Annotated in this window: 58 protein-coding genes and 1 pseudogene (1 of these 59 running past the window's edge); 27 read left to right on the forward strand and 32 right to left on the reverse strand. The window is 54.0% G+C overall.

Going from position 1 to position 57671, the window contains the following annotated elements; translation table 11 throughout:
* On the reverse strand, positions 1-166 hold a 166-nt coding region (locus tag L5220_RS10320), incomplete at its 3' end, for a helix-turn-helix domain-containing protein (protein ID WP_499573493.1).
* Positions 167-339: 173 nt separating this feature from the next.
* On the opposite strand from L5220_RS10320, the gene L5220_RS10325 reads away from it, so the two are divergent.
* Both L5220_RS10325 and L5220_RS10330 read left to right on the forward strand, forming a co-directional pair.
* Positions 340-1485, forward strand: a complete 1146-nt coding sequence (locus tag L5220_RS10325; RefSeq protein WP_499573418.1) for an HhoA/HhoB/HtrA family serine endopeptidase — start codon at positions 340-342, stop codon at positions 1483-1485.
* Between the two features lie 2 nt (positions 1486-1487).
* The gene (locus L5220_RS10330; protein ID WP_499573420.1) at positions 1488-2741 is read left to right on the forward strand and encodes a phospholipid carrier-dependent glycosyltransferase; all 1254 of its coding nucleotides are present in this window, start codon (positions 1488-1490) and stop codon (positions 2739-2741) included.
* On the opposite strand, the gene btpA is transcribed toward L5220_RS10330, so the two are convergent.
* Positions 2742-3632, reverse strand: a complete 891-nt coding sequence (gene btpA / locus L5220_RS10335) for a photosystem I biogenesis protein BtpA (protein ID WP_499573422.1) — start codon at positions 3630-3632, stop codon at positions 2742-2744.
* Between the two features lie 79 nt (positions 3633-3711).
* On the opposite strand from btpA, the gene folK reads away from it, so the two are divergent.
* Positions 3712-4329, forward strand: coding sequence for a 2-amino-4-hydroxy-6-hydroxymethyldihydropteridine diphosphokinase (gene folK / locus L5220_RS10340; protein WP_499573424.1), 618 nt, complete (start codon positions 3712-3714; stop codon positions 4327-4329).
* Here folK and tadA read toward each other — a convergent pair.
* Positions 4214-4705, reverse strand: coding sequence for a tRNA adenosine(34) deaminase TadA (tadA, locus tag L5220_RS10345; RefSeq protein ID WP_499573426.1), 492 nt, complete (start codon positions 4703-4705; stop codon positions 4214-4216). The genes folK and tadA overlap by 116 nt on opposite strands.
* A 79-nt stretch (positions 4706-4784) precedes the next feature.
* On the opposite strand from tadA, the gene L5220_RS10350 reads away from it, so the two are divergent.
* Both L5220_RS10350 and L5220_RS10355 read left to right on the forward strand, forming a co-directional pair.
* The gene (locus tag L5220_RS10350; protein WP_499573428.1) at positions 4785-4925 is read left to right on the forward strand and encodes a photosystem II reaction center protein K; all 141 of its coding nucleotides are present in this window, start codon (positions 4785-4787) and stop codon (positions 4923-4925) included.
* Between the two features lie 99 nt (positions 4926-5024).
* Positions 5025-5777 carry a YebC/PmpR family DNA-binding transcriptional regulator gene (locus L5220_RS10355; protein WP_499573430.1) on the forward strand — a complete coding sequence of 251 codons (753 nt, stop codon included), beginning with the start codon at positions 5025-5027 and terminating at the stop codon, positions 5775-5777.
* Positions 5778-6080: 303 nt separating this feature from the next.
* Here L5220_RS10355 and L5220_RS10360 read toward each other — a convergent pair whose 3' ends face one another.
* The 7 genes from L5220_RS10360 to L5220_RS10390 all read right to left on the reverse strand — a co-directional run bounded on the left by L5220_RS10360 (position 6081) and on the right by L5220_RS10390 (position 11736).
* Entirely contained in the window at positions 6081-6854 is a 774-nt protein-coding gene (locus L5220_RS10360; RefSeq protein ID WP_499573432.1) for an HAD family hydrolase, read from the reverse strand.
* 40 nt (positions 6855-6894) lie between these two features.
* Positions 6895-7185, reverse strand: coding sequence for a hypothetical protein (locus tag L5220_RS10365; protein ID WP_499573434.1), 291 nt, complete (start codon positions 7183-7185; stop codon positions 6895-6897).
* Between the two features lie 64 nt (positions 7186-7249).
* The gene (locus L5220_RS10370) at positions 7250-8119 is read right to left on the reverse strand and encodes an Rpn family recombination-promoting nuclease/putative transposase (protein ID WP_499573435.1); all 870 of its coding nucleotides are present in this window, start codon (positions 8117-8119) and stop codon (positions 7250-7252) included.
* A gap of 97 nt (positions 8120-8216) precedes the next feature.
* Entirely contained in the window at positions 8217-9578 is a 1362-nt protein-coding gene (locus L5220_RS10375; protein WP_499573437.1) for a DUF3370 domain-containing protein, read from the reverse strand.
* 14 nt (positions 9579-9592) lie between these two features.
* Positions 9593-10288 (reverse strand): SIMPL domain-containing protein, encoded by a 696-nt coding sequence (locus tag L5220_RS10380; RefSeq protein WP_499573439.1) that lies wholly within the window; start codon positions 10286-10288, stop codon positions 9593-9595.
* Positions 10289-10405: 117 nt separating this feature from the next.
* Positions 10406-10990 (reverse strand): glycoside hydrolase family 24 protein, encoded by a 585-nt coding sequence (locus tag L5220_RS10385; RefSeq protein ID WP_499573494.1) that lies wholly within the window; start codon positions 10988-10990, stop codon positions 10406-10408.
* 77 nt (positions 10991-11067) lie between these two features.
* A complete protein-coding gene (locus L5220_RS10390; RefSeq protein ID WP_499573441.1) occupies positions 11068-11736 on the reverse strand; it encodes an SDR family oxidoreductase in 669 nt (222 codons plus the stop codon).
* A gap of 448 nt (positions 11737-12184) precedes the next feature.
* On the opposite strand from L5220_RS10390, the gene L5220_RS10395 reads away from it, so the two are divergent.
* Together L5220_RS10395 and L5220_RS10400 are read left to right on the forward strand one after the other, a co-directional pair.
* Complete coding sequence (locus tag L5220_RS10395) at positions 12185-12979, forward strand: hypothetical protein (RefSeq protein ID WP_499573443.1); 795 nt, start codon at positions 12185-12187, stop codon at positions 12977-12979.
* Positions 12980-13036: 57 nt separating this feature from the next.
* Positions 13037-14371: a TIGR03279 family radical SAM protein gene (locus L5220_RS10400; protein WP_448526516.1), complete on the forward strand. Its 1335-nt coding sequence runs from the start codon at positions 13037-13039 to the stop codon at positions 14369-14371.
* A gap of 27 nt (positions 14372-14398) precedes the next feature.
* Here the strand turns inward: L5220_RS10400 and L5220_RS10405 are convergent, their stop codons facing one another.
* The 3 genes from L5220_RS10405 to L5220_RS10415 all read right to left on the reverse strand — a co-directional run bounded on the left by L5220_RS10405 (position 14399) and on the right by L5220_RS10415 (position 17337).
* Complete coding sequence (locus L5220_RS10405) at positions 14399-14887, reverse strand: DUF29 domain-containing protein (protein ID WP_448525546.1); 489 nt, start codon at positions 14885-14887, stop codon at positions 14399-14401.
* A 162-nt stretch (positions 14888-15049) separates the two neighbouring features.
* A complete protein-coding gene (locus L5220_RS10410) occupies positions 15050-16258 on the reverse strand; it encodes a pentapeptide repeat-containing protein (RefSeq protein ID WP_448525545.1) in 1209 nt (402 codons plus the stop codon).
* A 41-nt stretch (positions 16259-16299) separates the two neighbouring features.
* Positions 16300-17337, reverse strand: a complete 1038-nt coding sequence (locus L5220_RS10415) for a Gfo/Idh/MocA family oxidoreductase (protein ID WP_448515238.1) — start codon at positions 17335-17337, stop codon at positions 16300-16302.
* A gap of 146 nt (positions 17338-17483) precedes the next feature.
* On the opposite strand from L5220_RS10415, the gene queC reads away from it, so the two are divergent.
* From queC to L5220_RS10455, 8 genes are all read left to right on the forward strand, one after another.
* Positions 17484-18197 carry a 7-cyano-7-deazaguanine synthase QueC gene (gene queC / locus L5220_RS10420; protein ID WP_099797715.1) on the forward strand — a complete coding sequence of 238 codons (714 nt, stop codon included), beginning with the start codon at positions 17484-17486 and terminating at the stop codon, positions 18195-18197.
* A gap of 124 nt (positions 18198-18321) precedes the next feature.
* Positions 18322-20247 (forward strand): molecular chaperone DnaK, encoded by a 1926-nt coding sequence (dnaK, locus tag L5220_RS10425; RefSeq protein ID WP_499573446.1) that lies wholly within the window; start codon positions 18322-18324, stop codon positions 20245-20247.
* Positions 20248-20395: 148 nt separating this feature from the next.
* Positions 20396-22762 (forward strand): GH116 family glycosyl hydrolase, encoded by a 2367-nt coding sequence (locus L5220_RS10430; protein ID WP_499573448.1) that lies wholly within the window; start codon positions 20396-20398, stop codon positions 22760-22762.
* A 118-nt stretch (positions 22763-22880) separates the two neighbouring features.
* A complete protein-coding gene (locus tag L5220_RS10435; protein WP_499573450.1) occupies positions 22881-23330 on the forward strand; it encodes a hypothetical protein in 450 nt (149 codons plus the stop codon).
* A complete protein-coding gene (locus L5220_RS10440) occupies positions 23331-24497 on the forward strand; it encodes a GAF domain-containing sensor histidine kinase (RefSeq protein WP_499573452.1) in 1167 nt (388 codons plus the stop codon).
* Positions 24494-25069, forward strand: a complete 576-nt coding sequence (locus tag L5220_RS10445; protein WP_448515233.1) for a PepSY domain-containing protein — start codon at positions 24494-24496, stop codon at positions 25067-25069. The genes L5220_RS10440 and L5220_RS10445 overlap by 4 nt, the downstream gene beginning before the upstream one ends.
* A 100-nt stretch (positions 25070-25169) precedes the next feature.
* A complete protein-coding gene (psaM, locus tag L5220_RS10450) occupies positions 25170-25265 on the forward strand; it encodes a photosystem I reaction center subunit XII (RefSeq protein ID WP_099797727.1) in 96 nt (31 codons plus the stop codon).
* A 146-nt stretch (positions 25266-25411) separates the two neighbouring features.
* Positions 25412-25744, forward strand: coding sequence for a slr1601 family putative cell division protein (locus L5220_RS10455; RefSeq protein WP_499573454.1), 333 nt, complete (start codon positions 25412-25414; stop codon positions 25742-25744).
* 50 nt (positions 25745-25794) lie between these two features.
* Here the strand turns inward: L5220_RS10455 and L5220_RS10460 are convergent, their stop codons facing one another.
* From L5220_RS10460 to L5220_RS10470, 3 genes are all read right to left on the reverse strand, one after another.
* Positions 25795-26394, reverse strand: a complete 600-nt coding sequence (locus L5220_RS10460) for a hypothetical protein (RefSeq protein ID WP_499573456.1) — start codon at positions 26392-26394, stop codon at positions 25795-25797.
* A gap of 54 nt (positions 26395-26448) precedes the next feature.
* The gene (locus L5220_RS10465) at positions 26449-27159 is read right to left on the reverse strand and encodes a Crp/Fnr family transcriptional regulator (RefSeq protein WP_099799781.1); all 711 of its coding nucleotides are present in this window, start codon (positions 27157-27159) and stop codon (positions 26449-26451) included.
* Between the two features lie 121 nt (positions 27160-27280).
* Positions 27281-28465 (reverse strand): aspartate aminotransferase family protein, encoded by a 1185-nt coding sequence (locus L5220_RS10470; protein ID WP_499573496.1) that lies wholly within the window; start codon positions 28463-28465, stop codon positions 27281-27283.
* Positions 28466-28727: 262 nt separating this feature from the next.
* Between L5220_RS10470 and nrdJ the strand changes: the two genes are divergently transcribed.
* Positions 28728-32105, forward strand: a complete 3378-nt coding sequence (nrdJ, locus tag L5220_RS10475) for a ribonucleoside-triphosphate reductase, adenosylcobalamin-dependent (RefSeq protein ID WP_499573498.1) — start codon at positions 28728-28730, stop codon at positions 32103-32105.
* A gap of 69 nt (positions 32106-32174) precedes the next feature.
* Here the strand turns inward: nrdJ and L5220_RS10480 are convergent, their stop codons facing one another.
* On the reverse strand, positions 32175-33731 hold the full coding sequence (locus L5220_RS10480) for a serine/threonine-protein kinase (RefSeq protein WP_499573458.1): 1557 nt from the start codon (positions 33729-33731) through the stop codon (positions 32175-32177).
* A gap of 355 nt (positions 33732-34086) precedes the next feature.
* On the opposite strand from L5220_RS10480, the gene yqeK reads away from it, so the two are divergent.
* Positions 34087-34740 carry a bis(5'-nucleosyl)-tetraphosphatase (symmetrical) YqeK gene (gene yqeK / locus L5220_RS10485; protein ID WP_499573460.1) on the forward strand — a complete coding sequence of 218 codons (654 nt, stop codon included), beginning with the start codon at positions 34087-34089 and terminating at the stop codon, positions 34738-34740.
* 53 nt (positions 34741-34793) lie between these two features.
* A complete protein-coding gene (locus L5220_RS10490; RefSeq protein WP_099797741.1) occupies positions 34794-35639 on the forward strand; it encodes an ABC transporter permease in 846 nt (281 codons plus the stop codon).
* On the opposite strand, the gene L5220_RS10495 is transcribed toward L5220_RS10490, so the two are convergent.
* The 6 genes from L5220_RS10495 to L5220_RS10520 all read right to left on the reverse strand — a co-directional run bounded on the left by L5220_RS10495 (position 35636) and on the right by L5220_RS10520 (position 41585).
* Positions 35636-37504 (reverse strand): caspase family protein, encoded by a 1869-nt coding sequence (locus L5220_RS10495; protein ID WP_499573462.1) that lies wholly within the window; start codon positions 37502-37504, stop codon positions 35636-35638. The two genes, L5220_RS10490 and L5220_RS10495, sit on opposite strands and share 4 nt — an antisense overlap.
* Positions 37505-37591: 87 nt before the next feature.
* The gene (gene phoU / locus L5220_RS10500; protein ID WP_499573463.1) at positions 37592-38233 is read right to left on the reverse strand and encodes a phosphate signaling complex protein PhoU; all 642 of its coding nucleotides are present in this window, start codon (positions 38231-38233) and stop codon (positions 37592-37594) included.
* 47 nt (positions 38234-38280) lie between these two features.
* Complete coding sequence (cdf31, locus tag L5220_RS10505; RefSeq protein ID WP_499573465.1) at positions 38281-39171, reverse strand: CDF family zinc efflux transporter Cdf31; 891 nt, start codon at positions 39169-39171, stop codon at positions 38281-38283.
* Between the two features lie 8 nt (positions 39172-39179).
* Entirely contained in the window at positions 39180-40478 is a 1299-nt protein-coding gene (gene ctpC / locus L5220_RS10510; RefSeq protein ID WP_448515223.1) for a carboxyl-terminal processing protease CtpC, read from the reverse strand.
* Between the two features lie 124 nt (positions 40479-40602).
* Positions 40603-40983: a hypothetical protein gene (locus tag L5220_RS10515; RefSeq protein ID WP_499573466.1), complete on the reverse strand. Its 381-nt coding sequence runs from the start codon at positions 40981-40983 to the stop codon at positions 40603-40605.
* 134 nt (positions 40984-41117) lie between these two features.
* The gene (locus L5220_RS10520) at positions 41118-41585 is read right to left on the reverse strand and encodes a hypothetical protein (protein WP_448526502.1); all 468 of its coding nucleotides are present in this window, start codon (positions 41583-41585) and stop codon (positions 41118-41120) included.
* Between the two features lie 303 nt (positions 41586-41888).
* Between L5220_RS10520 and glmU the strand changes: the two genes are divergently transcribed.
* Positions 41889-43238 carry a bifunctional UDP-N-acetylglucosamine diphosphorylase/glucosamine-1-phosphate N-acetyltransferase GlmU gene (gene glmU, locus L5220_RS10525; RefSeq protein WP_448515220.1) on the forward strand — a complete coding sequence of 450 codons (1350 nt, stop codon included), beginning with the start codon at positions 41889-41891 and terminating at the stop codon, positions 43236-43238.
* Here the strand turns inward: glmU and L5220_RS10530 are convergent.
* The 3 genes from L5220_RS10530 to ebsA all read right to left on the reverse strand — a co-directional run bounded on the left by L5220_RS10530 (position 43235) and on the right by ebsA (position 45178).
* The gene (locus tag L5220_RS10530) at positions 43235-43567 is read right to left on the reverse strand and encodes a DUF8822 family protein (protein ID WP_099797756.1); all 333 of its coding nucleotides are present in this window, start codon (positions 43565-43567) and stop codon (positions 43235-43237) included. The genes glmU and L5220_RS10530 overlap by 4 nt on opposite strands.
* 120 nt (positions 43568-43687) lie before the next feature.
* Positions 43688-44758 (reverse strand): phosphotransacetylase family protein, encoded by a 1071-nt coding sequence (locus L5220_RS10535; RefSeq protein WP_499573468.1) that lies wholly within the window; start codon positions 44756-44758, stop codon positions 43688-43690.
* 45 nt (positions 44759-44803) lie between these two features.
* The gene (ebsA, locus tag L5220_RS10540; RefSeq protein WP_448515218.1) at positions 44804-45178 is read right to left on the reverse strand and encodes a type IV pilus biogenesis protein EbsA; all 375 of its coding nucleotides are present in this window, start codon (positions 45176-45178) and stop codon (positions 44804-44806) included.
* A gap of 163 nt (positions 45179-45341) precedes the next feature.
* On the opposite strand from ebsA, the gene L5220_RS10545 reads away from it, so the two are divergent.
* From L5220_RS10545 to L5220_RS10565, 5 genes and pseudogenes are all read left to right on the forward strand, one after another.
* Positions 45342-45668: a DUF760 domain-containing protein gene (locus L5220_RS10545; RefSeq protein WP_099799782.1), complete on the forward strand. Its 327-nt coding sequence runs from the start codon at positions 45342-45344 to the stop codon at positions 45666-45668.
* Between the two features lie 14 nt (positions 45669-45682).
* Entirely contained in the window at positions 45683-46111 is a 429-nt protein-coding gene (locus L5220_RS10550; protein ID WP_099797760.1) for a hypothetical protein, read from the forward strand.
* Between the two features lie 403 nt (positions 46112-46514).
* Positions 46515-46847 (forward strand): annotated as a pseudogene (locus L5220_RS10555) (LbetaH domain-containing protein); the annotation flags it as partial.
* Positions 46848-46851: 4 nt separating this feature from the next.
* A complete protein-coding gene (locus L5220_RS10560; protein WP_499573470.1) occupies positions 46852-47601 on the forward strand; it encodes a pseudouridine synthase in 750 nt (249 codons plus the stop codon).
* A gap of 117 nt (positions 47602-47718) precedes the next feature.
* Entirely contained in the window at positions 47719-48111 is a 393-nt protein-coding gene (locus L5220_RS10565; RefSeq protein WP_499573472.1) for a hypothetical protein, read from the forward strand.
* Here L5220_RS10565 and L5220_RS10570 read toward each other — a convergent pair.
* Both L5220_RS10570 and L5220_RS10575 read right to left on the reverse strand, forming a co-directional pair.
* Entirely contained in the window at positions 48080-48502 is a 423-nt protein-coding gene (locus L5220_RS10570) for a nuclear transport factor 2 family protein (RefSeq protein WP_099797764.1), read from the reverse strand. The two genes, L5220_RS10565 and L5220_RS10570, sit on opposite strands and share 32 nt — an antisense overlap.
* Positions 48503-48580: 78 nt before the next feature.
* Positions 48581-49078: an orange carotenoid protein N-terminal domain-containing protein gene (locus tag L5220_RS10575; protein ID WP_448515211.1), complete on the reverse strand. Its 498-nt coding sequence runs from the start codon at positions 49076-49078 to the stop codon at positions 48581-48583.
* Between the two features lie 197 nt (positions 49079-49275).
* On the opposite strand from L5220_RS10575, the gene L5220_RS10580 reads away from it, so the two are divergent.
* Both L5220_RS10580 and L5220_RS10585 read left to right on the forward strand, forming a co-directional pair.
* On the forward strand, positions 49276-50367 hold the full coding sequence (locus L5220_RS10580; RefSeq protein ID WP_499573474.1) for a glycosyl transferase: 1092 nt from the start codon (positions 49276-49278) through the stop codon (positions 50365-50367).
* A 13-nt stretch (positions 50368-50380) separates the two neighbouring features.
* Positions 50381-52246, forward strand: a complete 1866-nt coding sequence (locus L5220_RS10585; RefSeq protein ID WP_499573476.1) for a tetratricopeptide repeat protein — start codon at positions 50381-50383, stop codon at positions 52244-52246.
* Between the two features lie 78 nt (positions 52247-52324).
* Here L5220_RS10585 and L5220_RS10590 read toward each other — a convergent pair whose 3' ends face one another.
* The gene (locus L5220_RS10590; protein WP_499573500.1) at positions 52325-53539 is read right to left on the reverse strand and encodes an RNA-guided endonuclease InsQ/TnpB family protein; all 1215 of its coding nucleotides are present in this window, start codon (positions 53537-53539) and stop codon (positions 52325-52327) included.
* Positions 53540-53646: 107 nt separating this feature from the next.
* On the opposite strand from L5220_RS10590, the gene L5220_RS10595 reads away from it, so the two are divergent.
* On the forward strand, positions 53647-54420 hold the full coding sequence (locus tag L5220_RS10595) for a WecB/TagA/CpsF family glycosyltransferase (RefSeq protein ID WP_499573478.1): 774 nt from the start codon (positions 53647-53649) through the stop codon (positions 54418-54420).
* On the opposite strand, the gene L5220_RS10600 is transcribed toward L5220_RS10595, so the two are convergent.
* The 3 genes from L5220_RS10600 to cysS all read right to left on the reverse strand — a co-directional run.
* A complete protein-coding gene (locus L5220_RS10600) occupies positions 54373-55620 on the reverse strand; it encodes a YcjF family protein (RefSeq protein WP_448515207.1) in 1248 nt (415 codons plus the stop codon). The two genes, L5220_RS10595 and L5220_RS10600, sit on opposite strands and share 48 nt — an antisense overlap.
* Positions 55621-55762: 142 nt before the next feature.
* Positions 55763-56347, reverse strand: coding sequence for an orotate phosphoribosyltransferase (gene pyrE / locus L5220_RS10605; RefSeq protein ID WP_499573480.1), 585 nt, complete (start codon positions 56345-56347; stop codon positions 55763-55765).
* A gap of 18 nt (positions 56348-56365) precedes the next feature.
* Positions 56366-57671, reverse strand: partial view of a cysteine--tRNA ligase gene (cysS, locus tag L5220_RS10610; protein WP_448515206.1) — the 3' portion only. 161 nt of this gene lie beyond the right edge of the window; only the last 1306 of its 1467 coding nucleotides appear in the window; the start codon falls outside the window, past its right edge — the gene reads right to left on this strand; its stop codon occupies positions 56366-56368.

Raw genomic sequence — 57671 nt, forward strand, 5'->3', positions numbered from 1 at the left:
CTCCCTGAATAGCTGAGCGTGATAACCCTTTCCCAGTTGATTGGTAGGTTTCTTGGCACAAGTTGAGCGAATAATTCCAGTACCAGCGACAGCAGCCAAAGCTTTTGGCTAGGGCTAATCTCTGTTCGTTGGTTGGGTAGGCTCTGAACTTGTAGGCTTGCAACACTTAGCGCTTTTGGATATTACTGATAATATCTTAGCAGATAGCAAAGCGGATGTGCGACGCACGTTTTTTTATTGGTCGCAATTCATCCCCCGATTCACCTGCGGTAGCATCGGGGACTTCTTGCCACATGTCGTTAAAATCTAAAGGTGAATGGTTCTGAATCCGCGTGAGTAATGCTTAACCTCAAACAACCTTTTCAGTCTTTGCGATGGCTTGGCCAGTGGTGTTGGCTACTGTTGGCTGTGAGTGTGCTGCTGTGGAACTGGAGTGCCCCTGCCATGGCAGCGGTGTCCTCGGCGGGGCATAGTTTTGTGGCCGCAGCGGTGGAGCGAGTAGGGGATGCTGTGGTTCGCATTGATACGGAGCGCACTGTCCTGCGATCGGTGGATCCGCTGTTTAACGACCCCTTCTTCCGCCAGTTTTTTCCAGGGTTAGCGCCGCTGCCCCAAGAGGATCGGCTACGGGGGCAAGGATCGGGATTTATTATCGACAGCAGCGGTATTCTCATGACCAATGCCCACGTGGTCAGCCAGGCGGATACGGTAGCCGTGCGTCTCAAGGATGGGCGCGTGTTTGAAGGGGAGGTGCGCGGTGTAGATGAGGTCTCCGATCTAGCGATTGTCAAGCTGAAGGGGGTTACAGAGCCATTGCCGACAGCTCCTCTGGGCGACTCCAGTGCGGTAAAAGTGGGAGACTGGGCGATCGCCGTGGGGAATCCCCTAGGGTTAGACAATACCGTCACCTTGGGGATTGTGAGCACCCTCCACCGCTCCAGTGCCCAAGTGGGGATTCCCGATAAGCGCCTAGAGTTTATTCAAACCGATGCGGCGATCAACCCAGGGAACTCCGGTGGGCCACTGCTCAATGAAGCCGGGGAAGTGATTGGCATTAATACTGCGATTCGTGCCGATGCCATGGGAATTGGGTTTGCGATTCCGATCAATAAAGCAAAAGCACTGCAAGAGCGCCTTGTGCGCGGTGAAAAAATTAGTCATGCATACCTTGGTGTGCAGATGACTACCTTTACTCCAGCCATGGCCAAGGAAAATAATGCTAACCCCAACTCACCGGTGATGCTGCCGGAGGTCAATGGGGTACTGGTGGTGCAGGTTCTGCCCAATACGCCAGCCGCAAAGGCAGGGTTGCGCTGGGGAGATGTCATTACCGCAGTCGATGGGCAGCCCATTACCAGTGCTGAGGAATTACAGGCCGTGGTTGACGCTTCTAAGGTGGGTCAGGTACTGAACTTAACGATTCAGCGGGGCGATCGCGTCCAGCGGGTGAGCGTACGCACGGCGGAACTGCCTGGGGCGGCCTAGGGATGCCCCTAGGGCTACTGTTGGTGTGGCTTTTTGCCTTGGGTACAAGGCTCTGGGGCTTAGACCGCTTTGACACCCTTGTGTTTGACGAAGTGTATTTTGCCCGCTTTGCCCGCAATTACCTAGCCGGAGAGCCATTCTTTGATGCCCATCCCCCCCTCGGTAAGTACCTGATTGCCCTTGGCATTTGGTTAGCAGGCGGGTTTCAGCCGTGGGGCTATCGCTGGCTCAATGCCGTTGTTGGCTCGCTAATTCCTGTTGCTGCTGCCCTTTTGGCGTATCTGATCACGCGGCGCCAGCGGGTGGGTTTAGTGGCGGGGACGTTTGTGGCCTTAGATGGCTTTTTTTTAGTGGAGTCCCGCTATGCCCTCATTAACGTCTATCTGGTGTTTTTTGGGGTGGTGGCGCAGGTTGTCTGGCTCTGGGGGCAGCAGTGGAAAGCACGGCGGTGGTGGGCACTCATGGGCACAGGGGTGGCCTTGGGAGCCTGCGTGGCGGTTAAGTGGAGTGGTCTGGGGTTTCTCCTCGGGCTGTGGCTGGTGTGGGGAGTGCAGCGCTGGTGGATGCCACAGCGGCAGCGGTATTACACGGCGATGGACATGGTGCTGATCCTACCTCTGGTGGTGTTCACGGTCTATAGTCTGCTGTGGCTGCCCCACTTAGCCTTTCATCCGCACTCCAACCTGTGGCAGGTTCACGCCCAGATGTTTAGTTACCATCGCAGTGTGGCTAGTACCGCTCATCCCTACTGTGCGCCGTGGTGGTCGTGGCCGTTGCTGTTGCGACCCCTGAGTTACTTTTTTCAGCGAGTACACACCCTCAGCGAAGCTGTGCCAGTCATTGGCCCCCCCTTACCTATGGCAGACACGGCTTGGGTGTATGCGGTTCATGCCATGTTTAATCCCCCCTTGCTGTGGCTGAGTACGCTGGCGATGCTGGCAATAATACCGTTGGCAAGGCGATCGCCCGCGGGGCAGTTTTTGCTGCTTAACTATGCGGCGAACTTTCTCCCTTGGGTTTTGGTGAGCCGCTGCCTGTTTCTCTATCACTACCTACCCGCTGCGCTGTACAGTTTTATTGCCCTAGCGGTGGTTTGGGACTGGGCGTGGCGATCGCCACCGTGGGGACGTGCTCTGAGCGTTATGGTGCTACTGCTGATTGTTAGTGGCTTTCTCTACTGGTTGCCAGTGTATTGGGGGCTACCGCTCACCCCTCAGCAGTTTTTTCAGCGGATGTGGTGGCGATCGTGGATCTAATCACTCACATAGCATCAAGCGGGAGGTGGCGCTCTCTTGAGCCAGATTGCCGCTTGGGTTACCGTTGCGATCGCCCAGTTCTTGGAAATTGTGCTGTGCTCGCTGCCACGCCTCCACAAAGCGGCTTACCCGAATCGGATCAATGGGCTGGGTAATTTGGCCATTGCGCTTCAACGAGCTAGCCACAATCACCCCATCGACATAGGGAACCAACTGCTCAACGTTATCCCAAGAGGCGCCACTGCCAATAAACAGCGGTTGACCCTTAGCCGCACTACAGGCGATTGAGAGATCCTCTTCGCTGGGGGGGTGCCCCGTTGCCCAGCCAGAGAGGATCACCCCATCCGCTAAGCCTCGCTCGAAGGTATCGCGAACGGCGGTACTCAGGTTAGGGGTATTTAAGGGTTGGGCGTGCTTGACCATGACATCCGCCAAAATTTTAATGTCTTGCCCCAGTTCACGGCGGTAGCGCAATAGGTGATGGGCTTGGCCTTCAATAATGCCTTGATCCGTAGCCATCACCCCCGTCAGCACATTGACGCGAATAAACTGTGCCCCCGTACACGTAGCGATCGCCAGACCACTGTAGGCATCATTGCGCAGCACATTTAAGCCAATGGGTAAGGCCACCAAATTTTTCAGGCGTTGCACCACCAAGGTCATGGCACTGACCACCGCCGCATCGACACGATCTTTGGTAAAGGGGGCATCAAAAAAGTTTTCAACAATAATCGCATTAGCACCCCCTGAGGCCAAGGCGGTGGCTTCCTGCTCTGCCCGGTCAATCACTGCCTTAAGGCTACCGCCCCAACGGGGAGAGGTGGGCAACGGTAACAGGTGTACAACACCAATCACTGGGGTAGCGGTATTAAAAAGTGTCCGGAGATCCACAACGATTTAGCAGTAGGTTGACAGCGAAATAACAACAAGCGGAGCATAGAGCCTAGGGTGGCACTCTACCGAGTAAACGATGGCAGAATCCACTGATTTAAGTATATCCCCGTCTGACCCCCCCCTCGTGGCGATCGCCCTTGGTAGCAATCTGGGTCAGCCCCGCCAAATCCTACAAGCAGCCGTTTGCGCCCTGCAACAGATACCCCACATCACTGGATTGCACTGCTCTCGGTGGTACCGCACCGCACCAGTGGGACCACCACAGCCGGACTACTGGAATGGCTGCGTCACAGCGTTCACTACCCTCAGCCCCCTAGCATTGTTACACCAACTTCAGGCTATTGAGCAGCAGTTTGGCCGCAAGCGTCATCAACGGTGGGGGCCGCGCACGTTGGATCTCGATCTACTGTTTTACGGCGATACCATTGTCAATACATCAGAGCTAACGCTACCTCATCCTGAGTTAGCCAATCGTCCCTTTGTTCTTGTCCCCTTAGCCGAAATCGCCCCCCAGTGGCGGCATCCCATCCTCACAGACACGATCGCCACCCTACAGGCGCGTTTAGGTGTTGCTGGCATCAAGGCCGTGGCCTCTGCCGATGCGCCCGAAACCATGTTTGTAACTGCTCACAACAGCGATCCGCGAGGATGCCACCTACACTGTGTACCCGATGAAAGGCCGCCGCACTCCTAAAAATTTGTAGCACCGAGTCAATGGCACCGGTCTTCGGATCCGGTGTGCCGTAGATCAGAGTGTGAATGCGGGCTTGGACAATAGCACCCGCACACATGGGGCAGGGTTCGAGGGTGACGTAAAGGCGACAACCGTTCAGGTACCAGGTTCCCAGCCGCTCTCCCGCACGGCGCAGGGCAATGATTTCCGCGTGAGCCGTGGGGTCGTGATCCCGTTGGCGACGATTTTCCCCAGTGGCAATGAGGGTATTATTGGCATCCACAATGACGGCACCCACTGGAACTTCATCCGCACAACCTGCGTGGTGGGCAACGGCGATCGCCTGTTGCATCCAAAACTCGTGTTCTGCTTGCGCTGGTGCTGAACTAATCTCCACCACTGGATCCCCTGACCGCAGCCGCTATGGTACTATTCTTTCAGTTCTCTTGCGATCGCTGATAGTTTAGGAAAACACCATGATTGATGCTCTCATGTTAGTGGCCAAGCTCCCGGAGGCCTATGCTATTTTTGATCCCCTAGTGGATGTGTTGCCGGTGATTCCCGTCTTGTTCTTAGCGCTAGCCTTTGTGTGGCAAGCCGCTGTTGGTTTCCGCTAAGTTGCTGTGCAGTTAAACGTTACTCTTGTGATGCAGCCCCGTTGTGTTCAGCGGGGTTGTTCTATGCTCAGTAATCCATGTCTGTAATGTTCGGCGGGTATGGCGGGTCATAGCAAATGGGCCAATATTAAGCGCCAAAAAGCACGGGTGGATGCCCAAAAAGGTAAAGTCTTTGCGCGGCTCTCCCGGGCAATTATTATTGCTGCCCGCCATGGCGGAGGCGACCCCGCCGGTAATTTTCAACTCCGCAGCGCCATTGAAAAAGCCAAAGCAGCGGGGATTCCCAACGAAAACATCGAGCGGGCGATCGCCAAAGGTACCGGTACCCTTGATAGTGATGTACCCCTTGAAGAAGTCCGCTACGAAGGGTATGGGGCTGGTGGTGTTGCCTTTTTAATTGAGGCGCTAACGGACAACCGCAACCGCACCGCTGCTGACCTGCGGGCTGCCTTTAATAAGCAGGGGGGGAACCTTGGCGAGACGGGTTGTGTTGGGTGGATGTTTGACCTGTGGGGGGTGGTCACCGTTGCTGCCCCCCACGATGAAGAAGCCTTTTTAGAGGCTCTCCTTGCCGCGGAGGTCGAGACCTACGACATCGTGGCGGATGTCGCAGAAGTGCGTTGCCCTGTCGCTGCCTTGGAAGCCGTGAGCAACACCCTCAACCACTATGGCTACCACGTGTTAGAGACTGAGCGCCGCTGGCTCTCTCTGAATACAGTGGAGGTGAGCGATGAGGAGACGGCCCGCCGCGTCTTGCGGTTGCTGGATGCCCTCGAAACCCTTGACGATATCCAAAGTGTTGCCACTAATGCGGTCATCAGCGACGCTCTAATGGAGATGGTGGACGTTTAGGAATCCGTGTTTGTACGGTATTTTCAGGAACCTATTTACCAAAAATTTCGGCAAAATTTGAGTAAAAACACGGTAGTTGGCAGGTCATCAGAGTGCGACTATACCTATTAGGTTGTAGTAGTCCACTGACTGAACAACCCTGTCTCAGCCGTTGTGTGTCATCCAGATTGAGTTTCCAGCTTGGGCGATCGCTCCTTTCCTTCAGGCTTGATGCTGTGTTGAGTATGTCTGAATAGATATACTCGCACATCTACTGTGTGCTCCCTCCATTTGTGTGTCTCCCGTGTCGGCTCTTGTGTGTTCCTAAGTTCCCTGTTGATCGGTTGGCAGAATTTGAATTTGCGTCGGTTCATTGACTGTGCAGGTACAATGCTGTAAGGGGGGGGGCTGAGGCCATCCCCACGTGACACCAATACAACCTGCTGCACTAGCGCGTTGTGCCATGAGGCCATCGGCATCTGCATCACCAATAACAACTGTCTGCGCGGGGGGAATCGCCAATTCAGCGCAGATTTTTTTGAGGGGGGCTGGGTCAGGCTTTGCAGGCAGGCGATCGCTGCCCATAGCACTTCTAAAAAAGTGAGCGAGCTGGTAGGTGGCTAAAAACGCCTGTACCTCCTCGGTGCAATCCCCAGACAGCACTGCTAGCGCTAGGCCAGCCGTCTTCAGCCGTTGCAGCAGATCGATGACCCCGGGCAATGGTGGTGTGAAGGGAGCTTTGGGGCTAAACGTGCGATCCGCTTCAGCAAAGGCCTGTTCAGCGATTTCCCGAGCGGCTATCCAACCATAGCCATAGCCAGCAAGATGGGCAGCAGCAGCAATCAGATTCTCATAGCGGCTCCCCACCGCCTGTAGCCCCTGCGGCTGGATCTGATGCGCTGAACTCCCAAAGCTACGCAGCAGAGGAGCTTCAAGATCAGGGGCGATCGCGGCCACTTGCCGTGCGCGTTCTAGAGCCAACTGGTGGAGGTAGCTCGCCGAGTTCGCTAAAGTACCATCTTTGTCAAACACAACTGCGGCAATATTGCTAAAGCGTACCGTCTCCTTGGGAAGTTGGCATAACAGAGTAACGCTCATCAAAGGTAAGCTCACACAGAATGAGTTAACTGGATGTCCATCAAGACCCAACCTCTATTAAAACTTGGACACTCTCACAGCGATAGGTGCGATAGAGCCTGAGCCAGTAGTCCAGTATCCGTAACGGCAATGTTGCCTCTGGTTCAACCTGAAACTCTAGATGCAGAATGCAGTGTTGCGTTTGTACGAGGGTGACGCCATCCGCACAAATCGGTTCGAGGTTCAGTTCGGTTTTGAGAACTGAAACATTTTCTGAGGCATTGTTGAGGAGCCACTGGGTAAAGGCTGTCGGGTATTCTTCAGCAAGGTATTTACAGAGGTTATCTCGCATTCCTCCAGCTTATCGAGACCATGACCCACAGCCATCATGGCTAGACCTTCAACAGCATAGAATTCTAGCCTGTGGGCTGAGAGTCTAGCCACATTGCGAGATCGTTAAAGTCTTGGAAATCGAGAAGAGCTTCTCCTAAAGCATCCAACTGCTCCAGAGATAAGCCATGGATATGTTGAACCACAGCATCGGGTAAAGTCCCCAATCGGCAGCGAAGTTGACGGAGAATAAGGGTACATTCTCCCTCCAATTGACCTTCTTGTCGGCCACGCTGGAGGCCAATCTGCTCTCCTTCTCGTCGGCCCTTGCGTTCCCCTTCCTGAAGAATTTCTTGGTAAATCACAGATTCGCGCATCATTCCCTCCCGAAAAATCGCTTGAATCATCTCTTTACTGTACTGTAACCCAGCTAGCAGTTGAACGATGGTACTCAACTCTTGTTGTGCTTGCTTGGAGTCAATCTGACGAATCTGGTCAGCAACCGCTTGCAACAAACCAGCTTCGTTATTCGTTTTCCCCAAAACTGCAAACGGCAATAGACCGGGAATGGCAAAAAATTGCTGTGGGTCTTCTTCCCAGAGTTTCACCACTCGGTAGCGATGAGTGGTGTTTGGCAACTCAAAGACATTGGGCACGTGCACCCGTGTTCGTCGCAGCAGGATTAAGACTTGGACAATCTCGCATTGGTAAGTGCGATAGAGCCTCAGCCAGTAGTCCAGCATTCGTAACGGTAATGTTGCCTCTGGTTCAACCTGAAACTCTAGATGCAGAATGCAGTGTTGCGTTTGTACGAGGGTGACGCCATCCGCACGAATCGGTTCGAGGTTCAGTTCGGTTTTGAGCACCGAGACATCGGCTGAAGCATCGTTGAGAAGCCACTGGGTAAAGGCTGTCGGGTATTCTTCAGCAAGGTATTTACAGAGGTTATCTCGCATTCCTCCAGCTTATCGAGACCATGACCCACAGCTATCATGGCTAGACCTTCAACAGCACATTTGGCAAGCTGTTCCTGTACCTCTATCTCATCGATACTTAAGGAGACTTTCGTTCCCCAAGTGCCGGAAAGGGCAAGGTCTCAACCGTGAGTACTTGCGGCGGAGTGGCATCGGGCGGGTATAGCATAGTGAACTGCACAAAGCGGGTTTCGTTCGGTTGTAGGGTCAGCCGCACAAGATCGCCCCCTTGCTGGCCTTGGCGCTGTACAAGGTGAATGATCCGACTTTGGGGTGCTCCCTGATCATCTCGATAGCGCAACCGTACACTACCTCGAAAGAAAATGCGGTTGGGTGGCTCAGCAAAAAATCGCAGGGTTGGCGCTGGTACATCAAATTTAATGGGGGTTTGTAGAGCAAGGCGAATGGTTTGGGGGCGATCGCTCTGGTTGTGTAAGGGCAAAACGAGATCGTACTCAACGGCGTAGTTGCCATGGGCGGCGTAGGCGGTATCAGGATAGCGCACCACCAAGGGAGCCGTTTGAATTTGGTCTGTGCCTAAACGACCGGCCACAAGGGAACTCAAGGGATAGGAAAATGCCTCGCCAGTGTTTGGAATTGGGATCGGCGTTTGCTGCGGATTATGCCAACGCGACCCTAGAGCCACCCCGGCCACGCGGCTGTAAATGATATTGCCGGGTTGATTGGGGGGGCTAGGTGGGCGATCGCGGGGGGTCACCAATCCCCCTTGGTGCAATGTTTCCTGCCACTGGGCAAGGGTAGGTTCATCCTCAGGAGCAAAGCGTGCCAAGCTAGCCAGATAAATATCGCCACTACTGCGGGCACGGATGAGTAGGGAGCGGCCATTCAACGGGGGGTCTAGACCTTTAACCGGAATCGGCAAATTTGCAATAAGGCCATAGGAGCGGGGCGGCAGGACAATTTGGCTTGGCCAACCCTCTTGACGGCGGCGGCGCAAAATATCCAGCATGACGCGATCGCCAGGACCAGCAAAGATTTGCCCGAGATCGTTAGCCTGTTGATCTGGCAAGGGGACAAATGGGGCATCAGGCTGACTGAGGTAGCTAGCCGCGTGCAGGAGGTCAATGGTGACTGGGGTTGCACCGGGATTGTAGGCCAAAATTCCCACGTAGAGGGTGGTTAAATCCGCAGGATCAGGGGGTTTGGCAATGTGATGGGCAAAAATATCAAAGCGACCGCGAAAAGCATAGTTCAGATGAGCCGCAGGAGTGGCCTTACCGCTGGCCGGAAATGTGGATAGCAAAATTCCTTGGCGCTGAACGACTTCGGGACTGTTGCTATTGAACACGGGCACCTGATCTAAGCCCCCTGGGAGGGGTAAGATTTGCTGTTGCTGCTCAAGTGTGGCAGGCGGTTGAGCCACAATCGGCGCGGCCCACAACAGTGCCGCGAGACTGCCGCAGGAGAGTCGTAAATTCACAGGCATCATTGCGGTTAGTAGCTAATTTGCAGGGTCACCGTTGCTGCCACCTCTAGCTCTCCAGCAACGACCGGGGTACTATCGGCCATGGCCGGCGCAGCAAAGCGTACTGGGCTGGGGGGTGGGGTGGCTTGGTTGATCTGAATACTGACTACTTGGCGCGGTTGCAGGTTCAAGGCGCTCAACACAGCTTGGGCTTGGGACTGGGCATCTTGGGTGGCTCGCTGTAGGGCAGTGCGCTGAGCAGCAGCAAGGGTTGTGTCGGGKGCAGTAAAGCTAATACTGTCAATAGTGGTGGCTCCAGCTTGCACAGCAGCATCAAGCAGGGCACCAACGCGATCGCTCGGCAGACGAAAACTAAGCGTATTGCGACCAATGTAGCCCACCAATAGGCGCTGATTATTACTGAACTGATAGTCAGGAGTCAAGCTAAGACCCGTAGTTTGCAGTTGGCTCACCTCTCGCCCCCGCAGCACCGCTAACACAGCATTAGCCTTACGGGCAACGTCTTGCTGTACCTCCTGAGCCGTACGCCCGCGCACCTCCACCCCCAGCGTTACTTGGGCAAGGGTTGCCGTCACCGCCTCTGTTCCACGCCCAGTCACTGTCAGGGTACGCAGTGCCTCTTGAGCCATCGTTGGTAGAGCTACGCTGCCCCAAAGCAAGGTACTGAGGCTCAGCGCATAGAGTTTGGTTAGGGTGTTGTTCACAGAATTTTACTAGAAATCAACTAGTCACACGTGTGTACTAGCGAGCGGTAAGGTATCTCAATTATACAACAGGAGTTTACGGATTTCCTTTTGATGGATGAAAAGGCTGTTAGTCCATTAACGAGTTAAAGTGGCTTGGCGACCTGCTAGCTCTTCCGCTAGCAGTTTGGTGTAGATGTCTTCGAGGTGGGGCGTCATCAGGTTGCTTTCAATCCCGTAACCAAGGCTTGTCCACGTGCCTGACAACAGGTCAAAGACAGCTTGCACCTCACCCTCCCGCAGCAATTTGGAAATGTCAGCGTTCCATGCATTGGCATCTGTTAACCAGCGATAGACCACTTGATCTTGATATTCCGGAGCAAAGTTATACTGGCTCCAAAACCATCCGGGCGGGTTCGGGTGATAGTGGGCGGCTTTTTCTGCCCAAGTAGAGCTAAGAAACTGGTACCGCCCCGCAGCCGTTGTACACAGGTGCTGGTTGGGGCCTCGGCGAATAGGAATACAACGATCGGGATGACGGCTAAGGTCGTGGACGTGATCACCACCGTAGAGGAGGGTGTAGGGGCTAGGATCGTTGGCTTCGCTTGCGGAAATGGTGCGCATGAGGGCACGGATGTAGGGATCGCCACCTTCCATGACCAAGGGGGGAATTTGGCCAGGGTGCCAACGGTACCATAGGAGCGCAGGCGATCGCCCGCCCAAAAACCCATAGCTGACCCCTGCAACCAATGATCCAACAATCAACCAGCGCCAAAACCGCACAATCACCTATCCTCAAATCACGGAATACAGCGGAACAACTCAGAGTAAGGCACGGGAGATTGATCGGCGCGGCTCACTACCTCAATAATTTTGTTTTTTGCGGCAGCGTCGCCAAGGGCAGCAACGCAGATGTCAGCGACCTGTGAGCGTGAGATACTCCCTTCAAAAAGGGTGTCGGCGGCAGCCATCACCGGATATCCACCCTCCTCTGTATCTTTAAGGCCTCCCGGACGGACTATCGTGTAAGTCAGACCGCTGTCCTGTAAATAACGTTCCGCCTGCTGCTTCCAATACAGAATTAACCAAAAGAGATTTAGGGGATGAAAAAACTGGGAGACACAAAGGGAGGAAACGAGAACGAACTGCTGCACTCCGCTGTACTTAGCAGCATCCACTAAATTTTTGGTGCCGAGATAATCTACACTGAAGGGGTCTAAGGGGTTGAGGCTGGGACTTGCCCCTGTGGCGCAAATAATACTTTCACAATTGCTCAGAGCACTCTCTAGAGTTTGGGGTTGGGTAACATCCCCTAGGCGAATATCGACACCGCCATTAGGCCACTGCTGCTGCGCCTTCGTCAGGTTCCGGACAACAGCAATGGGGGAGTGCCCCGCCTGCTGTAGGGCAGTAACAATCCGTCGGCCGGTACGGCCTGTGGCACCAATAACAGCTACATTCACGGTCATAGTCCAGCGATGTTGATTGATATGTTATTGAGTTTGGAGTTAGTTGTGAATTTGTAAATCGGCATACAATCTATAGTATCTGGGCATTGCATCGGCTACCGAAGATAAGGTTACTGCCGCAGTCCTAGGGCAACACCCAGAAAAGTAAGCGTAGAATGATTGTGGTCGGAGGGAGGGTATGCCTGCTCAGGGAGGGCAATCCTTGCTTTTTTAGATATACTCAAGAGCTGTTTCAATGACCCCCACCTAGCATCCGCCGAGGTGGGGGAGTGACCGGAGATAACCCGGTCGTAGCTGCGAATAGGCCACCAAGGTTAGTACGGCAACACTTCCGGTTGCTTCTCTAAATCGGATTATCTGTAAGGCCTTGGAATCTCAGGGAGTGGGTTCAGCCCAGAAACACCGTGCTAACTGGCTTAAGAGACCTGTAGTTTTGGAATTATCTTCCATGCAACGCATCCCCGTCCAAAACCCTGATGGTACTCCTGCCATGCCCACCAAGCGCAGTCGCGCGCAGCGATGGGTAGAGCAAGGCAGAGCAACATGGGTAAAAACAAATCTCCGCCTTAAGGCCGTGCGCCTGAACGCCGAACCATCGGGTCGTAAGCGAGCAAAATCTGGGAAAGGTTTCTCTTCGGTCATGGTAGGGCAAACCTACGCCATTGAGAAAATGGAGCAAATTGCCCCCGTCTACACTCGCGACGGGTGGCAGCCGGACGGCAATGGCACCGCTCAACTTCGCTCTGCCTTGGGATTGAAGACGTCTCAGGACAAAGCAGAACAAATTCCCCAGACCCATGCGGTAGATGGTATCGCCCTAGCTTGTGGATACTTCATTGAATATCGTCCCTTCCACCGGAAACGCAGTCACGGTTATCTTTGGTTTGGAAAGGTTAAGCTCACATCTGCCCCATTTGTGGTGATTAAACGCCCACCCATCAGTCGTCGGCAATTACACCTGATGCTTCCGAAAAAGAAGGGTCTACGCCGCAAATACGGGGGCACAGTAACCCGCCATGGATTCCGGAAAGGGGATCTAGTGCGGGCTGAGATGGCAGGTTGCGTCTCGGTGGGCTACGTGAGTGGGGATACGACTCGGCAAGTTTCTGTTTGTGAGTTTACTTGGAAGCGTATTGGGCAGTTTAGTGCTGCCAAGGTTGAGCTACTCTATCGCGCCACGGGTATTTTGGTCAGTTGCCCGCAGAGATTGTCAGTCAGTGGGGCATTTAACCCCGCTGCTTGACGCTTGTTTCCTCCGCCACCTGCGGTGCGAGGTGGGGGTTTCCACAAGGAGTTTTTGATGAATCATCGTCCTGTGCATCCCGCTATTGTCAGTCGCGTGGAACCGGGCTCGATTGCTGCAGACCTTGGTTTTGAGCCAGGGGATGCGTTGTTAGCTATCAATGGCGATCGCCCCCGCGATCTCATTGACTACCGCTTCCTGTGCGCAGATGAGGTGCTAACGCTAGAAGTCCTTGGTAAAGACGGTCAAACCTATACCCTAGAAATTGAGAAGGAAGCGGATGATGACCTCGGGCTGGAGTTCACCACAGCTCTATTTGATGGTTTGCTCCAGTGCAACAATCGCTGCCCCTTTTGCTTTATTGATCAACAGCCACCCGGCAAGCGGCAGAGCCTCTATGCCAAGGATGATGACTATCGCCTGAGTTTTCTTTACGGTAGCTACCTCACGCTGACGAATCTCACGGCACCAGAGTGGCAACGGATTGCCCGGCTGCGCCTGTCGCCCCTGTATGTCTCTGTGCATGCAACGGTTGCCAGCGTTCGCCAACGCCTCCTCAAAAATCCGCGTGCTGGCGAGATTCTGCGACAGCTTGCTTGGTTTCAGGAACAACGATTGCAACTCCATGCCCAAGTGGTGGTGTGTCCGGGCATTAATGACGGGCAGTGCCTTGAGCAAACCCTGCGGGATTTAGCGAGCTTTTACCACCCAGATTGGCCGACGGTTCTTTCGGTTGCGGTGGTACCCGTGGGGTTAACCCGCTTTCGCCCCGCTGATGATGAACTGGTACCGGTGACCCCTGATGATGCCCGCACCGTCTTGCGGCAGGTACAAGCTCTTCAGGAGCACTTTCAGCGCCAATGGGGTACTCCCTTTGTCTGGCTGGCAGATGAGTGGTTTTTAATTGCTGGCAGACCGCTGCCTCCTGCCACCCATTACCAAGATTATCCACAACTGAGTAACGGTGTGGGTACGATTCGTCTGTTTTTAGAAGAGTTTGCCGCCCACAGCCACGACTTACCCACCCGCTTGCCGACAGCGCGCCATTTAAGCTGGGTGGTGGGTAATGCGGTCGGCGAGGCATTCCAGCCCCTTGTAACCCGTCTCAACCAAATTCAGAACCTTCGCCTTGATCTCTATCCGCTAGCTAGTGATTACTGGGGGCAAGCCATGACGGTTACTGGATTACTAACAGGCCATGACTTAATCTATCACCTACAAGGAAAACCCTTGGGCGATCGCCTACTACTGCCGAGTATCATGCTCAAACACGATGAGGCTGTTTTTTTAGATGATCTCTCCCTTGAAACGGTGGCAGACGCTCTACAAGTCCCTATTCAAGTTGTCAGCGGCGGTGCAGCTGGTTTGATTGCGGCCTGTACCTCTAGCTAGAGAGGGATCTAAAGTTTGTTCTACGAACTATTCGGGTTGCCAGGGAAGCCAATCTTCATCTAGAGCCTGCTCTAAGGTAAACTCTGGCTCTTGTGGAATCATGTTAGCATTCAACTCACTTGCATTGAGAAACAGTTTTCTGCCATTGCGATATTCTAGGTCAAAGTTCTCACTAAGATAATTTTTTAAGCTGGGACTATCTTTGAGTATGGCTTGAATTTTTAAGCGGAAGTTGGCAACTTCAAGCTTCCAACTTCGGAAACAATTTTTTCGTTCGGATTCCCAATACTTTAGTTTAAGAAAATGCTCACATAATCGCATTAAATAGCTAGAAATTGCTCGTTTCTCGCTTTTTCCCAAGCTCTCAATCTCCTCAATTAAATTTTCTAGGTCAAGGTTATCGAAGTCTCGCACTTTTAACTGAGCAACAGTTGCATTTAACCAGCACTGGTAGTCCGTCTCATATAATGATGCAAGCTGGGTCTTTACCTCAGATTTGACGGTCTCAGAATGCATGATGGGTTCTCCTGACTGTTATTCATGACTACACTCATCGCAAAATTTGCGCCCAAATGCCAAACTCAGAAGTGAAGTAGGTAGGGGCGAGCGTCAGTAAAGTAGTAAAGTATTTAGACCATTCCGTCCTAAAGGACAGAGCCTGTCTCTTGATTGACGTTGTCAGCGTCCCAATTTGTTAGGAATGCCGTCGCACCCCCCAGGAATGGTTTCGCGAGCGCGGCTGCCACACCACGCACAGCAATAGTAGCGCTGCTCTTCGGAAAGGTTTTTGACATTACTAAAATTGACATCTTCCACCACCGCACCAGTATAGGCACCCGTCCGAAAATTCGGTGGATTGAGGCGATCGCGAGGGCTAGCTTGCTCCACTGAACCGTAAAATAAGCGAGTTCGGCTCATATCCACGCCAGTGAAGTCTGCCCCTTGCAAAATAGCTCCGGCCAAATTAGCGCGAGTGAGGTTGCAATTGCGGAACTGCACTCCTGTGAGGTTGGCATCACTTAACTCCGTCCAGCGCAAATCGGTGCCACTCAGATCGGTGCCCGCTAGCATACTGCCTAGGTTAATGACCCGTACGCCATACTCAATATCTTCTTCATAACCGCCTAAGCCATCAAAAATTGCTCGCCCTAGGCGGCGATCGCGCTTCAAAGGAGCTAGCAGCTTTGCCCCTGAGAGAAAACGAATGATTTTTGCTTTACCTTCGGCATCTAAGCCTGCCAAAATAGCCGCCGTGCGCCCCTCGGCGATCGCCCGTTCAGGGGGCCAGTCCTCCAATAGCCCTTGGTCATCCAAAATAAGGTCAGAAATGCCCTGAAAATAGCTATCAATGGTTTGCTGTTGGGTAATCCGGTTTTGTTGGGTAGTGAGGTCCCGCGAGATCACGTACTGCCGCCATGCCACGTAGGCCGCCAGCAGTGCCACTAAAATTTGACCCAAGGCACCAAAGCCTTCTGCTAGGGCACCCACCGCATCCCAATTGGTGCCTTGAAAGCGACCACGAATCCAGTCCATCGCGCCGGTCATGCCAATTAGCGCCAAGACGGTTAAGCTCAGCCCCACCGTAGCAAAGATGAACTGCCGTTGTTGCGCCGTTAAATCTTCTGTAAACCAGTGATAGGTGGAGTGCCAAACAATGGGGAAACTGAACACCCCCAACAGCAAAGCAGCGGCCACTCCCACCGCATCCCAATCCAACGCCCACGCCACCAGCACCACAAGGATAGTTACTGGTGTTAAGGCAGTGCGCAACGAGATCCACAGGGTTTGCCAACGACTGCGAGCAGCCAGAACTTTACTTAAGCGTAACGCCGCGGTGTTTGCCTCACGGAGGCCTGTCTCCCGAGACCATTGCTGTTCTTCGCCCATCGTGGTTGCCTTAGTTAGCTTTGGGATTTTTCCAAGGTAGCTCAAGCATAGGTCAATGTTGAGAGGGATGCATCCAACTGCCCCCAACTGTGGCCATCCAGCGCCAACTGCTCAATGAGGCTGGCCAAGCGGAGTGCCTTGAGCGCCTGCTCCCCACCCACTGAGGGGGGCTGCCCACCCCGCACACAGTTCACAAAATGCTCTAGCTCAGCGTGCAGGGGTTCAATGTTACTGGTATAGACCTTCTCGATGAGGCCATCCTGCCGATACAGCACTTGGCCGTGATCAGCGCTACAACTAGCGGTGGTTTTGCGGTGGATGAGAATTTCGTTTTTCAGGAAATCGGCTTCCGTCAGCGAATTTTTGCAATGAGCCGCAATACGCCGCTGTTTGCGATGGGTCACCTTACTGGCGGTGAGGGTGGCAATAATGCCGTTGGCAAACCCTAGGGTGGCCGTTACATAGTCTAGGTACCCAGAATTCGCAGAGCGACTGCCCGCAGCCGTTAGGCGTACTATCGGTGAGCTGGTTAGCTCCAATAACAGATCAATGTCGTGGATCATTAAGTCCAAAACCACAGACACATCATTGGCGCGATCGGAGTACGGACTCATGCGATCCGCTTCTACTGCTAAAATTTCTTCAGTGCGCAGTACCTTACTCAGCTCTTGGAAGGCAGGGTTAAACCGCTCAATGTGACCCACCTGCAAAATGCACTGGCACTCCGCCGCAGCATTCACCAAGGACTCAGCTTCGCTAATACTGGCGGCAATGGGTTTTTCCACCAGTACATGGACCCCATAGCGCAAACAGGTAATGCCCACTTCATGGTGCAATCGTGTGGGCACTGCAATACACACGGCATCGACGTGGGGCAATAAATCAATATAGTTTTCAAAGAATTTAATTCGGTACTTGCTGGCTGTATCAATGCCGCGCTCTAGGTTGAGGTCGGAGATCCCCACTAATTCCACATCTTTGAGTAAACTCAAAACACGGGTGTGGTGCTGACCCATGTTGCCAACACCAATGACACCGATGCGCAGCGGGTCGGGCTGGGGACGGACGGCAGAACTCATCGTTTGTTGTTTCACTCCTCTCATTTACCCCTTAAACGCAACCGTGGAATGATTCGGCGTTGGCCACCACTGAAGTAGCATTTTCAGAAAGATGCTACCACAGCATTGCCAAATGTAAAGTTTTTAGTGATTGCTTGACGAACCCAATGACGACTAAAAAGGCGGTGGTGTTGCTCTCGGGCGGCTTGGACTCGAGCACGGTGTTATTTCGTGCCAAGGCATTGGGCTATGCATGCTATGCCCTTTCCTTTAACTATGGGCAACGCCATCAGCAGGAGTTAACCTCAGCGATCGCCATTGCGGCAGCGGCGGGGGTGGTACAGCACCACGTCATTCAGTTTGATTTACGGCTGTGGGGTGGCTCAGCCCTCACTGATCAAACCATTGACTTGCCCTGCGATCGCGACCTTAGCACCATGAGCCAAGAGATTCCGGTGACCTATGTGCCCGCCCGCAATACTATTTTTCTGAGTTTTGCCCTTGCTTACGCTGAGGCCATCCATGCCCAATCGGTTCACATTGGCGTGAATGCCCTTGACTATTCGGGCTATCCAGACTGTCGGCCTGACTATATTGCAGCCATGGCCGAGGTGTATCGGCTTGGTACCAAGCAGGGGCGCGAAGGAAACCCCATCGAGATCATCTGTCCCTTAATTGATCTGCACAAGACCGATATTATTCGCCTCGGCAATGAGTATGGCGTACCTTGGGAGAAAACCTGGTCTTGCTATAGTGACGGCGGCACTCACGAGCCAGCACGGGCCTGCGGTCGCTGTGATGCCTGTCGCTTGCGCTTGGCAGCCTTTGCGGCCTTGGGTCTAACCGATCCACTACCCTACACCCCCACCCACCCCGCCTAGGTTCGGTAAATCCCCCTTTTGCTACTTGGGGAAGCGATCGCACTATGGATAAAGAGAGGGTTAAACCCAGTATGGGTGTTGTGCCCCAGATCGAAGTTAGCCTGCAAAGGGAGTCTTAGTCGCTATGGCAAAAGTTGTCGGAATTGACCTTGGTACCACCAACTCCTGTGTGGCCGTTATGGAAGGGGGCAAGCCTACGGTTATTGCCAACGCTGAAGGGTTTCGGACAACCCCCTCCGTTGTCGCCTACACCAAAAATGGCGATCGCCTCGTGGGTCAAATCGCCAAACGGCAAGCGGTCATGAACCCCGAGAATACCTTCTATTCAGTGAAACGCTTCATTGGCCGTCGCTTCGATGAAGTAACCCACGAAACCACTGAAGTCTCCTACAAAGTTTTGAATGTCAACGGCAATGTCAAACTAGACTGCCCCGCCCAAGGCAAGCAATTTGCCCCCGAAGAAATTTCTGCCCAAGTCCTGCGCAAGCTGAAGGACGATGCTAGCAAATACCTAGGCGAAGAAGTGACCCAAGCGGTAATTACCGTACCCGCCTACTTCAACGATTCCCAACGCCAAGCCACCAAAGATGCCGGGCGCATTGCGGGTCTTGAGGTGCTGCGCATCATCAACGAACCAACCGCCGCTTCACTGGCCTACGGTTTGGATCGCAAGAGTAACGAAACCATTCTCGTGTTTGACCTAGGTGGAGGTACCTTTGATGTCTCCATCCTCGAAGTTGGCGATGGCGTCTTTGAAGTCCTAGCCACCTCCGGGGATACCCACTTGGGTGGAGACGATTTCGACAAAAAAATCGTGGACTTTTTGGCGGAGTCCTTCCGTGCCCAAGAAGGCATTGACCTGCGTAAAGACAAGCAAGCCCTACAGCGGCTCACAGAAGCTGCCGAAAAAGCCAAAATCGAGCTATCCAGCGTTACCCAAACAGAAATTAACTTACCCTTCATTACCGCCACCCAAGATGGGCCTAAGCATCTTGACATGACGCTGACGCGAGCCAAATTTGAAGAACTCTGCGCCGACTTGATTGAGCGTTGCCGGGTGCCCGTAGAGCAGGCACTCAAAGATGCCAAACTCAGCAAAGACCAAATTGATGAAGTCGTGTTGGTGGGGGGGTCAACCCGAATTCCGGCGATTCAGGAACTGGTGAAACGCTCCCTTGGCAAAGAACCCAACCAAAGCGTCAACCCCGATGAAGTGGTTGCCGTCGGGGCCGCCATTCAAGCTGGGGTACTCGCGGGTGAAGTCAAAGATATTCTACTGCTGGATGTTACTCCTCTCTCCCTCGGGGTAGAAACCCTTGGCGGGGTGATGACCAAAATTATTCCTCGCAACACCACAATCCCCACCAAAAAATCCGAAGTCTTTTCTACAGCGGTGGATGGCCAAACCAACGTGGAAATTCACGTCCTGCAAGGGGAGCGGGAAATGGCCGCCGATAACAAGAGCTTAGGCACCTTCCGTCTGGATGGCATTCCGCCTGCACCTCGTGGTGTGCCCCAGATTGAGGTCACCTTCGACATTGATGCCAACGGTATCCTGAACGTCAAAGCCCGCGACAAAGGAACGGGCAAGGAGCAGTCCATTAGCATTACCGGCGCTTCGACTCTGCCGAAGGAAGACGTTGAGCGGATGGTGCGCGAAGCAGAAATGAATGCCGCCGCTGATAAAGAAAAGCGCGAGAAAATCGAAACCAAGAACCAAGCAGAGCAACTCTGCTACCAAGCCGAGAAACAACTCGCCGAAATTGGGGATAAAGTCTCCAGTGGGGATAAGGACAAGCTCACGGCGCTGATTGCCAACCTGCGCTCGGAAATTGGCAGCGAGGCCGAGAAGAAACCAGTGGAGTCCATTGACTTCGGGCGGGTTAAATCCTTGATGCAGGAGCTACAACAAACCCTCTACAGCATCGGTGCGAGCGTCTATCAAAGCGGTGAGCCAAGCACTGCCACCGGTGGCGCCAGCAGTACAGGGGGTAGCTCTAGCAGCGGTGGTGATGATGTCATTGATGCGGAGTTCTCGGAGACCAAATAACTTGGTGGCTGGTTCCTAAATAAAATAGCCTCGGGGGGAATGCCTGCCCCCATGCTTGCGTTCAGACTAAGACTCCTTTTGCCCCCTAGGAACTCACTAGGGGGTTTATGATTATGGAGCCGACGTTACTACCAGATGGGCAACAGGTGTGGAAAACAGCGTAATTGACGTGGCTAATTGTGCATGGAGTCGGGCGATCGCCCATGGATGGGAGACTCCGTACCGCGTCCGCTATGCCAGTAATCTTGACGATGGACCATGGCATGGGATGCCCCTTGGGGGGTTTGGGGCAGGCTGTATTGGTCGCTCTTCGGCAGGGGACTTTAACCTTTGGCATTTAGATGGCGGTGAGCACCTGTTTCAAACGGTTCCCGCCTGTCAATTTAGCCTGTTTGAGCAGGGAACTGGTGCCTATGCCCTCGGTAGTCCACCAGCAGACGGTACCTTGGCAGCGTGGCAGTGGTATCCCGCCGGTCAGGGGACGTATAGCGCTCGCTATCCCCGCAGTGGGTTTGTGTACGATGGTGTGTTTAGCACCGACGTCAGTTGTGAGCAATTTTCGCCGATTCTGCCCCACAATTACCAAGAGACCAGTTATCCGTTGGCAGTGTTTCTGTGGCAGTTTCACAACCCTACCGCACAGCCTATCACCCTGAGCTTAATGTTCTCATGGCAGAACATGGTGGGCTGGTTTACGAATGCGACCCCCTCGTCCGCCATTGAGATCCGCGATGATGGCAGCCCCGTCTATACCTATACCCCCCGCTGGCGGCACAGTCAGGGGAATTTCAATGAAATTCTGCAAACGGAGCAGTACCATGGCTGGCGACTGCGGCGATCGCCCCATGCCACCCCACTGCAGGAAGGGGATGGAGAATGGGCCGCCCTTGTGCCGACAGGAGTAGGGGAATGTTTCTGGCACAGCCGCTGGAACCCCGATGGCGATGGAGCCGACCTCTGGCAGTATTTTGCCAAGGATGGCTCGCTTCCCAACTGCACCGACACCACCCCTGCCCACGAGTCAGAGCAAGTGGCCGCTGCCTTTGCCCTGCGGTTTACCGTAGCCCCTGGGCAGACCACCGAACTGCCAGTGGTGTTGGCGTGGGATTTACCTGTAACGGAGTTTGGTGCAGGGATTATCTATTACCGTCGCTATACCGATTTTTGCGATCGCTCCGGTCAAAATGCGGTTCGTTTGGCCAGCCGTGGCCTCCAGCACTATCGCCAGTGGCAACAGCAGATTCGCAGTTGGCAGCAACCCATTCTAGAACACCCCCACTGGCCGGACTGGTTCAAAATGGCGCTGTGCAATGAGTTGTACGTCCTCAGTAGTGGCGGGACGTTGTGGAGTGCCGCTAGCGATCGCGATCCCTTGGGGCAATTTGCTGTCCTAGAGTGCCTCGACTATCGCTGGTATGAAAGCTTAGATGTGCGCCTGTACGGTTCCTTTGCCCTGTTGCACCTGTGGCCAGACCTCGAAAAAACCGTGATGCGTGCCTTTGCCCGTGCCATTCCCACCGCTGACCCCACCCCGCGGATTATTGGCTATTTTTATCGCGGTGATCCAGCAACGGCCTACAGAGCACCCCGTAAAGTGGCCAATGCCGTTCCCCACGACCTAGGAGCACCCAACGAGCACCCGTGGGAGCGCACCAACTATACGGCCTACCAAGATTGCAACCTATGGAAAGACCTCGCTGCCGATTTTGTCCTACTGGTCTATCGTGATTTTTTGCTGACGGGGGGCAGTGATCTCGATTTTGCCCGCGAGTGTTGGCCAGCAGTTGTTGCTGCCTTAAACTACCTCAAACAGTTTGACACCGATGGCGATGGCCTCCCTGAAAATGGGGGTGCTCCAGATCAAACCTACGATGACTGGAGGTTACAAGGGGTCAGCGCCTACTGTGGGGGGCTGTGGCTGGCGGCTCTCGAAGCCGCGATCGCCTTGGCCACGGTACTCGAGCAACCGGAGGGCAAAACCTACGACCGATGGTTGCAACAAGCGCGCCCCCGCTACCATGCACTGCTGTGGAACGGTGCGTACTACCGCCTCGACACGGGTAGCGGCTCTGAGGTGGTAATGGCGGATCAACTCTGTGGCCAATTTTACGCCAAGCTTTTGGGCTTACCAGATATTGTGCCGCCCGAGTGTGCCCGTAAGGCTCTGGAAACCATTTACGATACCTGCTTCTTACAGTTTCACAATGGTACCTTGGGGGCAGCCAATGGCCTGTTGCCTAACGGCCAGCCCGAACATCCCCACGCCACCCATCCCCTAGAAGTCTGGATCGGCATTAACTTTGGCTTGGCGGCGTTTCTCTGGCAGAGTGGCATGACCGCAGAGGCATGGCGACTCGCAGAGGTTGTTGTGCAGCAGGTCTATGAACATGGCCTGCAATTTCGGACCCCAGAAGCGATTACAGCGCAGGGCACCTTTCGAGCCTGTATGTACCTGCGGCCAATGGCAATTTGGGCGCTGGCCATTGTGAGCCAAGGCGATCCCCACAAAACCTGAAAATTTCGTAATCTAGGTTACATTGTTGCAGTTTGTTAAGCCGCGACAATGGTGAGCAACGAGTTGCCCGTCTATGATAGGGGGGTAGCGCATCAGCAGTCATGATTTAGAATTACCTATGGATAATCTTAGTCAACGCTACCTACGTCTTTGCCAAGCCTACAGCCAGCTGGCGGAGCGCTATACTAAACTAGATATTGACCATATGACCCTGCGGGAGCGGCTTKTCCCGTTCCTGATGGCCTTTAAGTACTACAAACAAATGGCTGAGCAACTGAGTACCGAAAAGCTAGCCATGCAGCAAGAGATCAATGACCTGCGCGATCGCTACCAGACATTGGCTAGCCAAACTGGGGACGTTCCAGTCAATGCCGAGCTATTAGCCGCCCTGAGTGAGGCAGAGGGGCAAATGGCTCTCATTGAAGAAACCCTGAAGGAGCAAGACACCGATCTTGACCCCAACTTGCTGCCTATGGAAAAGCAATTATTGGAAGAGTACACAGCAGGGGTCGGTGACTTTCAGGCACTGCTGCCCCACTCGTCAAGTCGCTCTGAGGGTGCCTCCTAAATGCTCTCGCCTGCCAGTGAAGAATTTGTGGCTCTGTGCCGCACTCAACTCAAGCTGGTTGTCACGACCTTAGGTGCCTCCTCACTGGCAGTGTATCTCAGTGAAACCCTCAGCGATCGCCCCTCCTGGTCGCCCGTCGTCGTCTATCCTGACTCCCCCTCACCCTTGGCGCTGCCATCCGCGTTGGCTCTTCCTGCGGCACCATTGACAGGCTCCTCCGCGTTACCACCTGTTGAACTCTTTTCTTCCTTGGCGAATCAATTACTATTGCCCTTGATGTACCAAAACTGGGTCTTGGGGGTATTGGTGGCGCAACGGGAGCAGCAGCCTTGGCTGGCAGCGGAGCGAGAACAGTTACAACAAGTCGCCCAAACCTTGGCGATCGCCTGTGTTTTGGATCAGCGACAGCAGTGGCTAAGCCACTCCAGCACCGCCCTTGATCAGCAGCAACAGCACTTTGAAAATGTTCTCCACCAACTGCGTAATCCAGTTGCGGCAATTCGCACCTTTGTCAAGCTGTTGCTCAAACACCTAGAACCTAGCCATCGTGGTCGTTCTCTTGCGGAGGGGATTGCCAAAGAAACGGAACGCTTGATGGCACTCCTGAATGATTATCGCCAACAGCGTGCTGACCTGCCCGCCCTCAGCGCTGCGGCTCCGCTGACCTTAGTGGGAACCCCCATAGACCTACGGGTCGCCCTAGCCCCCCTCATTGAAGCCGCGCAAGCCCGCGCTGAAATGGAAGGTAAAACCTTTGCGGTTGAGATACCGGACGCGCTGCCTCCCCTATGGCTGGACACGCGGGTCTGCCAAGAGGTCGTGAGCAACTTACTGGATAATGCCTTCAAGTACACCTCAACGGGCAGTACCATTGGCTTGCGCCTCACGGTGATGGCTGAGAGTGTGGAGTTGAGGGTATGGGATAACGGCTGTGGCATCCCAGCAGCAGTGCAGCCCCACCTCTTTACCCGTGGCTATCGCGGTGTGCAATCAGACAGCGAGGTGGAAGGAACAGGGTTAGGTTTAGCGATCGCCCAAGAGTTGCTGCGCCCCTACAATCTGAGCTTAAACGTCATCAGTCCCTATCCTGCCGATAGTGATCATGGCACCGCTTTTACCCTAACGCTGCCGGTGCATACCACTGCCGTCGTGGGAGGTTCGCCGTGAGTTCCCTAAAGCAACAACTGCTCCGGTGGGGGAGTCAATGGCATCAACGGATGGTGCTGATCTTCTGCGTCCCACTCTTGATTAGTGCCATCACTGGTCTGGCGCATCGCTTGGGGCGTAGTTGGCTAGGGCTATCGAAGGACTTTGGCCGCGTCATGATGACGTTGCACGAAGGCCGTTACCTCGGTGAATGGATGATCCCCATCTACGTCCTAGCCGTTGGTCTGGGGGTATTGGCCATTCTGGCAACTGGGCTAGTGCTCCTGTGGGGGCGATCGCTACCCGCGAAGGGAACAGCACGACAGGTTCATCATCTAGTTGCTGGTGTGGCGGCGCTCCCCCTGTTCATCAGTGCCACCACTGGCATTGCCTATCGCTTAGGGCGCAATTGGCTAGGGCTGTCGAAGGAACAGGCAGCGATTTTCCTGAGCTTGCACCAGGGCACCTACTGGGGTGAGGCGGGTCGTCCATTCTATATTTTGGCCGTGGGGTTAAGTGTATTAACGCTGATCGGCACAGGCGTAACCCTACTGCCGCGCCGGTGGTTCACCCCAACCCCCACCGCTGAGTAAATGTTACAAACTATGAGCAACCGTTGCCAAAGGTTAGCTCCTATGGACTAATAAGTACAGCACTTGATCGCCCATTCGTTTGTACCTTAAGGAGTCGTTCATGGCACTGACCGATACCCAAGTTTATATTGCCCTTGTAATTGCCCTCCTCCCCGCAGTACTCGCGTTCCGACTTTCAGCAGAGCTGTACAAATAGCCGCTCGCTGGAGCAACGCAAGCAATTACAGCCCTCATTACCTATAACGTTCTTAATTGTGGCAGTTCCTCACAGTGTGAAGTTTAGCAATGGGGAACTGCTTTTGTTGTTTATACTAAAAAGTACCTTTGCTCGCGCTAATTACCATGGCTCAGTCATCGCAATCCTCCAATATTCCTCCAGCCGTTTGGGAGGGGCTTGCCAAAATTGGCGTGAATATCCTACTGCTCACTTTTGGGGTGGCGGCGATCGCCAAAATCGTACCCCACCAACTCAGCCAACTACAGAAACTCACTGCCTTAGAAGCAGAAGTTCACCAGCTAGAGCAGCGAGTGACTCAGCTTAAACAAGAACAGCAACGAGATCTCCAGCCCCAAGCATGGCAGCGCATTGCCCAAGAAGAAGCCAATCTCATTGCTGCCAACCAACGCCGGATTATTTGGGTGCAACCGGACACCACCAAGCGAGATCCGCAATAGTTCCTCCCCCCAAATAGACCTCTCAAGCAGATAGCTGCGAGGGCTCGTGCTCAGTCTGGGGTTTCTGGCGCTCCAGTAATTAACTTTGGGGAATTAGTGGAGGCCGTGCTGGAAACCGTTGTATCCACAATACAGGGCAGTCGCGCGGCTTTTAGCCCCCGCTTAATCACGGCTAGGGTTTCCTTAAACAGCACAAATAGGGGCAGATGGCGATTTGCCCCTTCGCTAAAGATATCGCGGTATTGCAGGGGCATATCCCAGCTATAGCTTCGACTCAGGAGCAGTTGTGACTGGCGCCACCGCATCAGCAGTTCGGTAAAATTTTCCCCGGGACGATGGATAAATACCAATAGCTCAACATCCGTTTTCACCTTCCATTCTGGATCGCACATCAGAAAAACAAGGTCGCAGGGCACCAGCGCTGACTTCACTTGGGGACGTTGATTACTGGTATGAGCGGCAGGAATTTGAATTTCCGCAATTGGCAGTGGAATGGGAATCAGACTTTCTTGGGGTCGCCGCATACTGGGAATCATTTCCAGATAGGGGCGATACTGCCGCAACAGTTCAGTGGCGTGCAGTGGATCGGTGTAGTGTACCAGCGTGTGCTCGTACAGGTTGGGAGCGATCGCCATAGAATTAAAGCTCACCGAGCGCGACTATTGCTATCCTAGGCGAGGGGTTACGGTAACAGCAAGGCACCCTTAAGCCACCGACTGCTGTGCCAGTTGCTCTAGCTGCGGCAAGCTCTGAATCTGCAGTTGCTGTTTAGCCGCATCAATTTTGACCCAGCCTTTGGCTGCCAGTTTGTCTAAAAGCTGCTGTGCTTCCTCAGGGCTGATATTGGCCACATCTGCGAGATCCTTAATCGGCACATTGAAAATAACTGCGGTGTGGGCATTGCCGCCATTCCGCTGTCCGTAGCGGCGACCAAGGTTGACCAGTACATTGGCTAGCTTTACGGCTGAGGGCTGGTGGGCTAACTCAATGCGCGCATTCGTGAGGCGCAACCGTTGTGCCATTAACTGCAACATCCGGTAATGTAAATCTGGGTCTTGGCGCAGGGTGAGGGTAAATTTTTGAGCAGGAACCGAGAGAACTTCAGCGGTACACAGGGCAACCACATCGGTCGAGCGGGGCGACTGGTCTAAAATGGCCATCTCGCCAAAAAAGTCCCCAGGCCCGAGGATTGCAAGGGTGGTAAAGTCACCATTGGGCAACAGCCGCCGTACCTTGACCCAGCCCGCCAAAATAAAGTAAACGGCATTCCCCCAAGCATCTTCAATTAAAATGGCTCGTCCCGCCGGATAGGTATTGTGCCAAGCCACGGCAAGCATAGAGGCGAGGGATTCTTTGGAACTCTCACTAAAAAGGGGAAAGAGTTGACTAAAGTTGTCTGTCTCGATGCCTGCCATAACAACCTGATAAGTGAGTGTTGGACTAGTTGAGGGCAAGGAACCCTCCCCCTAGAATACGCGATCGCCTTTAGGTTCAGTGTGACTCCTGATCAAAATTGCATTGATTACCTGCAAACAACTAGCCACAGAGGCGTGCGAAAGACCGCTCAACGGCTGCGATCGCTGCCTCGATGTCTGCCGCACTGACAATTAAAGGCGGCACAAAACGAACCACTTTAGGTCCGGCGGGCACCAGCAACAGTCCCTCGCCAATGGCTGCTTTGACAACCTCCGCTGCGGTGAGGTTTGACTCTGCAGTTAACTCCAAGCCGTTAATTAAGCCCCAGCCGCGCACGTCGGCAATACGTTGGGGATACCGGTTGGCAAGGGCACGGAGTCCGGCGCGTAATTGCTCACCGCGATCGCTCACATTTTGCAGCAGCTTCTCCTGCTCAATCGTTTCACAAACCGTTAGGGCGGCTGCTGTGGCCAAGGGATTGCCACCAAACGTACTGGCATGATCGCCAGGCTGAAACACTGCACAAAACTCTTTAGAGAGCATGGCACCAATGGGAATACCCCCAGCTAATCCTTTCGCTGAGGTAAAAATATCCGGCTCCACTCCAAGGGTCTCATAGCCCCAGAGGCGACCCGTGCGACCCATGCCAACCTGCACTTCATCAAAGATTAACAAAATCCCTTTTTGATCGCAGAGTTGCCGTACCTGCTCAAAATAGAGGCGATCGCCCGGACGCACCCCCCCCTCTCCTTGCAATGGCTCCAGCAGAATTGCTGCCACCTGCGGCTGAGGTTGATCCAACGACTCCACCAGATCTGCTAACGCTGCAAAATCGTTGTAGGGGACATAGGCAAACCCCGGCACCAGCGGATCAAAATGCTGCTGGTACTTTGGCTGGCCTGTGGCCGTAATGGTGGCAAGGGTACGGCCATGGAAACTGGCTTGCGCGGTAATAATAACCGGATGAGCAATCTGACGCACCGTATGGGCATATTTGCGCGCCAACTTAATGGCGGCCTCGTTCGCTTCGGCACCCGAATTACAGAAAAAGACGCGATCGGCACAGGAGTGATTAACCAGCCATTGGGCTAAAGCCCCCTGCTGCGGGATGTAGTACAGGTTAGAGACATGGTGCAGGGTTTGAATTTGCTGGCTAACCGTTGCCACCAACGCCGGATGGGCATGTCCCAACGTACAGGTGGCAATTCCGGCCACAAAATCTAGGTAGCTGCGCCCCTCATCATCCCAAACACGGCACCCCTCCCCGCGGGTTAAGGTCAAGGGAAACCGCCCATAGGTGGTCATCACCACCTGATCAAACTGTACTGGATCAGCACTAGCGGGAGGAACGGCAACAGCAGACTCTGGACTCACGGCACAACATCCTAAACGTATTGCGGCAGTGCTTGCCATCTTAGCACTAGCTCCCCAAGGGACGTTGGTGTGATGCTTGAGCAAGACTCTAGACCTGAAAACTATAAATAGTGCTTATTGACCCTTACGGCTCGCTTCGTTACACTACTGCTAGTATCACTCTAGCCCGTAGTCCTGTTATGGAAATTTCATGATGGTGCAAAACCCCCCTCGCCCCCAGACCACTTTCCCCGTTAATGCAGCCACCGCCTATCCTGTGTTCTACCGTACCTACAGCCGCCAAGATGACGCAGGACAGCGGGAAAGTTGGCAGCAGGTCTGCGATCGCACCATCCAAGGCTTAAAAGAGGTTGGCCATCTCAGCGCCGATGAAGTGGCTCTGCTCACCCAAATGCAACAGGAGATCAAGGCACTGCCATCGGGGCGGTGGCTATGGGTAGGCGGCACCGACTGGGTAAAGCGCCCGGAAAATTACTCCGGTGCCTATAACTGCACCAGCACCAACGTCGTTGACTGGGACTCGTTCGGGCTGATGATGGATTTGGCGATGCAAGGGTGCGGTACGGGTGCCGTCCTTGAGCATAAATACATCAGCCAATTGCCTCCTATCCGTAATCGCTTGGATATTGACGTGGTGGGCACCATTGGAAAAACGCCAAAAGCCCAGCGCCAAGACTGCACCACAGTCACCGTTGAGGGTAGCCACGTTCACATCAAAGTAGGCGATAGCCGCCAAGGATGGGTTAAATCCTACCAAACCATCCTTGAGCTATCCAGTGACATGCAATTTGATGGACACGTTACCATTACCATCGACATTAGCGATGTCAGACCCACAGGAGAGCGCTTAAAAGGCTTTGGTGGCGTAGCTAACCCCGTCAAACTACCCGACCTCTACCATCGCTGTGCTGCAATTTTGAATGCTGCCCTTGGTCGCCAACTTACCTCAGTAGAATGTTGCTTGCTCATTGATGAAGCAGCAACCGTAGTCGTTGCCGGAAACGTGAGGCGCAGCGCAGGTATGCGTCAAGGGGACAGCAATGATGCCGAGTTTGCCGCCGCCAAGCAAAACCTATGGCAGCAGGATGAACAGGGGAACTGGTTTATTGACCCCAAACGCGATGCCTTACGCATGGCCAACCATACCCGCGTCTTTCATCGCAAACCAACCTTACAGGAATGCATTGAAGCAGTACGTAGTCAGTTTTATAGTGGCGAAGGGGCGATCCAGTGGGCAGGGGAAGCCGTCGCCCGTGCCAACGCCGATATTCTCACCAACCCAGACCTCAAACACCGCTTTTTGCGCGCCTATGACACTGGACAAGCAGACTTGCTCTTGCGTCAGTTAGCCCCCAAGGCAGATGAACGGGAAATCAACCACCGCCTTGGTCGCTATGGCCTGAACCCATGCGTTACCGCCGAAACTTGGATTCATACAGGCGACGGGCCGCGGCAAGTCAAGGATTTAATTGGTCGTCAACACAGCACCTATATCAACGGCGAACTCTTCAGCACTACACCAGACGGCTTCTTTTTTACAGGTATTAAACCTGTTGTCAAACTGCAAACCAAGGCAGGGTTTTCCCTTCGCCTCACCCCGAATCACCAAGTCCTAAAAGTTACGGCCCAAACCCAGCAAAAACAATACAGCGAATGGGTCGAAGTTGGTGAGTTGCGACCGGGGGATCGGGTTTTGCTCCATAACCATCGAGGGATTCAACCTTGGGATGGGATAGGAACGGCAGCGGAAGGTTGGCTACTGGGGAGCTTATTAGGCGATGGCAGTTTAGGGACAACTCAATGGCGTGATATTGGGCTACTGCGATTTTGGCAAGAGTCCCGTGTGGAACTGAGCCAATACGCGCGGGAATTACTAGCTACGGTGGTAGATTATCGAGCTCGCGCTGCGGCGACCTATGAACACAAAACCCTGAACCATCAGGTGATCAACTCCACTGGCCTAGCCCAGTTAGCAGCGAAGTTTGGCTTAAAGCCCGGTCGTAAGGTCATTACGCCAGCGATTGAACAGGCCAGTTATGAGTTTTACCAAGGTTTTTTACGGGGCTTATTCGACGCTGATGGCAGTGTTCAAGGTAGCCAAGACAAAGGCGTGAGTGTTCGCCTATGCCAAAGCAACCTCGAAACCCTCAAAGCTGTGCAGCGAATGCTAGCCCGCTTGGGGATTATTGCCACCATCTATCAAAATCGGAGGCCAGAAGGCTTGCGGTTGCTACCTGATAGTCAGCGGCAGCCGAGCCTCTACCACTGCCAATCTCAGCATGAGTTAGTAATTAGCCAAGATAATTTGCTCCATTTTCAAGAATTGATCGGATTCCAAGAGCCAACCAAGCAGGCTAAACTCCAGAAACTCTTGAGTGGCTATCAACGGCAACTGAATCGGGAACGGTTTGCGGTAGTAGTGGAAGCGATTACGCCTGATGGAGAAGCTGCCGTTTACGACTGCTCTGTGCCCGGCCCGAATCGGTTCGACGCCAATGGCTTAGTGGCTCACAACTGTGGTGAGATTATCTCTGCGGATTTCCACTGCAACCTCTCAGAGATTCATCTCAACCAAATTGACCCTGCGGATACAGTGACCCAAGCAAACGCCTTCAAAGCAGGAGCCATCTCCGTAGCCGCCTTATTGCACCATCGTTTTGAAGTAGAACGCTATCGCTATGCCCGTGAGTTAGACCCTATTGTTGGCGTTAGCTTCACCGGACTATTCGACTTTTTCGTTCATGCCTTTGGGACGGCGTGGCTAGAGTGGTGGGCACAGGGACGACCAGGCACTCCGCAGGGTCAATTTTTCAAAACCCAAGAGGCCAGCTACTTGCAACGCTGGCGGGATATTGTTCATGCTGCCGTATGGGAGTATTGCGATCGCCATGGCTTAAAACAACCGAACCGCTGTACGACCGTGCAACCTGCAGGGACAAAATCCCTACTCACTGGGGCATCTCCTGGCTGGCATCCCCCCAAAGCCCAACGGTTTATCCGCCGCATTACTTTCCGCAAAGGTGACGCTGTTGCGATGGCCTGCTATGACTACGGCTATAACATCATCCCATCGCAATCGGATAAAGATGAGCAGGGCAAACTGTTGGATGACCCCTTTGACCCGCGCTGTACCGAGTGGCTCGTTGAAATTCCTGTCGCCGTTTCCTGGGCAGACCTGCCCGGCGCAGACGCGATCGACATTAGCCAATTTTCTGCGCTGGCTCAATTTGACTTTTATATGCAAGTGCAGCAGCACTACACCACCCACAACACCAGTGCCACGATTGAGTTGCGGGAGCACGAAATTGAACCATTGGCCACCGCCATTTATGAGGCCATTCAGCAGGATCAGGGCTATATCTCTGCGGCATTATTAGCACGTTTTGATGCTAATGAAACCTTCCCGCGATTGCCCTTTGAACCCATTAGCAAACAACGGTATGACGCAGAAGTGGCGGCAGTCGCACAACGGCGGCGGATCCATGATTTCCATGCGGCATTATCTCGCTACACGCAACCGCTTGAAGAGGCAGGCCCCGCTGGCTGTGACTCTGATAAGTGCCTGAAGTAGTCAGATATCCCTAGCTGTTGCTAATTGCTTAAGTTTGTACCTCCCCCGGTTTAACCAGAGGGGAGAGAGTTATTTGGGCAGCTTGGTAAACCAATTGCGCTTGGCACGATCCAGTTGCCCTTGCACCGCCCCCGAGACCATACTCAGATCGGCGCCTGAAATATCCGCTGCGGTAAAGTTAGCCCCTGAAATCGAGGCATCCTGCAACCGTGCCCCTTTCAAGTTCGCTTTTTCAAGGTTTGCATGCACCAGATAAGCGCCGTTCAGGTTCGCTTCGCTAAGATTCGCCCCCTGCAAATTCGCCTCCCGCAACACAGCCCCCGCTAAAATACACCCCTTCAGATCAGCATTAGACAAATTGGCGTTTGCGAAGTTCGCTCCCGATAAATCCGCATGACGGAGCACCACATTGGACAAGTCAACATCCACAAAATCCCGCTCACCCCGTTTGTAAGCCGTGAGAAGTTGGGCTGCCGTCAGTCGAGGAGTTACTTTTGCGCGCAGGTGCTGGCCACCGCCTGCCCCGACCAGTGGGGGGCCGCCGGGTCCCCCCATGCGAGATTGGCGAACTCGTGCCGCTTGGGCATTATGACTCACCGAGGATGCATAACTGCTACGCCCTAGCATTGGCTTGCCGCCCCGACTGGGGGGTGCCGAGAGTGCGCTGCTGAGGTCATCATCAGCACTTTGTGAGGATGCATTTGTGGCACTTGACCGTTTGGCAGACAAAAGTTGCAAATCTGCCAAAACCTCCATCGCTGTTTGGTAGCGATTTTTAATGGCATCCTCTAGCATCTTGTCTAGCAGTGCCGTAAATTCCGGAGAAATGTTCTTGGCGTACTTCTTCCACTGCCACTCACCCGTGCGCGGGTCTCGCTCGATTTCTTTGGGCGATTTCCCCGTCAACAGATAGACACAGGTCACCCCTAAGGCATAAATGTCACTGGCATAGATGGGGCGCATGGCCATCTGTTCTGGGGGTGCATACATGGGGGTACCCACTGCAAAGCTCGTAAAGGTCGAGAGTTCGGGGGCATTTTCCACCATGGCTTGGGTGACTTTATCTTTGACAGCACCAAAGTCAATGAGGACAAGTTTGTTATCAATTTCGCGGCGAATGAGGTTGGCAGGCTTAATGTCACGGTGGATGACCTCGTTTTTGTGGAGATAATCCAAAATCGGCAAGACTTCTTGGAGCACTTGTTTGACATCTTCCTCCGTTTTGGCTCCAAAGCGCTTGACTTCCTGTTGCAGGGTTAAGCCACCGACGTACTCTTGAATGAGGTAGAACTCATTGTCGGTTTCAAAGTAGCCCAGAAGCCGGGGCAATTGCGGGTGGTTGCCAATTTTGCCCAGGGTGGTGGCCTCTCGCAGAAATAGTTCCCGCGCCATGGCCAGAATGTGGGGAGCCGACGCTGCGGGGCGTAATTGTTTGATCACGCAGCTAGGGTTACCGGGCAGCTTGGTGTCAACCGCAAGAAAGGTTGTGCCAAAGCCTCCCCTCCCAAGAACACGAATGGCTCGATATTGATCGTTGAGAAGCAGCTTACTGCCGCAGGCTTGGCAAATATCCAAACCATCAGGATTGTCTGGTTTGACACAGCTCGGATTCAGGCAGTAACTCATAAGCAGCCAAGGGGATGAACATTGGGGTTCAACAGGGGCTTAGGTGACAGCATATCCTACCAGAGATGACCAGTAATCGTCGTCATAGGGTAGAGCAACAGACTGCTGCTAGTAACCTTGCATCGCAGATACACAAACTCGGTGGGCAAGGGGTTGCTCCGTGTATTTACGATACTCTTTTTTCTCTGCTTGCCCCTATCCGTAAAATTACGGAAGTTTTTATTACGGCTCCTGTTGAGGCAGACATAAAGGCGTAGGGGGTAGCCCCCCGAGTTGTTTGATCGGTCTGATTGTGGAGCAAGCTGTATGATACAAGGGTAGCACTTTCGATTTTAGTTGTTCGCAGTTTTGGGTTATGGTGACGTCCCCAATGGAGGGTGATGCGCTAGGGGAGCTACCTTGCGATCGCCAGCAAGTTTTGGCGTGGCTTGCGGAGCATGTGCCAGCACCGCGTCTGCAACATATTCTGCGGGTAGAAACGATGGCTGCTGAGTTAGCCGTTGTTCACGGTTTGGATGTAACGCGGGCAGCGTGGGCGGGGTTGTTGCACGATTTAGCCAAATATTTCCCGCCGCAGACACTCTTGGCGATGGCGCAGGAAGCGGCATTACCCATCACTGAGGTGGATACCGCCGATCCGCACTTGCTCCATGCGCAGGTGAGTGCGTTGGTGGCTCGGCAAGAGTTTGGGGTAACGGATGCGCAGGTTTTGGCGGCAGTGGCCAACCACACCCTGGGCCAGCCGGGGATGGATGAGTTGAGCTGTGTGATCTTTTTAGCTGATAGCCTAGAGCCGGGGCGCGGCCAAACCCTAGAACTGGATGAATTACGGCGGATTGCCCGGCTGAACTTGCAGGAGGCTGTGTGGCGAGTGTGCGATCGCACCCTGGCTTGGCTTATTGATCAGCACCGCTTAATTCACCCCCGCATGGTGTTGACCCGTAACTGGGCGATGCAGGTGGCACCCCCAAGCCGTAAAAAGAGGATGGCTATCAAGACTGGCGCTTAGCGGTTCTGTCCCTTGCTACCCTAGAAGGCAACAGTTGAGTTATCGTTTGCGCTATGACCACCTCTTCAATCAGTAGAGTTCCGGGGCTATTTTCCCCTGACTTTTGGCAAGAAACTCTAGCCTTAACGCGACGGTTGTTTATTCAGCTCCAACGACGACCCTCGACATTGGTGGCGGGGGTGGTGCAGCCGCTCATTTGGCTGATCCTATTCGGGGCATTGTTCCAAAATGTACCGTCGGGGCTGTTTGGCGACAGTGCGAACTATGGCCAGTTTCTCTGTGCTGGCATTATTGTGTTTACGGCCTTTAGTGGTGCTCTGAATGCGGGGCTACCTGTGATGTTTGACCGCGAGTTTGGCTTTTTGAACCGCCTATTGGTGGCGCCGTTGGCCTCGCGGTTTTCAATTGTGCTGGCTTCAGCATTGTTTATTACCACCCTCAGCTTGATTCAGGTGGTGGCGATCGCCAGCTTGGGGGTTGTCTTGGGCACAGGGCTGCCGAACGTAGCGGGAATTGCCGTTGTGTTGGCAACAGTGCTAATTCTTGTGTTTGGGGTGACGGCACTGAGTTTAGGGTTAACCTTTGCCTTGCCGGGGCACATTGAACTGCTGGCGGTGATCTTTGTCATTAACTTACCGCTGCTATTTGCCAGCACGGCACTCGTCCCCCTGCAATTTATGCCCACCTGGTTGCAGTGGGTGGCCAGCCTCAACCCCCTCAGTTTAGCTATCGAACCCATCCGCTACGTGTATTTGCACCCAAACTGGACGATTGCCGATGTGGTGATGGTGGCACCATGGGGGGCCATCTCCTTGGGCACGGCGATAGCGATCCTGCTAGCGGTGGCGGTGGCACTGAGTCTGCTGATTCAGCCATTGTTACGCCGTCGCTTGGCCTAGACCACCCGCAACGTATAGCATTGGCTACACCACTGCGCGACATCCAAGCTTAGGTCATTCCCCTCCGGCTCCGTACTTAGGTCGCTGAGTAACCCTTGGGTGAGGGCTAGGCCATTCTCCCCAGCCACCGGTAGGGGTTGGGCATTGGTGGGGGGGGAGCTGTGCTGGTTAACGTGGCTGAAGGGGCGACGGCTGCTGATAATAAAGACTTGCAGCCACTGGCTAGGGTGGTTCAAGCTCCAGGTGTAGAGGGGCACACTCAGCCCCGCTGCTAGTTCTAGGTGCCAGGACTGCGGTTGGAGGGGCAGCAAGAGCAGCCCTTGGCGGCTGTCCCAAGCAACGGCCAGCACATTTAAGGACTCGTCGCCATAGTTATAGATGCTCCAACGGCAGGTGTCCCCCTTGGTTAGGGTGAGGGGGGCTGCCAAGTTCACAGGGGGTAGCTTTGTGCGCAGTACCTCCGGCAGTGGATGGGGGGAGCGAGTTGTGTATTGCCGACTTAAGAGTTTGGGCTGGGGGGTGAGTTGCTCTAAGGTGGTGGAAATGCCTAAATGGCTCGAGGTTGTATTAACGGTCAAGGCCAGCCATTTGTGGGCTAGCAGAGTGGCAAACCATGGGTTTAAGCGCCGCATTCCCGCCTTGGCGGCTTCGTTGGTGGTGGTGCAACTCTCCTGGAGGAGGGAGCCTGCGGGCCATTGCAGCCCATAGCTACCGGCCTCTGAGGTTTTGGTAATGATTACATCTGGCAGGTCGTCAGGGCTGTTGACAACCGTCACGTCGCCTTGGTTAGCCAAGGCATTCACGACATCAACTCGCTCAATTTTCTCGAGGTGCGGGTCTAAGCCAACCTTAAGGCTGAGGTTGCGAGGGAGACGACGTAATTTCTCGTAGAGGCGATCGCCGCTTTGCAGTGGAGCAGCGGCTGTACCTTGAGCCATAAAACCATTGATGCTGCTGAGTTCCACGATGACGCTTGTATCGGTGCTGAGCAGACGACTGCGAGGGCTAAGGTGTGCCAGCAACCATGGACTGAACCCGCCGCACCAAAGGTTGAGGGTGCGATCATGGCTGCCTTGCACAACGGCATCCAAACTGTTACCGCCCATGCTAGGCAGGCTGCCCATAGCCACACGTACCTCACTGCCGAGATAGGTGCGCAGGTCATCAGCGGTATGCATTACGCTGTGATCCAAGGGGCGATCGCCGGCCAAGGCCGCTAGATAATGGCTCAGGGTTGCAGTAAACAGCCCTACGGTCACCCCATTAAGGGTGACTTCTGCCCCAAGATCGTTGACGGCGGTGAGATTCTTAGCCTCACTGTGTGCTTGAGGGCTAACGGTTGCGGCTAGGGGGGCATACCGCCACCGCAGATGGGAGGCGTGGGGTGGCGCACTGGTAAAGCGGGTATCTAGCCAGACCTGTAGAGATTTGAGGTTGAGTAGCTCTGCTAAGGCTAAGCTATCGGCACCACTGCTATCGGCATTGGCCAATAGGAGCGTCGGCTGTTGTTGCCAGAGGGTGCCATAGCCGCTGAAATAGACCAAAATAGGGTCACCAAGCCCTTGGAGTTCTGCCAGTTCCTCCCTGACTCTGGGCAGGGTTGCCGCAGCCTCGGTCAAAATCGTTAGGCGATCGCGATCGAGGCCAAATCGTTCCATCAACAACATTTTGACCAGTTCTACATCGGTGAGGCAACCGGCAAGGGGAGGCACCATCCCAAGGTGGGGATAGTGGTTAATGCCAATGAGGAGTGCCCGCACCGTTGGTAAAGGAGCAGCGATCGCCTTACTGCCCCCCTGCCAAAACGCCTGTGCCAGTAACAGCGCAGCAGCAGATTGTAAGAAGAACCGGCGGCCAAGGTGCATTGCGCTCTCCATCCAAAGGGGCTAACTCCATTCTCAGAGGTTATGGGGCAATTGCCGCACTCCAAGGCCGTGAAAGGCAAAATTTACTCAGTGGGGGTAGCCGTTGACAATAAAGCAAACCTGCTCGCCAATTTTCGTGGCATGATCTCCCATCCGCTCTAGGTTGCGAATCACCACTAACAGTAACAGGCGTGGCTCCACCAGTTCAGGCTCGGCTAGGGGGCTACAAAGGCGACTATAAATGTGCCTGTAGTCTGCATCCACCGCATCATCATGGAGGGCAATGGCCGCAGCCAACTCCACATCCAGATCCGCAACAGCAGATAAACTTTCGGACACTAGCAATAGCGATCGCTCAAACATGGCTTTGACCTCAGCCAACACCGAGGGCATTGCAGGATAGGCAAAGAGGTGCTGAGCAGCGCTGGCAATTTCCACCGCATAGTCGCTAATGCGCTCTAAATCTCGACTGAGGTGCAGTAAGCTGGCTAAAAAGCGCAGATCATTGGCGACTGGGGCGTGCAGGGTCAAAATTTCAATGGCATCTTGGGTCAGTTGGTGATACTGGCGATCCACTTCCTGTTCTCGCTGCAACAGCAGATCAATAGTGGTCAGGTTTCCTTCAATTAACACCCCGTAGGAGAGTTGACAGGTGGTCTCCACCAGTGCCCCCAATCGCAATAGATCGGTGCGTAGGCGTTGAAGCTGGCGTTCAAAAAAAGGAGCCACAATGGCACAGCGAGAAAAGGGACTGCTTAGCTAGTGTGCCAGAAACATCAAGAAAACGTTATCTGGCTCGACTGGTAATCTTGAGGTTCCACATGGATGACGATGCGCGCAGGGCCATACTGCGCTTGCAGGGCAGCCTCCACCTCTTCGGTAATCCCATGGGCGGCGGTAACATCTTCCGTTTCAACAATCAGGTGCATTTCAATGAATACTTGTCGGCCAACCACTCCCCGCGAACTAATGTCATGGCAGTTGATCACCCCGGGGATAGCCATGACAATGGCGTAAATGGCCTCCGGGGCGATCGCCGCTGCATCCACCAGCCACGGAATATTAGTTTTCAGCACCGACCATGCACTCCAAAATACTAAGGCCGCCACCGGAAAGGCTAACGCCACGTCTAACCAGTACCAGTTCAAGCTCCAGACCCCGATCAGCCCTAGCAGCACAGCAATGGTGACCCAGACATCGCTGAGGGTATGCTTTGCGTCTGCCAGCAAAACTGGGCTATTCAGCTGGCGCCCCATGTGATGCTCGTAAAGGGTGACCCCAATATTGATGCCCAACACCCCAATCATCAACCATAGCTCTGCTGCCCCAAGGGCAATCGTTGTTGCCTGATGTAGCAGCCGCTCCACTGCACTCTGGAGAATTTCAAAGCAGGCCATTCCCAGAAAAGCAGCAATTCCCAGCGCCCCTAACGCTTCAAACTTTTGATGTCCATAGGGATGCTCGCGATCGGGGTGGGGATTGGCCCAGTGCATGGCTACTAACCCCAAGACATTACTGATACCATCGGTAAAACTGTGGAGCGCATCCGCTTGCAAACTCAGAGAGTGACTCAGCACTCCAACGATAGCTTTCACCAGCGTAACAACAATATTCAGTATGAGTGTTAGCCAGAGTACCCGCTGAACGTTGTGTCGCTGGTCACGCATATGAGGGGTTAGCGAACAGCGCGAGACGGCTGTGCGGACTGAGTGCTGCGCTGCTCGGCCAAAATGCGCTCATTGAGAACGGCGATCGCCCGCATGAATTGGGGGTCTTTATCCGTCGCAATATCCTCCCGGGTGAGTTGCTCCCGCTGCTGCTCAGTCAGTTGCACTTCAATATCCGGCTCAATCCCTTTCTTATTAATGTCGCGGCCACTGGGGGTAAAGTACTTCGCGATCGTCACGGCAATTCCGGAGCCTTCTCCCACCGGTTGCACCGACTGTACCAAGCCCTTGCCAAAGGTCTTCGTCCCAATTAAGACCGCACGGTTATTGTCTTGGAGCGCCCCGGCCAAAATTTCGCTGGCACTGGCAGACCCACCGTCAATCAGCACGACCATGGGCTTGTTGGTGAGAAACCCTCGCCCCGCTCGCAGGCGATCGGCTTCCCCTTGGCGATTCACAGTGGAGACAATATCTCCCTGCTGCAAAAACATCCGCGCAATTTCAGCACTGGCAAACAGTAAGCCCCCCGGATTCGAGCGCACATCCAAAACGTAGCCCTGTACGCCCTGCTTCTCTAAGTCACGGATGGCACTGCGCATTTCCGCCGCTGCATTAGAGCTAAAGGTAACAAGGCGAATGTAGCCAACAGGGCCTTGGGGAGTTTGCCGCACACTGTAGCGCACGGGGTGAATTTCAATGCGGGCACGGGTCACTTCAAAGTTCATGACTTGGCCGCCTCGCTGGATAGTTAGCCGGACTTTCGTGTTCACCGGCCCCCGGATCATGCTGACAGCTTGGTTAATATCCATGCCTTTTGTGGACTTACCATCAATCCGCAGAATCACATCCTTGGCCATTAAGCCAATTTCGGCGGCAGGGCTGCCCTCAATGGGGGAAACAACCGTAATTTCCTTGGTTTTCTCATCTTGAGTAATGGTAATACCGACCCCCGTTAGCTCCCCGGAGGTTTCAATTTGCATCGACTTAAATTGCTCGGGATCCATGAAGCGAGTATAGGGATCGTTGAGCTTTTCAAGCATTTCTCGAGCTGCTTTATAGGCGTCCTCAGTATTGCTATAGTTACGAGATAAGAACTCTCGGCGCACCGCCCGCCAGTCATTGCCGTTAAAGGTGGCATCCACATACTCGCGGTCAATCACTTGCCACACTTCATCGACGAGTTCCTTAGGGCTTTGCCGAAAGCTAGCTAAACTTCTCGACCAGTGTAACCCCGCACCTGTAACGGCCACTAAGGCTGTCATCACAACGGTCGTGCTAACAACTAATGTGCGGTGTGTGATTCCCATAGGACTCGTCCTAATGCTGAGTGCGTTTTCTTACGCCCAATCTAGCATAAACCCATACGGTGGCCGTGCTTGGATTGCGGCGTGACCTAAGGTCTTGGACGCTAGCTACCCCCCAAAAGTGCCCCTAGCCCCCCACCTGCTTCAGAATACAGCGGTTAATACTTTCATCGACAACCCGCTGGACGTGTTGCTGGCGCGGAGACTGATTCTGACGATTGTCAGGGTTCAGGGTACGAAAGTCATCATAGCTAACCCGCTCTTGGATGTAGTTAATCGAGCAACGACAGATATTGCTCAGCAGCGATCGCGGCACAATGGGCGCTGAGCGTTGGCCGTGATCAAGGCAGGTATCCATAAAGCTCGTGACTGCCACAGCGGGATACTTTTGGGCGATCGCTTGGGAGGGCACCCCTACACTACTCACTAAACCACTACTAATGAGCACGAGAGAGACTAATTTCATTTCAATAGAATTAAAAATAAAAACCCCCTTAGTGTACGGCATGACCCCTTGCGGTATGCAAAATGTTTGCACCTCGCAGCATATTGTTGCCTAGGTCAACAGTCTTGCAACACATTGCCACACTATTGCGGTGCAGTCTCTAACGACTACCTCTAGCCGACGCTTTTGCACCTCAGCTAAAGGTCGGGTTCAACCACTTCAATAATGCAACACCGGCTTTCAGGCGGTGGCTTATCAGCCTGTTCATAAAGCAGATCAATCCAGACCGACTCTGGATAAGGCTTGCGGCTAGAGACATAAAAAAGCCAGTGCTGCTCAAGGTTGAGGGAGTGACGTAGTTCAACCATTCGTGGTGTGGTAATCATGCGTAGTGCCGTATTGGCATTGCGCCACTGCTCAATAATACCGACAGCAACTGAGAGGGTTACTCCCTCGCTATTTTCCAATTCAAGAATGCCATCAATGTAGATGCTTTCCCACCAGTGGTACGGATCCGTTAAGTCCAAGCCGCGACCGTCCATATCATCGATCAATTTCGGGAGATAGGTGTGGATAAAACCCTGCACAATCTCGAAGGCAGGAAACGGGCGCAACACTTGTAGTTGGCGAGCTGTTTGTTGAAACCACAGTTTGTGGTAGGTCATGGGGGCGAAGCTCCGTGCGCAGGCGATCGCCCGCGAAATAGTCGTTAATTCTGTTTATTTTACCAAGCAACCCTACGCAATCAGCCCTGTTGGAGGTAACGGCTGATGTCAGCATGAACGCCCCCACTGCGCGGATGGGGAATTCCGCAACACTTAAGTTAGGGCTGGGTTCTACCCCTAGTTTCCTAAGCTTGATATACTCCACTGTGGGCGATCTTAGTGTTTGAGGTGTGATGTTGCGCCCCTGCCAGTCAATACTGGCAAGGTAAACCCCCCGTTGGATTGATGAGGCACGCAGAACTCATGGTCATTGTGGCAGTGTTAGCAGCAGGGCGAGGTACACGTATGAAATCCTCGCTGCCCAAGGTCTTGCATCCCCTTGGGGGGCGATCGCTGGTGGAGTGGGTGCTCCACCAAGTCAAATCCCTGCAACCCCAACGCCAGTTTGTGATCATTGGCTATGCCGGGGATGCGGTGCGCAGTGCCCTCAAAGATTACCCAGCACTGGAATTTGTAGAGCAGCGAGAACAACTGGGGACAGGGCACGCGGTGCAACAGTTGCTCCCCTACCTCAAGGATTATGAAGGGCACCTGCTGGTACTCAATGGCGATGTGCCGCTGCTGCGGGTGGAAACCCTTGCCCATTTATTACAGGTACACCAAGAGCGGGGGAATGCTGCGACAATTCTTACTGCCCAAATTAGCAATCCCCAAGGCTATGGCCGCGTCATCTGCGACAGCCAAAATATCCTCAAGCAAATTATTGAAGACCGCGACTGCACCACAGCGCAAAAACAAAATCGGCGCATTAATGCTGGGGTGTACTGCTTTCACTGGCCGCAACTGGCGGCGGTACTGCCCCACCTGCAATCCAACAATGACCAGCAGGAATACTACCTCACGGATGCTGTCAATGCCCTAAACCCAGTGATGGTGGTGGACGTTGAAGATTACGAAGAAATTTTGGGGGTTAACGATCGCGCCCAACTGGCAACCGCCTACCAAATTTTACAAAATCGCACGAAGCAAGCGTGGATGAAGGCAGGCGTGACCCTCATTGATCCTGCCAGTACCACCATTGAGGACACTGTAGAACTGGCTGCTGATGTGGTGATTGAACCGCAAACCCATCTGCGGGGAGTCAGCCGCATTGGCAGTGGCAGTCACATTGGGCCTGGCTGTCTCATTGAAAATAGCACCATCGGTGAACGTGTAACGGCACGCTATTCGGTGATTACGGATAGTCAAATTGCCGATGACAGCGAGATTGGTCCGTTTGCCCATATTCGCCAGCAGAGTGTTGTGGGGGATCACTGCCGCGTGGGTAATTTTGTGGAGTTAAAAAAAGCACACTTTGGCAGCTATACCAAGGCCTCCCACCTCGCCTACCTTGGGGATGCCACCCTTGGCGATCGCGTCAATATTGGCGCGGGAACCATTACTGCCAACTACGACGGTGTTCGCAAACACCAGACCCACATTGGGAGCGGTACAAAAACCGGTTCTAATAGTGTTTTAGTGGCTCCGGTCACCCTTGGCGAAAATGTGACGGTGGCAGCGGGGTCAACGGTCACCGACGACGTGCCAGATAATGCCTTGGTGATTGCCCGCTCGCGCCAAGTGATAAAACCTGATTGGCAGCCCAAAGACTAGCCTGCCCCGCAACAGGGTTCAATGCCGAGGCGGCGTAGCAGCAGATCACTCACGGCATTGGCCACGGCAAACTCGCTGTAAAAGCTTTGGGAGAAATCAAACTGCTGTAACTCGGTGACTAAGGCCAAGAGAATACCCCCTAGGTCGTGTTCTCCTTCTAGGCGTTGCCGTCGATAGACCTGAGCGGCGCGCTGGGCAATGGCGGTATTCACGGCTTCCGGCACGTACTCTGTGTTGAGCCAGCTTAAGAGTGCCTGCTCTAACCACTCGGCATCCGCTGCACAATCCCCACAGGGAGGAAGCTGAATTGGGGAAATCGGGACACTCATGGCAGTTCTCCCATACTAGGAGCTATTAGGAGCATTTTGACATACTCCCCATGCCTAAAGGCAGGGGCTTTACGGCGTTTTTCGGTAACTGACAAGGAGTTGGCGGAGCAATTATTGCCGCTAGAGGGCAAGCCGTTCTGGCAGTTTTAGGGAGCGCAAGAGGCGATCGCCATCCACATGCTCTTGCATCAGTTGCTCGATAAACTTCACCTTAGCTACCTCGTGCAGTCGCACTTGGCCAAAGGCGCGATCTACAATTTCCACCGCTGTGAGGGTGTCTAAGTCCACCGATAGGATCGGAATTTCTAACTCTTCAGCACGGGCCAGAATGGCCGGCGACGGTGGCAGGTGCCCGGTGAGAATCAGACAATGGGTGGAGGTTTCCAGTGCCGCCCACTGAATATCGGTGCGATCGCCCCCCGTAATCACCGCCATGTTGCTCCCCTTGCGGAAGTATTTCAACGCTGCACTTACATTCATGGCACCAATGGTCAACTCTTCCACAAGCAGGTCAAGGCGATCGGGGCGACACAAGACCTCTGCCCCCAACTGCCGCACCAACTCACGAACACTGACACTGCGGAGTAACTGACTGCGGGGTAACAACCCAAACACCGGTACCTGCTGTGCTTCAAGGTAGTCACAAATAGCCTTAAGGGGTTCGCGCTCCGCATCGGGGATATCGTTAATAATCACCCCTAGTAGGCGATCGCCCAGTTCCGACTTAGCCAATAAAATTGACTCCACCACTAAGGGGGAGTCGTAGCGGACAACTAAGAGAATGGGCGCATCTAGCACCTGCGCCATTTCCCCCATCCCTAGATCAAATAGGCGACCTTCGGCTAGGGTGGCTGGCCCCTCCAGCAGCACAACGTCTTCACTATTGTCGTTTTGGTAGGCGGTGAGTGCCTGCCGATAGTCAGTTTGATCTCGGCCAGTCAGTCGCGCTTCAATCGTCTCAGGGGTCAAGGTGAGCAGGGTTGGCCGCACCGTTGGCAGATTAAGGGTGTGCTGCACAAACCACACATCCGCTTCCGTATCCTCGGTGTCAGCGTTGGGTTGAAAGGTGCCTAAAGGCTTGCCGTAGCCAACATTGAAGTGGCGATCGCGCAATAGCTTTGCCAAACCCAAAATCGTTGCAGACTTACCGCTGTAAGCCACCATGGACGCGATGAGCAGATGTTTCGGCACTGTTGTCTTATTCCTCCCTCAGCGGTATCCCCAAGATGTCTATCATTACTCAAGTCGCAGTAGCTTACGGTAAAACCCCTTAGAAAAATCAGCAATACGATGCTTTTTGTAGTTAATAATCACATCAATGAGGTGATCGACCAACTCAAAGGTCGTAATCGAAATTTCGTACTGGAGATCAACAGAATTATCAAACATGACTGTACAGCGCGACAGATCGGCCGGCAGATTGGCAATGGTCCATGAGGCTACAAAATCAACGTTGTCACCCCCTTCAATCCCGCGCTGCCCCTCCAGCCTTCCCTGTCGGTAAAGAGCAATACCAAGGGGAAGGAGCGCCCGTTTCTCATTGCGCATATAGGGGGCAAAAATATTCACCTCCCGAGGGTTGGCAGGCTGAAGCTGATCCAAAGCGGTCATGGAGGAATCCTCATCCGGTCTGACGCAGTGCTGAGGTCTATTTTAAGTGCTGAGGTCTATTTTACAGGAGTTGCCGGCCGAGGCAGTGCCCTCAGCTGCAACGGCAGCAGTAGCGGATTTGCATTTGGTAACATATAGTTAACATAACGCGCGAGCAATGCCTATGGTTTTTGATCCCGGACATGCTGATTTTCACGGTTCCTTTACTGAGGATGGGCAGCCGAACCTGCTCTTAAAGTATCTACAACGTCAATCGCCGGAAGTACTAACGCGCATTGCCCGCTCCGTGAGTCCTGAAATTCGTCAAATTATTAGCCAAAACGTCCAAGGGCTAGTGGGGGGGCTGCCGTCGGAGGACTTTAATGTGCAAATTGCTACAGACCGTGACAATCTTGCAGGGTTGCTGGCCTCCGCCATGATGACGGGGTATTTTCTGCGCCAAATGGAACAGCGCATGGAACTGGAAATGAGCCTAGACGATTTGGTTTGATCTGAGAGTAGTCTGTGTCGGATCCGTGGCACCAATTCAAGGCGCTGCCTTGGCGATCGCTGATCCCTACGGGGCTGCTCGTTGCCCTCATTGCTGCGCTGTTTGATACTGGGCTGTACTACATTGGCAGTGCGTCATTGTTGATGCGCGAAGTGTTAATCATTTTGTTACAGCCGCCCCTCAGTTTGCTAGTGCAGTTGGGGATGAGTATTGCGTTGGGGATGCTGGCGGTGCTGTGCCTCGAAGTTTGGTTTAACCCGGCACCTATATATGGCGGCACCCTGTGGGGATTATTCTTGTGCTTACTCTTAGCCAGCTTGGGGTTTAGTTTTTTCGGCTCCCTGCTTGGGCTGCGATCTGTTTTTTTCCCGATCACCGAAGTGTTCTTGATTGGGACGGCCATGGGAATTTTTTGGCAGGGTCGGCGCTACTGGCGTTACTAGCGCCCTAGTAGCTCGTTTGATACTCCGCCTTCCTTGACACGGAAGGATGCCAAGGCACGCTGGCGTAGAACTAACCCCTAACCACTATACCTGCGGCAGGCTAGCACCAACGCGTTGTGGCGGAGCACTGCAGTGATTCTTTAGTGAGTAGCTAGCACGTGTTTATGGTGAAGGTGACGTTGCTGGTGAAGGTGACTCCGTAGGAGTAGTTGTTTCGCCACCGCCGCCCCCGCAGGCCACCAGACCCACAGAGAAACTAGAGAGAACTAGAGCAATAGCTAAGAGTTTGTAGATAGATTTCATTTATAGTACTCCCCACAATAACGGTTGGAACTTGGTTAGCACTTCCTTTCTACCAAGTTAGGGTGGGGTTTGGCAACAGTGCCGCTAGGATAGTAGTCCGGAAAACTTTGAGCGCAATGTTCTATACCATTTTCCCTTTATCGGCGATAAATTAATTATTGGCAAGTTTTGTGCGATCGCCCGCAATGTTAAATTCATTATGAATGGCGCAAATCACGATATGCAGGGCTTTTCCACCTATCCGTTTTACATTTTTGGACAGGGCTGGGAGCAGGTTGAGCTACCCCCAGACGTGCAGTGTTTCAAGAGAGATACGGTCATTGCTCAGCTAGAGCAAATTGCGTGGTGGCACTGGGACGCAGCAAAAATCAGCCAATGCCTCCCCCACATTGTGGCAGCAGATATTCATGCATTGCAGGGCAGTGCTGGGTGACCCAATGGCAACAGAGCGGTTACAAAAAGTCCTTGCCCATTGGGGGGTGGCATCGCGCCGCCATGCCGAAACCCTGATTCGTCAGGGGGATATTTGGGTCAATGGTCACCCCGCTCAGGTGGGCGACAAAGTCGATCCCGATCGCGATCGCATTGAATATCACGGTCAACCCTTAAGACCCGCCGAGACCGTGGAGCGGGTGTATCTGTTACTCCATAAACCCAAGGGGGTCATTTCTACCTGTCAGGATCCTCGCGGTCGGTGCACAGTGCTGGACGTGCTGCCCCGCCCTTACCGAGCGGTTCCGGGACTGCATCCCGTGGGTCGCCTTGATGCTGATTCCAGTGGTGCGCTGATTGTAACCAATGATGGGGAACTGACCTATTTGCTGACCCATCCCCGTCACTCTATTCCCAAAACCTATCGAGTGTGGGTGCAGGGGCAGCCCTCGGAGCCTACCCTTGCTCGCTGGCGTCATGGTGTTCCTTTGGATGGCCGCCTCACGTTGCCGGCAACGATTCGCCCTATTACCACCACGGGCGATCGCACCTTGTTAGACATTGTGCTGCGCGAAGGCCGTAATCGCCAAATTCGCCGTGTTGCTGAGGCGTTGGGGCATCCGGTTATCAGTCTAAAACGGGTGGCGATCGGTGCTGTTCACCTCGGAGGATTGCGCCCCCAACAGGTGCGCCCCCTCAGCCGCTACGAACTGGATGCTCTGCGCAAGGCAGGTGGCTGTCGGTCTAGGGTCTAGGCGGTTGCTGAAGTCTTCTATAGGGTCTCTCAATGAACTGGGATGGCTATAGTTGCTAGGATGGACTTGCCGTGTCTATGCTGCCCTAGCCGATGAGCGCGTCTTTCGGAGATTTAGATGGACTCTCAACTCCCTGCCGGTATTACTGAGCACTTGCCGCCTGAGATTCTCAGTTGGCTGTACTCCTATCAGCAAGAGCACCAGTTTGCCAATCTTGAAGGGGTCATTGTTGATATTATCTGCAAGTATTTTGACCAGAAAGGCCATCTCCCTGAGCGCCTTGCCGATCTTGAGCGGCGGGTGAATGCCCTAAGTCGCGAAGTCATTCAACTGCGCCAACGTCTCCCCGAAAATTACGATCGCCTACGAGAGCAGTTAGCAGCTGTCCGCTTAAGCCATTCGGGAATTCTGCACAATCTGCGGGATCGCGTTGAAAGCCTTGAACGTCAGGTATTCCCCAATGCCCCGACTGAGGTGGCTATGGACGCTGACGCAGAGGTTGATAGCTAAAGAGTTCCTCGAGGGTAGCCAAGAGATCGACTTTGACACCGGTAATCTGATCCTGAGGGTTTAAGCCAAATTGCCATGCTACATTCACGGTAAATAGGGGCAGTTTCGCTTGGCCAACAATACGGTACACTCGCTCGTGCGGCTCGTGGCTGAGTAACTCTCCCTTGGTGGGCACCACCCGCATTCCCACGGCTTCTTGGGCTAGGTAGGTGGCGATCGCGGCTGGGCCAACCACCGGCTCTTCAAAGGGAGGAACGAGCACCCCATCTGTGGCAAATAGGTTGGCCACGTCTGGGTAGGCTTCGGCATTTAATCCAGCAAAGTAGGCGGCAATGGTAGCCTCACTCACACCGTCAATGGTGGGGGCACTGGCCAGTAATGTTGTGCTCATTGGTACTGCTCCTGAAAACTTGTAAAACCGCTAAAAAAAGGGAGCGATCGCCCCCTTGCGTAACCCATGGCCATGCACCTAGACAGCGAGGGGATCCACACCCATCGCCACTACGGCGTTGCGCAGCACCGTGATTTGTTGGCCAAAGTCAAGGGCTTTAATGGCATCAAAAACGCGGTCGGCATCACGACTCAGACGGTAGCCAGCGGGTACGGGTACCACAAACCCCTGCCGCATTAATTCTGCGAGTTGGTACCAAAAGGCTAATTTAGTATTGGGACTAAACACACCGTAGGCGCGGGTCAGCGGCGTATCAACGTTGGCGACCAAGTCCCGCATGAATTGCAGTTGATCGTCAAAACTCAGAGCCTTGACTTGGTTCAGAAGCCCTTCAGCAAGCTGTAGGCGAGCCGTACCGGGCGCAGCAGCGGTAATGGAGCGACCTGTTTCTGTGTAGATAAACCACAGCAAGCCAAGTTTGTCATCAATGCTTAGGCAGTTGAACAGCGTTGTCACATCCTGCACCGCAGTGGCAAGGGTGGTTTGGGTGAAACGGTTATCTGTCGTAAAGGTCATATCGCTTCAGAGATGTTTTACGTCTAGCGTTGGGCTATCTTATCTCTGCCTCCTAGTCAATATTATGTTACATATCTTTACGAAAAGCAACATTGTTTTATAAATGGCAACGATAGAGCCGCAAAATGTCGGGAATGAGCCGATCGGTAATCATTACAAATGTTAGGATGACCTCTGACTTGAGGGAGATCTGAGGCGTGACGCGGCCAACGCTCTACGTGGCACTGACAAATCATGGGTTTGGGCACGTGGCGCGGACAGCGGCGTTAGTGAATGCAATTCGCCGTCACGTCCCTGATGTGCTCCCCCTGATTGTGACGGCGGCTCCCCATTGGTTGTTGCAGGCCAACCTTGAGGGAGACTTTATCCATCGCCCGCGCGCCCTTGACCTTGGGGTGGTGCAAACCGACAGTTTACACATGGATTTGACGGCCACCCGCGCCAAACTGTTGCAACTCCAAGGGATGGCACCGGAGTTAATCCGCGCCGAAGTGGACTTTATCCAGCAGAACCGGGCGCAGTTAGTACTGGCGGATGTGCCGCCCCTTGCAGTGGCGATCGCCCACGGGGCAGGGGTGCCCTGCTGGATGGCAACCAACTTTGGCTGGGATTTTATTTACCGTTCCTTTGGCGAGACCTTTAGGGAGATAGCCGACTGGGTGAGTGACCTCTATGGGGGCTGCGATCGCCTCTTTGAGCTTCCCTTTGCTGAACCCTTAAGCGCCTTTCCCCACAAAGAACGGGTAGGCTTGACAGGGGCTGAACCGCGTTACACTGAGGCGCAGATCCGAACTCAACTAGGGCTAACGACGGCCAAAGAACGTACGGTGCTCCTAACCTTTGGTGGGCTGAGTTTAGAGGCGATCCCCTACCACGCCCTCGCCGCATTTCCAGACTGGCAGTTTCTCACCTTTGATGCTACTGCCCCAGAGTTACCCAATCTCCTCAAGTTATGCGGGCGGCAGTTACGCCCCGTTGACGTGATGCCCCTGTGCAGTCGCATTATCTCTAAACCCGGCTATGGTACCTATTCCGAAGCCTGCCGCTTGGGAGTTCCGGTCGCTACCATTCGCCGCGATGATTTTGCCGAGGGGCCAATTCTCGTCGCTGGGTTGCAAGCCCATCACCCCCATCAAATTCTCAGCCATGAGGACTTCTTTGGTGGGAACTGGGCGTTTTTGCACGCGGAGCCAGACCCACCCCAAGAGCCGATCCCCTTAGACACAAACGGTAACCTCACGATTGCGACCGCCGTTGCGTATTATTTGAGTAACCTTTCACAGCCATAGGTTCGTGCATCCAGTGGGTATTTTTCCATGGCGGCCATCGTCACTGCTCAAAAAAGCATGGCAGCACTACCAGCAGCAAAACTGGTTGGCAGCACAACAGGTCGCTCAACAACTGCTTGAGACCTCTCCCCAACCGGAAGCGTACTACCTCCTAGGGTTAACCGCTGAGCAGTTGGCACAGCCCTTAAACGCTAAATCCGCCTACGAAAGCGCGATCGCCCTTGATGCTTGGTATGCGCCAGCCCATTACCGCTTAGCTGTGGTGCTGCACGATCTCCTCAAGCAACCGGCGGCGGCGCTGCCCCACTATCAGCGTGCCCTTGAGGTTAAGCCGGACTGGGTAGAAGCCCATAGTAATCTCGGCAATGCCTACCTCGATTTAGGGACGATTGACGCGGCGATCGCCTGCTATCAAAAGGCCTTGTCCCTCAACCCCGATTTGCCCATAACCTTATACAATTTGGGGCTCTGCCTACACTCTCAAGGGAAACTCACCGAAGCCAGTGCCTGCTATGAGCAGTCTCTTTACCTTGAACCCGGGGTTGCGGATGTGCACAATAACCTTGGCAGCCTTTACCTTGAACTCAAAAACTACGATGGGGCAATTGCCCAGTTTGAAGCAGCCCTAGCAGCCAATCCAGAACTGTTAGTGGCTCACTATAACCTTGGCTATGCCCTGCATCTGAAGGGAAACCTCAGTGCTGCCCGCAATCGCTACGATGAGGTGTTACTGCGGGACAACAAACATCAGCAAGCCCTGCTACAGCTCGGCCAGTTGTGCCTCAGCGAAGAAGAGTTTACCGCAGCTATTGGCTACTATCAGCGGTGTCTGAGTTTAGACCCCCTAAACGGCACCGCCCATGCAGGGTTAGCCACAGCACTTTTAGAAACCGGAGATCCCCAAGCGGCGCTCAAGCATTTTCAACAGGCCGTCCACCTGACACCCACTGTCCCAGAGGTTCACCTCAACTATGCACTGGTGCTGTTGTTACTTGGGCACTTCAAGGAAGGTTGGCAGGAATATGAATGGCGTTGGCAGCAAGCGGAAGGGGGGCTGCGTCAGTACCCGCAACCCCGCTGGCAAGGACAAGCGCTCCACGGTAAAACCCTCTTTGTCTATAGTGAGCAAGGTATGGGGGATTGTATTCAGTTTGCCCGCTTTTTACCCCTGCTTGTGCCCCACACCCAGCGGATTATTGTTGCTGCCTATCCCCCCCTGCTGCGGCTGTTTGAAACAATTCGTGGCATTGAGGTCATTAGTACGGAGGCACCCCCACCGCCCTTTGACTACCACACGCCCCTGCTTAGCCTGCCGCGCTTTCTTGGCATTAGTAAAGAGCGGTTTCCTAAGTTTAGTCCCTACTTCCAGTTACCGATATCCCCACCCCAACCGATTTTTAGTGTGGCCAAGCCGCGGTTCGGGCTAGTGTGGGCAACCCGCAGCAACACCCGTACGACAGCGAAACGCTCCTGTCCTCTAGCGGAGTGGCAACCGCTGCTCAGGGGTCTAGACGTACAGTGGTATAGCCTGCAAAAGGAGCGCTCTTGCGAGGAAGCCGAAGCACTCCAGCAAGCGGAGGTCATTGATTGCCACCCCTACATGACCGATTTTCTGGATACGGCATTGCTGATTCAGCAGTTGGATGCTGTGGTTACCATCGATACCGCCGTGGCTCATCTGGCGGCAGCCTTGGGCAAGCCCACATGGATTCTCCTGCCTTTTGTGGCCGATTGGCGCTGGTTCTGGCAACGGTCTGATTCTCCTTGGTACCCTTCGGTGCGGCTCATTCGCCAACCACAACGCAATGACTGGTCGGGGGCGATCGCCCAACTGTACCAAATATTGCGCAACGTTAGTTCGGGTAAGTCCACTAGGTAGTCCCTATAACGCACTATAGCCAAGAGCAACATATTACCCTAAGACCCACTGAAAATACTCTGTAAGATCATCAGTAAACTACCCGACTCCGACTGCTAAGCAGTGCGGAGCGGGCTTTTCGTAGCCCTGTAGTTGGCACGCCAACCACGTTCCGTAGGTAGCGTCAGCCATACCTCTAGGCTGGTTTACAACAGCCCCCAAAAGCGCAATTACATTTGCACCGTTGAAATCAGCATCCCCTGTCCAGCCACAATGACCGCACTTGAACTGCTTACCACCGCGATAGGATTGAGCAGGGTCTGGATGGATATGCAAGCACCTGTGGCAGGKCTGTGAGGTATAGGCCGGTGGTACAAGTATCGTCTTTACACCTGCCCGTACAGCCTTGTATTCGAGAAACTGCCTAAGTTGGTGAAACGCCCAGCTATTGCTACGCCGCCGCTCAGTTTTAGATCGGGGCTGTCGGTTAGTGCGCTCCCGAATCCCTGTTAGGTCTTCAATGGCGATGCTGGCGGAAAGAGATTTTGCCGTCTCGACAATACGGTTAGCGATATTGTGATTCACCCATGCTTGGAAGCGTCTCTCCTTGCCAGACAACCATTGCAGTAGTTCTCTGCATCTGCGCCTCGAACTCCGTGTGCCCTTACTGGCTTTCTGCTGGAGTACCGCTCTCAAGTTGGTAAAGTGGTCTCTAACTTTAGTTAGGGTGTGCCCGTCCCAATGTTGTCCCTCCGATGTGTGCGCAATATCTGTCCTTCCTAAGTCCACGCCCACAATCTTCTCCCCATCTTGCGGTTTCGGTGGCTCTGATTCCAGCGCTATCTGTAGGTAATAAGAACCATCCTTCCGCTTGACAAGGGTTGCAGATTTGGGATTAGAACCCGCCAGTAGTCCCCTCTGGTAGTTGCCAATTGCTAGTTCAAACCGCTCACGACCATCGACAGTAGTGAGCGACACCGTCCAATCCCTCTGTCGGAATGAGAAAATGCGGGCATCGTAGGTAGTAAACCCACGCTTGAACACTTTGACTTGGCGGTTTTTCTGTTGTGCTGTCTTGCGAGCACCCGCCACCCGCCTGCATACCTGTTGTGCTAGATTGCTAGACAAGCCAAACCGAGACCGAATCTCGTGGTAGCAAAGCGATTGTAGTTTGATGGCATTGACTACCTTTTGTGGCGTGTTTTKGTTCACCCAGTTCAGCGCCTGCACAAAGGCATCCATTGTCGCATCCAATTTAACGGCTTGCGATTGGGATACCTTGAGCTTACAGGAGACAGTCAAAACTTGGATCATAGTGCTATTATTCATCATCCGCATTCCTCCCGACACTGCCCCTACGGATACGGTGCGGGTCTCCTGCGGTTTCTAGCTGAAGACCTCTAAGACTACGATTCTCAGCCATGCCAGAGGGCTACATTTTGGGCACTCGCGTCACCGTTACGAGCTATGATGACGCCTGCGATCGCCTCGGTGAATGGATTGCAGCGGCTAGTGGTGGCTATGTGGTCGCAGCCAATGTCCATGTGGTGATGACTGGGGTATGGCAGCGGGATTTTCAAGCAGTGGTCAACGGAGCACGCCTCGTCACTGCCGATGGGATGCCCTTGGTGTGGGGGTTGCGGTTACTGGGCTTTGCGAATGCACAGCGGGTCTATGGCCCAGCATTGATGTTGGCGTTGTGCGATCGCGCCGTGAGTGAAGGCTGGCGAATTTTTCTCTACGGCAGCACGCCAGAGGTATTACAACGCCTACAGTCGAATCTTGAGACTCGGTTTCCGGGGGTGAAGGTTGTTGGGAGCTATGCCCCGCCGTTCCGCCCCCTCAGTGCCGCGGAGGAGGCAGCCGATCGCCAACGAATTCTTGCCAGTGGGGCTGATATTGTGTTTGTGAGTTTAGGCTGTCCCAAGCAGGAACGGTGGATGGCACGGCAAGTGGCCTTCTTACCGGCTGTCCTTGTGGGGGTGGGTGCCGCCTTTAGCTTCCACAGTGGCATGGTTGCCCAAGCCCCCCCTTGGCTAATGTCCTTGGGGCTAGAATGGCTCTTTCGCTTGGTTCAAGAACCCCGTCGTCTTTGGAAACGCTACCTGATCAATAATCCAGCGTTTATCGTTCTTTTTTCTGGCCAATTACTGTGGCATGCCCTCCACCGACGGCGAAGACGTGAGTCCCATTGAAGCTCCAAGCGCCTGAAGGGGCGATCGCCCCACCTGCCGCCGCGCCCACTGCACACTCTGGCGTAGGTATGATGAAAAGGGCATATCCTTAACGTGAGGCACCGTTTCAAAATAGTGGATCAAACTCAAACCACTTAAGCGCAACACGTAGGCCGCAGTTGCCCCCTGTAAGCAGCTCCCCGCCAAGTAGGTTACGGAATGACCCTTGAGCCACTGACCCAGCGATTGCGTGCCCAGTTCCACCGCCCCTAACTGCACCACCAGCCGCAGAAGTTCCTTGGCGATGGGTTCCGCATCTGCCAGACGAAAGGAACGGTGGTAAATTTGCCCCAGTTCCCACGTTAAGCGCACCAGTAGCCCACCCGCCATGACTAAATCCAGCAAGGGCAAGGGGTTGACAGCCGTAGCCGCTGCGCCTAGCCATTGGTAACGCTCAATAATGGGCTGTGAGCGCTCACGGCGGTACGCGTTCAATGCCGTTTGTGCCTGCTGATGAAGTTGTTGGGCACGGCGATAGGTGCCTGAGCACACCAAGCTAGAGCGCTCTTGACTTAGTATCTGAGATAGCGTTGTGGCCAAGGCCGTGTTGTCGGTAGGGGTGATGCACAGCAGTTGCTCTGGTTTCAGACTTAACTGGTGGAGTTGCTGCTGCAGATGAACGTTCACCCGCTCCAGTTCGGCCATGTTTTCCGGCAACCAAACAATCACAAGACGATATTGACCCATCACCAGCACCCGCACCATTTCAAATTCACTGGCGGTGAGAGCACCGGTCACTGTCAACAGAACCAAGTCTGCTTGGGGGACGGTGGCTAAGGATTGCTGATGCAGATGACAGTGGGGTAGGCCAAAGCCTTCAACAGTACGGGCAAGATGTGCCACCCAACGGCAGGATTGGCCAAGGATACAGACATCGACGGTGGGGGTATTAAGGCGATGCTGCAGCTGTTCGTAGGTGTGTTGCAACGGCGCTTGAGCAGCAGCGGGTAGTTCTTGGAGTAGGGCACGGGTTTGAGCCAGTTCTGCGTTGACCTGCTGTGGCTGCAGGGTCAGCTGAGGTGCAACGGTTGTGGCTGCCCTAGGCGATCGCCACCAGTACCAGTAGCCTAGCCCTAACCCAAGAAGCACTAGCCATCCCCAAGGATGTTGAGCGACCCAACCACTAAGCGCTAAAAAAATCACTCCTGCCGCAATGGCCATTCCTGCCACCTGTAAAGAATTCGCCTTTTTGTTAGCTTACCTTGACTGGTTGGGCAAAGTGAATGCACCGACTCATGACACTTTGCGTACATAAGCAGCTTCCCTACAAATCCACCTAAGCTAGGAAGGGCTACTGTGAATTTCAGGGTGTCTGCTGGGCAGCTAGAGACTCTTGCAATTCGCGGATAGCAAAGAGCGATCTCAGGGGCACTCCCACAGCAGCAAAGGCGGCAGCCCCGCCCGCTTCGCGATCCACGATCGCCAGCACCTCATTGACCTGATACCCTGCCTGTTGCAGGCGCTCTACCGCTTTTAAGGCAGAGCCACCGGTGGTAATCACATCCTCCAAAACAGTGACCACCGATCCCGGCGGCAGCACAGGGCCTTCAATAAAGCTCATCGTGCCGTGGCCTTTAGCCTCTTTGCGGACAATTAACGCCGCTCGATCCTGACCTTGCAGATTCGAGAGCACACTCACGGCCACCACTAAGGGGTCAGCCCCAAGAGTCAGCCCTGCCACCGCTGTGACTTCGGGTGCAAGGTGTGCTAACAACAACCGACCCACGAGGTAGGCTCCCCGTGCCGAAAGGGTGACCGGCTTACAGTTGATGTAGTAGGTACTTTTTTGGCCAGAGGAGAGGGTGAACTCGCCTGCGCGGTACGCTTCGTGGCACAGACGCTGCAATAGCTCCTGCCGCAGATCTGACAATGAGGCTTCCATGATCATCTCCGAAAAGTGCCACCCCTAGGACGAGGAGGAGGTGGCTGGGACGCGAAACCAGTGGGTACTACCATCTTTTTGATCAACTAACTTGATGCCGTGAGCTAGCAATAGATCCCGTAGGCGATCGCTTTCAGCATAGTTCTTGGCTTGGCGAGCCGCTTGGCGCTCCTGAATGAGAGCTTCAATCTCCTTCTCACTCAAACCAGTGGCACAAGGAGAGGAATCAGCGGGGCTGACCTCTAAGCCCAACACCTGCGCCAAGCTGACAAGGGTCTGCCAGTCCGCACTGAGGGCACTGGGCGATCGCTCCAACTGCCCACCGTGGAGATAGCGCTGCTGCTCACGATTGAGGGATTTGGCCAGATCAAAGAGTACTGCCAACGCTGCCGCAGTGTTCAAATCGTCATCCATGGCGGCGCAAAAGGCCGCCGTACTGGGGTGTTCCTTGGGGGCGATCGCCTCGGTAGCTGACAAAGGTAACGCTTGATTCGCCCGCAGCGCATCGGCAAGAGTTTGCCACCCCTTAGCCGCTGCATCAAGGGCAGTATCGGTAAAGTCTAAGGGCTTGCGGTATTGGGCTTGGAGCACCAGCAATCGCAATGCCATCGGCTCCACCCCCTGCTGCAATAGGTCACGAATGGTGGTAAAGTTCCCCAACGACTTTGACATCTTTTCGGTATTGACCGTTACAAACCCATTGTGCAGCCACCAGCGCGCCAAGGGGCGTTGACTCACCGCTTCTGACTGGGCAATTTCATTTTCATGGTGCGGAAAAATCAAGTCCATGCCGCCGCAGTGAATATCTACCGTTGCCCCAAAGGCTTGCTGTACCATTGCCGAGCATTCAATATGCCAGCCTGGCCGACCCTTGCCCCACGGGGCTGGCCACGGTTCATAGACCCTTGCTTCCTCTGGCTTCGCCGCTTTCCAAAGAGCAAAGTCAAGGGGGTGGCGCTTGCGGCGATCCTCCTCCTCAACCCGGCCACTGGCTCCGGCCATCAGTTGCGATAGACGCCGCCCCGAAAGCTTGCCATAACTGGGAAACTTCTCCACCGCATAGTACACATCCCCATCAGCAACGTAGGCGCAGTCACAATCAATCAGTTGCTGAATGAGTTCAATAATGGCTGGAATAACCGCCGTAGCACGGGGATAAGCCGTTGCGGGCAAAATATTCAGCCGCGCCATATCCTCGTGGTAGGCGGCAATGTAGCGATCGCTAACCGTGGCCATTGACTCCCCCGTTTCTTGGGCACGGCGGAGAATTTTATCGTCAATATCGGTGAAGTTCTGAACATAGTGGACGGTGTACCCCAAAAACGTGAGG

Origin of the sequence: Synechococcus sp. PCC 6716 (genome assembly GCF_022570815.1) — a bacterium.
GTDB lineage: Bacteria > Cyanobacteriota > Cyanobacteriia > Thermosynechococcales > Thermosynechococcaceae > Thermosynechococcus > Thermosynechococcus lividus.

Coding starts and splice junctions, on each gene's coding strand:
- L5220_RS10325 (WP_499573418.1), top strand. CDS start 340: ATGCTTAACCTCAAACAACCTTTTCAGTCTTTGCGATGGCTTGGCCAG.
- L5220_RS10330 (WP_499573420.1), top strand. CDS start 1,488: ATGCCCCTAGGGCTACTGTTGGTGTGGCTTTTTGCCTTGGGTACAAGG.
- folK (WP_499573424.1), top strand. CDS start 3,712: ATGGCAGAATCCACTGATTTAAGTATATCCCCGTCTGACCCCCCCCTC.
- L5220_RS10350 (WP_499573428.1), top strand. CDS start 4,785: ATGATTGATGCTCTCATGTTAGTGGCCAAGCTCCCGGAGGCCTATGCT.
- L5220_RS10355 (WP_499573430.1), top strand. CDS start 5,025: ATGGCGGGTCATAGCAAATGGGCCAATATTAAGCGCCAAAAAGCACGG.
- L5220_RS10360 (WP_499573432.1), bottom strand. CDS start 6,854: ATGAGCGTTACTCTGTTATGCCAACTTCCCAAGGAGACGGTACGCTTT.
- L5220_RS10365 (WP_499573434.1), bottom strand. CDS start 7,185: ATGCGAGATAACCTCTGTAAATACCTTGCTGAAGAATACCCGACAGCC.
- L5220_RS10370 (WP_499573435.1), bottom strand. CDS start 8,119: ATGCGAGATAACCTCTGTAAATACCTTGCTGAAGAATACCCGACAGCC.
- L5220_RS10390 (WP_499573441.1), bottom strand. CDS start 11,736: ATGACCGTGAATGTAGCTGTTATTGGTGCCACAGGCCGTACCGGCCGA.
- L5220_RS10395 (WP_499573443.1), top strand. CDS start 12,185: ATGCAACGCATCCCCGTCCAAAACCCTGATGGTACTCCTGCCATGCCC.
- L5220_RS10400 (WP_448526516.1), top strand. CDS start 13,037: ATGAATCATCGTCCTGTGCATCCCGCTATTGTCAGTCGCGTGGAACCG.
- L5220_RS10405 (WP_448525546.1), bottom strand. CDS start 14,887: ATGCATTCTGAGACCGTCAAATCTGAGGTAAAGACCCAGCTTGCATCA.
- L5220_RS10410 (WP_448525545.1), bottom strand. CDS start 16,258: ATGGGCGAAGAACAGCAATGGTCTCGGGAGACAGGCCTCCGTGAGGCA.
- L5220_RS10415 (WP_448515238.1), bottom strand. CDS start 17,337: ATGAGTTCTGCCGTCCGTCCCCAGCCCGACCCGCTGCGCATCGGTGTC.
- queC (WP_099797715.1), top strand. CDS start 17,484: ATGACGACTAAAAAGGCGGTGGTGTTGCTCTCGGGCGGCTTGGACTCG.
- dnaK (WP_499573446.1), top strand. CDS start 18,322: ATGGCAAAAGTTGTCGGAATTGACCTTGGTACCACCAACTCCTGTGTG.
- L5220_RS10440 (WP_499573452.1), top strand. CDS start 23,331: ATGCTCTCGCCTGCCAGTGAAGAATTTGTGGCTCTGTGCCGCACTCAA.
- psaM (WP_099797727.1), top strand. CDS start 25,170: ATGGCACTGACCGATACCCAAGTTTATATTGCCCTTGTAATTGCCCTC.
- L5220_RS10455 (WP_499573454.1), top strand. CDS start 25,412: ATGGCTCAGTCATCGCAATCCTCCAATATTCCTCCAGCCGTTTGGGAG.
- L5220_RS10465 (WP_099799781.1), bottom strand. CDS start 27,159: ATGGCAGGCATCGAGACAGACAACTTTAGTCAACTCTTTCCCCTTTTT.
- L5220_RS10470 (WP_499573496.1), bottom strand. CDS start 28,465: ATGACCACCTATGGGCGGTTTCCCTTGACCTTAACCCGCGGGGAGGGG.
- nrdJ (WP_499573498.1), top strand. CDS start 28,728: ATGGTGCAAAACCCCCCTCGCCCCCAGACCACTTTCCCCGTTAATGCA.
- L5220_RS10480 (WP_499573458.1), bottom strand. CDS start 33,731: ATGAGTTACTGCCTGAATCCGAGCTGTGTCAAACCAGACAATCCTGAT.
- yqeK (WP_499573460.1), top strand. CDS start 34,087: ATGGTGACGTCCCCAATGGAGGGTGATGCGCTAGGGGAGCTACCTTGC.
- L5220_RS10490 (WP_099797741.1), top strand. CDS start 34,794: ATGACCACCTCTTCAATCAGTAGAGTTCCGGGGCTATTTTCCCCTGAC.
- L5220_RS10495 (WP_499573462.1), bottom strand. CDS start 37,504: ATGCACCTTGGCCGCCGGTTCTTCTTACAATCTGCTGCTGCGCTGTTA.
- cdf31 (WP_499573465.1), bottom strand. CDS start 39,171: ATGCGTGACCAGCGACACAACGTTCAGCGGGTACTCTGGCTAACACTC.
- ctpC (WP_448515223.1), bottom strand. CDS start 40,478: ATGGGAATCACACACCGCACATTAGTTGTTAGCACGACCGTTGTGATG.
- L5220_RS10515 (WP_499573466.1), bottom strand. CDS start 40,983: ATGCCGTACACTAAGGGGGTTTTTATTTTTAATTCTATTGAAATGAAA.
- L5220_RS10520 (WP_448526502.1), bottom strand. CDS start 41,585: ATGACCTACCACAAACTGTGGTTTCAACAAACAGCTCGCCAACTACAA.
- glmU (WP_448515220.1), top strand. CDS start 41,889: ATGGTCATTGTGGCAGTGTTAGCAGCAGGGCGAGGTACACGTATGAAA.
- L5220_RS10530 (WP_099797756.1), bottom strand. CDS start 43,567: ATGAGTGTCCCGATTTCCCCAATTCAGCTTCCTCCCTGTGGGGATTGT.
- ebsA (WP_448515218.1), bottom strand. CDS start 45,178: ATGACCGCTTTGGATCAGCTTCAGCCTGCCAACCCTCGGGAGGTGAAT.
- L5220_RS10545 (WP_099799782.1), top strand. CDS start 45,342: ATGGTTTTTGATCCCGGACATGCTGATTTTCACGGTTCCTTTACTGAG.
- L5220_RS10560 (WP_499573470.1), top strand. CDS start 46,852: ATGGCAACAGAGCGGTTACAAAAAGTCCTTGCCCATTGGGGGGTGGCA.
- L5220_RS10565 (WP_499573472.1), top strand. CDS start 47,719: ATGGACTCTCAACTCCCTGCCGGTATTACTGAGCACTTGCCGCCTGAG.
- L5220_RS10570 (WP_099797764.1), bottom strand. CDS start 48,502: ATGAGCACAACATTACTGGCCAGTGCCCCCACCATTGACGGTGTGAGT.
- L5220_RS10575 (WP_448515211.1), bottom strand. CDS start 49,078: ATGACCTTTACGACAGATAACCGTTTCACCCAAACCACCCTTGCCACT.
- L5220_RS10595 (WP_499573478.1), top strand. CDS start 53,647: ATGCCAGAGGGCTACATTTTGGGCACTCGCGTCACCGTTACGAGCTAT.
- L5220_RS10600 (WP_448515207.1), bottom strand. CDS start 55,620: ATGGCCATTGCGGCAGGAGTGATTTTTTTAGCGCTTAGTGGTTGGGTC.
- pyrE (WP_499573480.1), bottom strand. CDS start 56,347: ATGATCATGGAAGCCTCATTGTCAGATCTGCGGCAGGAGCTATTGCAG.